This window comes from Mesorhizobium sp. P2_F5, from assembly GCF_056403715.1.
The window spans coordinates 1-48,332 of the sequence record NZ_JBFUEY010000032.1 but is presented as its reverse complement, the minus strand read 5'-3'; the positions used below and the strand labels follow the sequence as shown (position 1 = coordinate 48,332).

Here is a 48,332-nt window from a genome sequence, read left to right as displayed (position 1 = left end):
CCGTGCTGCCGTTTGCAAACCTCGGCGGTGATCCAGGCCAGGACTATTTCGCTGACGGCATCACCGAAGATCTGATCACCGACCTCACCAAGCTTTCCGGTCTCGACGTCATCGCGCGCAACTCGGTGTTCGCCTACAAGAACAAGCCTGCAGCGCTGGCGGACGTCGCGCGCGACCTTGGCGTCCGCTTCGTTGTCGAGGGGAGCGTCCGCCGCACCGGCGACCAGATCCGGCTCAATGCCCAACTCATCGACACGGCAACGGGCGACAATCTATGGGCCAACCGGTTCGACCGTGGCATAGCCGGCGTGTTTGCCGTCCAGCACGAAATGAGCGGGGAGATCGCCGAGGCGCTTGGCATGCAACCTTCGGCAGCGGAAAGCGAGCGCATGGCGCGCCCGCCGACCGAAAACCTTGAAGCCTACGACTTCTACCTTCGCGCCGAGCAGACAGCACGGACCGGCCGGCGTGACGGGCTGCGGGAGGCGCTCACGCTCTACGACAAGGCGGAGGAGCTCGACCCCGCTTTTGCCGAAGCCTTCGCGGCGGATGCAAGCATGACAGTCTATATCTGGCGTGAATCGTTCAACGACATCATGCAGAGCGCGCCGGCGCGCAAGCGCGCCTATGAGAAGGCAAGCCGCGCGCTGCAACTCGACCCGGATCTTTCGTCGCCTTATGCGGTTCTAGGCATCATGCAGGTCGTGGATCGCCGCTACGCGGAAGCTATCGCTTCGGTCGAGCGAGCCGTCGCACTCGGCCCCGGCGATGCGGAGACGCAAATAGCTCTGGGATACGTGCAATTGTTCGCCGGCAATCATGCCGAGGCTGCCGAAGCGGTCGAGACAGCGCTCAGGCTCGATCCCAATCTTTCACCCATCAACCGGCAAATTGCCGGTCTGGTCTTTCTCATTCAAGGTAGCAACGACAAGGCGATCGAGGCGCTCGAACGCACCCGCGCCGACGCGCCGTCAGTCGGAGATTTCACGATCACGCTTGGTGCCGCTTACGCCCGCGCCGGCCGCCTGCAGGATGCGAGGGCGGCGGTCGCCGAGGGACTGGGTGCCATGTCCACACCGGGGTTCGATTCATTGTCCGCATACCGGCTCAACGGTGCCCAGTACCGTAACCCGCAGGATTTGGCTCTCATCATCGATGCGTTGCAGCAGGCGGGCTTGCCCGAATGGCCGTTCGGCTTCACCGGCGACGAGCACAATCGCTTGAAGGGCGAAGAGATCGCCTCGTTGGTGCTGGGCCATACGCTGCAGGGCCAGCTTGAACCTGGTCTCCAATCAGCCTTCCTCCAGATCGGGAGCGACGGCAAGGCAGCCTTCCGCTCCACGACGCGGCTGGTCACCGAGACCATCCGTGTCGATGGCGACCTTTTGTGCGAGCTGAGCGAGAATATGTTCGGGCGCCCCGACTGCGGACCCGTCTACAGACGCAACGACACAGCCGGCAAAGGCTATTCCTTTGTCAATTCAAGCAAGGTGTTTCACTTCACGGTGGTTCAGTAGATGCACGCATCTCAGTGATATTTGTCGAGCTCCATAGCGGACGTTGTACCTCCGAGGTCCGATGTCGTGAGCTGACCACGCTCGCGTCCGACGCGGGACTAGAATAGGCTACAGCGAAGCCACTTGATCGACCGGGAGGGCGCAGGCAGGTATGGAGCGAAGGCTTACCGCGATACTTGCTGCCGATGTGGTCGGATACAGCACGCTTATGGGCGAGGATGAGGTCGGTACGCTCGAGCGGTTGAAAAGTTGCCGTCGCGAACTGGTCGACCCCGCGATCAAGGAATTCCACGGTCGCATTATCAAGCTCATGGGCGACGGCGCGCTCGTCGAGTTCGCGAGTGTCGTCGATGCCGTCCAGTGTGCTGCCATGATCCAACGCCGGATGGCCGATCGCAACAAGGGCACCACTGAGACCCGGCAGATCCGGTTTCGCATCGGCGTCAATCTCGGCGACGTCATCGTTGAGGAAAATGACATCTATGGCGATGGCGTCAACATCGCCGCGCGACTGGAGTCGATGGCCGAGCCAGGCGGAATCTGCATCTCGGGCACAGCGTTCGACCACGCGGTGCACAAGGTTGATGTCGGCTTTGCCAGTCTTGGCGAGCAGCGCCTCAAGAACATCGCCGATCCGGTTCGCGCGTATCGGCTGCTGCTGGATCCCGCAGCCTCGGGCAAGGTCGTGGCCGCACCCCACCGGCAAGGCCCGCGCGTCGTGATCCTGGCGAGTGTCGCGGCCTTGGCAGTTGCCGTGCTCGCCGGCATTTTTGCCTGGCAGACGTTCTCGGTGCCATCGCGGCCATCGGTTGCCGTGCTGCCGTTTGCAAACCTCGGCGGTGATCCAGGCCAGGACTATTTCGCTGACGGCATCACCGAAGATCTGATCACCGACCTCACCAAGCTTTCCGGTCTCGACGTCATCGCGCGCAACTCGGTGTTTGCCTACAAGAATAAGCCTGCGGCGCTGGCGGACGTCGCGCGCGACCTTGGCGTCCGCTTCGTCGTCGAGGGGAGCGTCCGCCGCACCGGCGAGCAGATCCGCCTCAATGCCCAACTCATCGATACGGCAACGGGCGACAATCTGTGGGCCAACCGGTTCGACCGTGGCATGGCCGGCGTGTTTGCGGTCCAGGAAGAGATGAGCGGGGAGATCGCCAAGGCGCTTGGCATGCAACCTTCGGCAGCGGAAAGCGAACGCATGGCACGCCCGCCGACGAATAATCTCGAGGCCTACGATTACTATCTACAAGCCGAGACGGCGTCACGCAGCGTCCTGCAGGCCGGGCTGCGGGAGGCGCTCACGCTCTACGACAAGGCAGAGGGGCTCGACTCCACTTTCGCAGAAGCCTTTGCGGCCGACGCGCGCACGACAGTCTATATCTGGCGCGAGGCCTTCAACGACATCATCCAGAGCGCGCCAGCACGAAAGAGAGCCTATGAGAAGGCGAGCCGAGCTTTGGAACTCGACCCGGACCTTTCATCGCCCTATGCAATTCTCGGTATCATGCAGGTCGTGAATCGCCGCTACGAAGATGCGATTGCCTCTGCCAAGAAGGCTGTTTCAATCGGTCCGGGCGATGCAGAGGCGCAAGCAGCCCTTGGATATGTTCAGCTATACGCCGGCAATCATGCCGACGCAGCCACCGCGGTGGAGACGGCGCTCAGGCTCGACCCCGACCTCTCCGCCATCAACCGGGAAACTGCAGGGCTGGTTTTTCTTCTCCAGGGGAATGTCGAGAAAGCGATCGAGATTCTCGAGCACACACGCGACGATGCGTCCACGGTTGGCAACTTTCGTTTTACGCTCGCTGCGGCGTATGTCCGCGGCGGCCGTCTACCGGATGCGAAAGCCGCAATCGCCGATGGGCTCCGCCTCGTAGCAGGGTCCAGCTACGTGGACTCCTTGGCTGGGTGGGAGATGACCCATGCACATTTCCGGAACCCGCAGGATCTGGCGATCCTCGTCAACGCACTGCGCCAGGCGGGCCTACCCCAATGGCGCTTCGGCTTTACCCCGGACGAACACGACCAGTTGAAGGGTGCTGAGATCGCGTCCCTCGTCATTGGCCATACACTGCAAGGCCAGATCGAGCCCGGTCTCCAACCAGCCTTCCTTCAGATCGGGAGCGACGGCAAGGCGGCTTTCCGCTCCACGACGCGGCTGGTCACCGAAACCGTCTACGTCGATGGCGATCTCTTGTGCGAGCAGAGCGAGAACCTGTTCGGGCGCCCCGACTGCGGTCCCGTCTACAGACGCAATGGCGCAGCCGGCAAAGGCTACTCCTATGCCAATACAAGTAAGGTGTTTCACTTCACGGTCGTCCAGTAGGCGAACCTGGTCTCAGTGATACTTGTCTAGCTCCAAATTGGCCGCGACCTTCGGCCAGTTGGCATCGGCTTTCGGTATATTTTCAGCCGCATGCGCGGCGAAATCGTCCGCATTGCCGACGTCGTAGATCAGGTAGAGCTTGCCGTCGATAATCTTGAATGCCTCGGGATCGACATTGACCGTGACCCCTCCGCCCACGACTTCGCCGGCGCAGTAGCCGCCATATTGAGGAGCGTACTTGACCGGGTCGCTCATGAACATTTCCTGATGTTTCTTGCTGGCGAAATGCCATGGTGTACCCAACCAGTTGTAGGAGATGTTCTCAGAGCCCTTCACCGCCTTGCCGTCGGTGAAATAGGCGACTGTGTCGTAGCCCATGATTGCCACACCGCCGAAATAGCCGGTGTTTACCGAATCGTCGGCCCAGGCCGATCCCGAGCCGGCGACCGCAGCTACCGCGACCAGGGCAGCCGCTCCCAAATTCCGAACCAGTCGTGACTTGATCATCGTGCTCATCTGCATCCTCCGTTAATCGTGGATCTCGGCGCACTTCGCCGCGTTCGCCTCGCCAAGGATTTTGGCTTGGCAGGTAGCACCATGGCGTTTGAACAGTCGTAAGATATCCGTGTTGCCCTTCCAGAATGCGCGCGTTGTCGGCATGTAGCCATGACCCTCGGGATGGTTCACATCGGCACCTTTCGCGATAAGGAATTCGGCCAGTTCAACGTGGTTTTCCTCGCCGGCCACCAGCAACGGCGTTGCACCCGCCTTGTTGGCGGCATCGTCGAGCACCGCGCCTTTTTCCAGCAACAGCTTGGCGATCGGCAGGCTGCCCGAGAAGGCCGCCGCATGAAGCGGGGTGAAGCCGCCCGAGTTACGCGCCATGACGTCGGCGCCCTTGCTCACCAGGAATTCGGCGATTTCCGGCTGGTTGTCGAGCGCTGCAGCGATGAGGAGGGTTGCCTGGTCGCGTGCCCGGCTGTCGACGTCGGCACCGCCTGCCAGGGCTTGCTCCACGGCACCCTTGTCGCCGGCGGCGATGGAGTCGAACAATTGCTCACCTGCGGCTGCAGTTGTAGCCGCCAATACCAGCATTCCAAGTGCCAGCAGTCCGCGCATGACGCAGGGGTAGCATATATTAGCTTGGAATCATACAAGCTGCGTTGGGCCTATCGGGGCAGATGCTGGCGGACGGCGCGGTCGGGCTGGCTTGAGACGCAATGTGCTCCTGGGCGTACCGCCAAGCGGCAAATCAGGGCGGGAGCCGCCACATTCGCACACGACCCGTACCACGCAATTCCGTTTCCCCGAGTGGGTCGAAAGCAAACTTTGGTCCAAGCAGTTGGTGCGTTGCATCCGAAATACGGATTTCATCGGGCTCCGCGGACGTTTGAATACGTGAGGCGAGATTAACGGTCTCGCCCCACAGGTCATAGGCGAACCGCCTCTTACCTATGACGCCGGCGACGATTGGTCCTGAGTGAATTCCAATTCTCAGTCTTATCGGTTCTCCCGCGAAGCGTTCGCGCTTAACCGCCTTGCGCAGGTCAATCGCATAGCGCGCGAGGGCTCCCGCATGATCGGATCGCGCGGTGGGCAGGCCAGCGACCACCATCACACAATCGCCGATTGTCTTGATCTTTTCGCAGCCGTGTCGTTCCGACAGCCGATCCGCCGCCTTGAAGAAGTAATTTAAAATAGCCAGCGTCGTCACGGCTCCGACGCTGCGCGCTCTTTCCGTAAAACCGACGATGTCGGCAAAAAGCACACTCACCTCTGCGTGGTTGTCAGCAATTTTCTTGTGCGCTTTTAACCGCTCCGCGATCGACGCCGGAAGAATGTTGAGGAGCAGGGTTTCGGCGCGCTGGTATTCACGCGCCAATCCCTCCTGGCTCTTCCTCAACGCCTCGTTCGTCGATTGTAATTTCTCGTTGAGTTGACGCTCCCTCTCTTGCAGGAGCGTCATTTCATAAGCCTTCTGTTGAAGCCGCTGTCTATTGTCGCGTTCGGCGGAGGCGTCAAGAAAGACCAGCCACACGCAGTCGTTGTCAGCAAAAAAATGAAGGTCCGCGACACGCCCGCTGGGCAGTTCGACCATGGGGATATGAAACGGAAGCTCCGGGCAAGGCAGAAAACCTTCCATGAACTCAAGCTGCTCGGCAACAGGCTTGCCAATGCGAAGCGACGACAGCCCGTGATGTTCAACATTACCGCCCTTGGCAGCTACGCAAAACTGGGCGTCGATTTTCAGATATGCGACAGAGCGCCCTTCATAGAAGAAATTGAAAATCCAATTTCCGACTTCTTTTGGCAATCCATGCATGGTCTATTTTGTGACCATCAAAGCAAGTTGATGAAACGCATCATCAACATGCTCACCCGTGAGCGCGCTTGTCAGATAGATTTGCCATCCACGCTGCCTCAGCTCGTCAATCTCGCTATCCGATATTGCCCACCGATCGGCCAGATCGGATTTGTTGATCAGCAATATAAACGGCATAGCGCCGAATTCTGCCTCGACCCGTTCGCGCAGCGTGAGCGCCACGGCAAGAGTGGCGGCGCGGGTTCCATCGACGACAAGCACGAGCCCGGTTGCACCTCGAACATAGCTGACGCGGAACGAGCCGATATCGTCTTCGCCGGCCAAATCCCACAAAATCAGATCCACGGTTTTGTCCGGCAGTGCGACGCTCTTCTTGTCGATTTTCACTCCCACCGTGGTCAAGTAGGTTTCCGAAAAGATGCTTTGCACAAACCTGCGAACCAGACTCGTCTTTCCGACAGCGAAGCCGCCCAGCATGCAGATCTTTTTTTGCAACATTTTGGGCTCCGCTAGTCCAGGTTTACCGTAATCGAAACCCGGCGATTGGTGGAGCTCCCAGCTAGACTATTTTCAGGTACCAGCGGCTCAAAGGTGCCCGCGCCCCGAACCAGCAGCAGTTCCGGAGCGACGCCGCGCTTGTTGAGAAGCGCACGAACTGTCTCGGCGCGGGCGGCGCTGATCGACGCGTTGGCCGTCTCACGGCCCGTGGTGTCCGAATGGCCGGTCAACATGAACCGCGCTGTTACGCCTGACTTGCGGGCTTTTTCGGCGAATTCCTTTATTTGATCCGCCAACCTGTCGAGAACCGGCGTCTGCTCTGGTCCCGGCACAACTTTGCCGGAAGGGAAGAAGATATCGGTCGTCTGGATGGCTTCTCTCAAATAATTAAGTTCCGCAAGGTTCAGCTCACTCAGCTGCGAGACATCCAGAATCACTCCGTCCGCCGAAAGCTGTTCGGCGGCGGCCTGCGCCCGGTTGATCCAGCTGGCAGGAGCTTCACCCACGGCAACGATGCGACCCTGGACGATCGAAAGCTGAACCGACTTCGGCGGGTTCAGCGACGCCGTCAGCCGCTTGACCACGAACTTCGGATCAAGGCTCTGATAGAATTGCCACTGTGCATGAACGCGGGCAGGATCAACCTCCGTTCCGGACAGCAGAGCTTGCGGGTCGGCGGCAAGCGGGTCTCTCAGGCCGGAAATGTAGAAATGGCCGCCCCTCGCCGTTTGTTGGGCGACGATGATTCCCGGTTGGGCCTCAAGTCGCGACACATAATACTGCCAGTGCTCCGCCGCGCGTGCTTCGGGGCTCACATCACGAACCATGGAAATGTCGAATTCCGGTCCGCCTGCCGAAAGCTGTCGGGCTGCCGCGCGCGCCCGATCTATCCAGGTGTCGGGAGCCTCACCCTTGGCAACGATGCGACCATTGACGATCGAAAGTCGCACTGTATCCGGCGGATACAGCGACGCCGTCAGCCGCTTCAACACGAACTCCGGCTCAAGGCTCTGATAGAATTGCCACTGCGAATGAACCCGGGCGGGATCGACCTCAGTTCCAGACAACAGCGACTGCGGGTCGGCGCCAAGCGGGTCTCTCAGGCCGGCAATATAGAATTGGCCGCCGCTTATCTTTTGGTCTGCAACGATGATGCCCGGCTGGGTCTCCAGTCGTGACACGTAAGCCTGCCAGCGCTCCGCCGCGCGCACTTCAGGGCTTACATCACGGACCTTGGAGATGTCGAATTCCGGTCCGCCTGCCGAAAGCTGTCGGGCCGCCGCGCGCGCCCGATCTATCCAGGTGCCGGGGGCCTCACCCTCGGCAACGATGCGATCATTGACGATCGAAAGTCGTACTGTCTCAGGCGGAACCAGCGACGCCGTCAGCCGCTTCAAGACGAACTCGGGTTCAAGGCTCTCATAGAATTGCCACTGCGAATGAACCTGGGCGGGATCGACCTCAGTTCCAGACAACAGCGACTGCGGGTCGGCGGCAAGCGGGTCTCTCAGGCCGGCAAGATAGAATTGGCCATCGCGTACCTGTTGTTCGGCAACGATGATGCCCGGCTGGGCCTCCAGTAGCGACACGTAAGCCTGCCAGCGCGACACATAAGCCTGCCAGCGCTGCGCGGATTGCCAGGAAAGAAAGTACCAACCGCCTGCCAGACTCAAAAGCAGCAGGGCAACGGCCGCCACCAGCCACGGAAATCCCTCGTTTGATTCCTCCTGCTTGAGCTCGACGCAGGTCTGCAACTGCGCCTCTACGCTGGCCAACTGCGAACCGTCGCCGTCAAACTGCTCTAAAGCCTGCGAGGACTCCTCATGGATGCGAAGCAAGACATCGCGAACTATTTCATGCAATCCCTCTGGCGGATTTCCCCGGATCACCGAAACCAGGGTCGCAAACGGTCCAACTTCTGACCAGAGAAGAAGCTCGCCAAAACGGATTGTGTCCAGGCCGCTCTGCTCTTTCTCGTTAAATGAGTCCTTCACAAAATCTTGAATTGCACTAAGCATCGAAGAAATGAGCTGAGGATCTTCGCTCGTCGCATTATCGGCCGTTACATGCGCTATCAAAAGCCCGGAATTGCGATGAATGAGAAAGGCATGTTCTATTCGATAGACAAGAGAGTGCTTCAGAACAACTTCTGAGAAGCTTGCTCCCGTTCTCCAGGCCTCAAATCTCCACTTGAGACCATGCCAGGTAAATATATGCCTTAAAGTTTCATTCAGCGACTGAAAGGTCTGGTCGATCTTTTCCCCGATCGACTTGCGAATTGCCGGCAGAAACACCGGGTATAATATATCCGTAAGCGTACGCGGGCTCTTCTGGATCGACCGCTGCACAGCCCTTTCGACAGCTGGCGCAAGCGCCTCGCCGAGTTGCGCATGAGACGCTCGTGCGGCCGCACTGGGAAGAACGTCGCCCACGGCTGTCGCAAGCTGCTCCGGTTCGTCCAGCAGATGCGTAACTCGTGAAAGCTCCGAGATTTCGCGGCTGACCAGCAACTGGCGAAGCGTTTCCATGCGAGGATCGGCGGTTGGAACTCCGTCGAAACGCGCACGGTAGTCCGGATCAACGTTCCGGGCAATTTCGATCAAAAGACGAGCCAGAGCCTCGCGATCAATCTCTGTATCGTTCGAGGCTGTTCTTTGCGGTAGGTTGAGTGGGTCGACGGTTGACGTCAAGGTCCCATCAACTCGCTTTCCAGCTACGGTCCGAATTGCTCTTGCTGCCGACGGGATCCTGATTCAGACATTTTGCTACCTCGACAAACAGGCCAGCCAAAAGATTTCGGTCGGTCTTGACGTTGCTGAGATCGGCAAACATCTTCTCGATCAGCATCTGAACGCCTTCATTCTTCTGCTTGATTTCCTCACGCAGCGAATGATCGTTTCGATTTATCCGGTCCGCGACGTCGCGCTCAAACGCGCTCAATTGATCCGACAGCGCGCGCACCTGCTTTTCGAGCGCCTGGTTTTGCTCGCGAAGATTCCGATCAATCTCCTTATCGGCGTCGGCTCGCGAATCTTTTTCGTTCCGCAATTGCCCCGCAAGCGAATCGACCTGCTTCTTTGCGTTTGACTCGTACATCTCAAGATTGCGCTTGGCTTCGGATTCGACATCCTTGAAGCGCTGCAAGACGCGTTCTTCAAGCTTGGAAAAACGGCGGTCATAGTCCTGCATCTGGTTGCCGAACAGCAGATCACGTATCTTGTCGACACCTACAGCGTCGCCGGGGGCCCCGTTCTCGCGAGCCTGGACTCCCAAGAAGTTCAGCCCGTTTCCTTCTGCGTTAGCTATCAGATTTGCGTCCGCCTTCTTTTCTGAAGAAACGGTATTCGTAGATTCCTTTGCCATGCTTTTGCCCTTCCATTTGAACACCTGCCACGGTGAAAAACCCCATATAAAACAGAGCATGTCAGCAAAATACCCGGCTCGCAAGCGGGTATCTCTTGACTTGAGCCGATTCGTGAGGCAGCCGACTGCCGCGTCGCCGGGTCAGCAACGGACGTTTGGGCGAGGCCATTTCAAATGGCGGCGGCGGCAACTGCAATATTGCGCTCAATATTGCTCGATAACGAGCGCGTCACCAATTATACAGCAACACTGCGGGCGTTTCCGGTCTGGGCTTTTTCCAGGAGCTAGTCGACGCGCGCGGCTCTGCTAGTTCGAAAAGCTCACGCTCACGCCGCGTTGCCGAAAATAAGCCTGCATCAACTTGCGGCCCTGGCGGTTGTTCTGCGCCAACTTGGTCGGATCGAACACCGCCTGTTTTGTCCCTTCTCGAGCCAGCGCCGCCTTGAGCGTCGCGATATGGGCGTCGATGTCGGCATTGTCGGCCCGCAGCGAGGCATAAATGGTCTCGGTCGCCTGGGCCACGGTCGGTTCGCTCACAGCTGTCGTCCTTTGGTTGATTGAGCGGCGGCTTAACACAGATTCGCGGCTCCGCCGATACCGGGTGGACTTCCGTCCATCGAAGGCGAATGGCCGCATTGCCAACCCTGTCAAAGTCGAAAGTCCGACCCGCTGCCCCTGTAGAGCTTGACGAAAATCGGTGCGCCTGTTTGAGAGCGGAGGATCGAGACATCGATTCCTGGGGAGATGGGCAAGGGTGGGCAAACCGTGAAGCGCGTTCTTCGGATGCTTGCCGCGGTGATCATGGCGTCCGGGGTGGCCGGCTGCACAAGCATTTCCTACTACGCGCAGTCGCTGGAGGGCCATGTGCAGATCATGGCCGCGCGCAGGAATGTCGGGAAACTCATCCATGATCCTTCGACGCCCGAGGCCTTGCGCGCCAAGCTGACGTCGGCGAGCGCCATAAGACGGTTTGCGACGGATGAACTGGCATTGCCCGACAACAGCAGCTACCGCAGCTATGTCGACATCCATCGGGACGCCGTGACCTGGGCGGTTTTTGCCGCGCCGCAATTCTCGCTCGCGCCACAAATATGGTGCTTTCCGGTTTTCGGCTGCGTTCCATACCGGGGTTACTTCTCCCGGAAATCCGCGGCTGAGAACGCTGTCGAGCTTCATAGACAGGGGCTGGACGTCTATGTCTCGGGCGTCACCGCCTATTCCACGCTGGGCTGGTCCAGTGACCCGCTGCTAAGCACCATGCTGCGTCAGGACGACACCTATCTGGCAAGCCTTATTTTTCATGAACTGGCGCATCAGCGCCTGTATGTGAATGGCGATTCCGCAATCAACGAGGCTTTCGCCGTTGCCGTTGAAACCAGCGGCGTCAGGAAATGGCTCCGCGCCGCCGGCGATCGGGCCGGATTGCGCCGCTACGAAGCCGATCGCAAGCGCAGCGCCGATTTTCTCGGACTGGTGTCGAAAACCCGCGAGGAGTTAGGGCAGGTCTATGCAAGTCCCCGCACCCCGGAGCAGATGGCGGCCGCCAAGGCAGCCACGATCGACAGGCTGCGGATGCGCTACCGGCAGATGCGCGACCGGCGCTGGGCCGGATACCGGGGGTATGACGCCTGGTTCAATTCCCCGATCAACAACGCAAAGCTCGCCGCGACTTCTGTCTACGGTGAACAGGTTCCGGCCTTTCTTCGCTTGTTCGACTTGTGTTCGGGCAATTATCCAAGGTTTTACGCTTCTGTCCGGCGGATCGCGGATTTGCCCAAATCGTCCCGCGCCGAAGCCCTCAAGACTGCGGATACGTGCAATTGACTTGAAGCACAGGATCCGGTCTCGGCAACTAAATCGGACCTGGCACAAGTGACTGATTCTGACGATCAGCCGAGCGACAGTTCCTTCGTCTGGTGCCTCAGCACCAGGCCGACCGCGCCCAGCAAGGCATCGTTCTCGGTGTGCTTGCCAACGATGATGCGCGTGCGCAGGGCCGGAGCGACATCGCGGGACTTGATGAGCGTGTGGCGTTCATAGGACGCGATCAGCGGCGTCAACAGAATGTCGCCCGCCAAAGCCATGTGGCCGCCGATGATGATAAGCGGCGGATTGAGCACCGAGCCGATCAGACCGAGACCCCGGCCGGCGATCTCGGCGGTATCCTCGATCATCCGCAGCGCCCTGACGTCGCCCTGCTCGGCCATGGTGATGACATCGTCCATGGTGACTTGCCGCCGCACGACACGCGAAATCTGTTCCAGCGGCCGGGTAAAACTCGCATAGAGCTCCAGGCATCCGCGGTTGCCGCACCGGCAAAGATCGCCGCCGGGATCGATGCTGATGTGCCCGAACTCGCCGGCGCCGCCGGCGATGCCCGTGACCAGCCGGCCATTCTGGACAATAGCCCCGCCGACACCCAGATCGATCTTGAACAGCACGAAATCGTCCTGGCCGACGGCCGCACCCCACATCAGCTCGGCAATGGCCGAGCAGTTGCTCTCATTGTCGGCGAAGATCGGCTGTTCCAGGACGGGCCCGAACACATCTCGGATGTTGACGCCGGCCCATGTTGGAACCATGCTCGCGCGCAGCACCACTCCGTCGCGGCTGACAGGGCCGGAGACGGAGACACCAACCCCCAGGAGCCCCGCCATCGGCAGACCGTTTTCCTTGTAAGATTGGGCAATTGCGGATTTGACCATCTGGGCCGCCTGTTGCGGCTGGTAGTCCAGAGCCATTGATATAGTTTGTTCGGCAATGACGGAATGCGAGACATCGGCGACGATGAGCCGTATCTGCTGAAGAGCCAGGTGGATTCCGACGCAGGTGCCCGCTGTCGGATTGAGCGTCACGGCCGCGGCTGGCCTGCCGATACCTCTGATGCCATCGCTGCTGGTCGGGGCTTCGATCACCATCCCCGACTTTCTCAAGCCGTTGAGCGCGGTCGAGACAGTCGAGCGCGCCAAACCGGTGACGCGTGCGATCTGCGACGCGGAGAGCACGCCGCGCTCGCTCAGGCAGCGCACGATCATGCTCTCCGGCGACGCGGACGGTCTGTCGATCAGCCAGGTTCTAAGCGAAGGTTTTGTCATGGATCAACATAAACATCGTTGACTGATAGTTCCAATATGTCATCTTGGAAAGAATTCGAGATTAACGCATCTCGCCGGCGGCGGCTTCAAACCGCGGCCATAAGCGGTCGAGACGAACCGTGCAACCATATGTGGGAGTGAAACCATGAAATCCGCCATGACCGCCCTCGCGGTCGCTGCTGCCGCGTGCACCTTTGCCGCCGGGGCAGCCTTCGCCGAGCCCAAGACGAACCTTTTGCACCAATGGTCGACCGGATCGGACGCCCAGGCGATCGCCAAGCTCGGCGAGATGTTCACCGCCAAGGGCGGCAAATGGGAACAGACCTCGATCGCCGGTCACACGGCCAATACGCTGGCCAAGCTGCGTGCCGACGTGATCGCCGGCAATGCCCCGCCTGCCGTGCAGCTCAAAGGCCCGGAAATCGCCGAGTGGAACGAGACCGGCATGACCGCCGATCTCGACGAGCTGGCGGCCTCGGAAGGATGGGAGAAAGTGGTGGCGCCGGAATTGCTTCCGGTGATGAAGCCGACCGGCAAATGGGTCGCCGCCCCCATGAACATCCACCGCATCAACTGGCTCTGGGCCTCGCCGAAGGTCATGCAGGCCGCCGGCGTGGCGGAAATGCCGAAGACCTGGGCCGAGTTCAATGCGGCGTGCGACAAGATCGTCGCCTCCGGCAAGATCTGCATTTCGCATTCGACCGCCGACTGGACGGATTCGACGGTGTTCGAGGTCGTGCTCTACGGCCAGGACATCGATCTCTATCGCAAGGCCTTCGTCCAGGGCGATGTCGAATCCATGCGCAGCCCGGGGATGGTCAAGGCCTTCGAGCAGATGCGCCTGATGACGAGCAAGTACATGGATCCGGGCATGGTCGGCCGCGATTGGGATTCGATGTCGGCGCTCGTCGGCAAGGGCGACGCGGCGTTCCACATCATGGGCGACTGGACGATCGGCCTGCTGACCGCCGCCGGCTTCAAGGAAGGCACCGACTATGTCTGCGCCCAGGCGCCGACCGATTGGGGCAAACCCGGCTTCATCCTCAACTCGGACTCGGTCGTGTTCTTCAAGCAGAAGGACCAGGATTACATTGACGGCCAGAAGCTGCTTGCCAGCCTGATCCTGTCGGCCGACTTCCAGACGGTCTTCAACCAGGCCAAGGGCTCGATCCCCGCACGCCTGGATATCGATCTGTCGAAGGGCTTCAATCCGTGCCAGCAGCTCTCGCAGAAGGATCTGCAGGCTTCGATCAAGGAAGGCACGCTGGTCCGCTCGATGGCGCACAACATGACCATCCCGCAGAAGATGCGCGGCGCGATCATGGACTCCATTACCGAGTTCGTGGCGACGCCCGATATGTCAGCGCAGGACGGCGCCAATGCGATGGCCGACGCGGCAGAAGCACAGAAGTAGACGGGAATGGCCGGGCGCAATTTCTATCCGCACCCGGCCATCCTCATCCCAGTTCCGCGCCCTGCCAGTCCCGTGCCCTGAATGTCAAATCACGACCTGATCCTGTCGGTCCCGACGCCCGTCCGCCCTTGGCGCGAGCGGCTGGGCTCCGCGGTGCCCTTGCTGGTGCTCGGCCCTTCCCTTGTGGCGAGCTTCATCTACGTCTTCGTGTTCACAGGCTGGACGCTCTACATCTCGCTGTCGAACTCCTCGCTGCTGCCGACCTACGGCTTCGTCGGCCTGGACAACTATGCGTCGCTGTGGGCGAACCGGCGCTGGAACATCGCCTACACCAACCTCTTCTTCTTCAGCGGTTTCTACATCGTCGGCTCGATGGCCGTGGGACTGCTGCTGGCGATCCTGATCGACCAGCGGGTGCGCGGCGAAGCGGCCTGGCGCACCATCTTCCTCTATCCGCTGGCGGTCTCCTTCATCGTCACCGGCACGGTCTGGAGCTGGCTCTACAACCCGGTCGACGGCATCCAGGCGCTGGTGCGCGGTTTCGGCTGGACGAATTTCAGTTTCGCTCTCGCCAGCGACCGGCACTATGCGATCTACGCGGTGATCATCACCGGTGTCTGGCAGTCCTCGGGCTTTGCCATGGCGCTCTTCCTGGCCGGTCTGCGCTCGGTGGATCAGGACCTCGTCAAGGCCGCGCAGATCGACGGCGCATCGACCTTCCGCATCTATCGCAAAGTCCTTCTGCCAACGATTGCGCCGATCTTCCTGGCGGTCGCCGTCATCCAGATCCAGTTCGCCATCAAGACCTTCGACCTCGTGGCTGCCCTCACCAAAGGTGGCCCGGGAATCTCGACAACCTTCCCCGCCATCTACGTCTATGACCTGATGTTCCAACGCGGCCAGATCGGCGAAGGTGCCGCGGCAGCCATCATGATGCTTGCCGCTCTTGCCGTGGTGCTGGTGCCCTATTCGTTCTGGGTGGTCTGGCGCCGGCGCAAGGAAGCCGGCCATGGCTGACGTCTCGCTGGACCAGTCCCTCGATCATCGCGCCGCCACGGTTGCGGCGCGCCGGCATTTCCTCACCCGCTTCGTCATCTACGGGCTGCTGGTTGTCTTCGCGGCGATCTACCTGATCCCGTTGCTGGTCGTGGTGCTGAATTCATTCCGCGACCAGCAAGAGATCGCGCGCAACGGGTTGATCTCGCTGCCACGCAGCTTCCGCCTCGAAGCCTGGGGCCAGGCCTGGAGCACCTACTGCATCGGCGGCACCTGCGAGGGCATGCAGCGCAACTTCTACAACTCTTTGAAAATGACCATCCCGGCGACCATCATCTCGACTGCGGTCGGCGCGATGAACGGCTACATCCTGTCGAAATGGCGTTTCAGGGGTTCGGAAGCGCTGTTCACCTGCATGCTGCTCGGCGTCTTCATTCCGGGCCAGATTTCGTTGATGCCGTGGGCGTTCATCCTCGGCAATCTCGGCCTCAGCAATTCGGTCTACGGGCTCATCCTCATCCATGTCATCCAGGGCATTTCGTTCACCACTTTGTTCTGCCGCAACTACTATGTCAGCATCCCCGACGATCTCATCAAGGCGGCGCGCATCGACGGCGCCGGCTTCTGGCGCATCTTCCGCAAGATCATTCTGCCGCTCTCCTCACCGATCCTGATCGTCACGGTGATCTGGCAGTTCACCGGCATCTGGAACGAATATCTGTTCGGTGTCGTCTTCACCTCCGGGCAGCAGCAACCGATCACGGCCGCGCTCGTCGCGCTGACGGCAAGCGGCACGAATGTACGCGCCTACGATGTCATGAGCGCCGCCGTGCTGATCGGCGCGCTGCCGCCGCTGCTGATCTATCTCTTCGGCGGCAAGTATTTCGTCCGCGGCCTGACCCAAGGCGCGATCAAGTGAGCCGCGATCAAGTGAGCGGAGCCTGTCGCATGTCGCCGATCGCACCGACCGCCAAGAAGGGCATCGCATGTCGACATTGACCATCCGATCCCTGCGCAAGAACTTCGGCGCGGTCGAGGTGCTGAAGGGCATCGATCTCGAGGCGCAGAACGGCGAGTTCATCGCGCTGGTCGGACCATCCGGCTGCGGCAAGTCCACCCTGCTGGCGATGATCGCCGGGCTGGAATCTGTTACCTCCGGCGAAATCCGCATCGACGGCCGGCTGGTCAATTCGGTGGCACCGAAGGACCGCGACATCGCCATGGTGTTCCAGTCCTACGCGCTTTACCCGACGATGACGGTGCGCGAGAACATCACCTTCGGCATGGAAAGCCGCCGCGTGCCGAAGCCGCAGCAGGATGAGGCGGTCAAGCGGGTTGCCGCTTTCCTGCAGATCGAACCGCTGCTTGGGCGCAAGCCCGGACAGCTCTCAGGCGGCCAGCGCCAGCGCGTCGCGATGGGCCGGGCGCTGGTGCGCGATCCGAAACTGTTCCTGTTCGACGAGCCGCTCTCCAATCTCGACGCCAAGCTGCGCGTCGACATGCGCACCGAAATCAAGAAGCTGCATCACCGCGTCGGCAAGACGACGGTTTACGTCACCCATGATCAGGTCGAGGCGATGACGCTGGCATCGCGCATCGCCGTGATGCATCAGGGCGAGGTCCAGCAATTCGACGAGCCGGCCACGATCTACAACCGTCCGGCCAACATGTTCGTCGCCGGCTTCATGGGTTCGCCGGCGATGAATTTTTTGCCGACCGAACTGAGCGAGGAAGGCGGGCGCCCCGCTGTCGCCTTGCAGACTGCAGACGGCAAGACGGCCAGCCTGCCGGTCGTCCACGCGCTCCCATCCGATACGCCGCGACAGCTCATTCTCGGCATCCGGCCGGAGCACATTTACCGGTTCGATCCCGATCTGGCGCGGCGCAAGCCAGGCATCGCGCAAATCGATGCGGTGGTCGAACTGGTCGAGCCGACAGGCGCGGAGACCATGGCCGTTCTGCGCCTGGGCGGCAAGGAGATCACCGGCCGTTTCGACCCCGACGGCACGCCACGCATGGGCGAGACGGTGACGCTCGGCATCGACATGGCGCGGGCGTGCCTGTTCGACCCGACGACCCAACGCCTGATTTGAAAGAGTTCCGCATTGTCCTTTGCCACCTATCCGAGCCTGACTGAGCGTGTCGTGCTGATCAGCGGCGGCGCGTCGGGCATCGGCGCCGACACGGTCAGCGCCTTCGCCGCCAATGGCGCACGTGTGGCGTTTTTCGATCTGCAGCAGGAAGCCGGCGAGACGCTTGCGCGCGAACTCGCTGCCACGGCAGCGCACGCGCCACTGTTCCTGCGCTGCGACGTGACCGACATCCCTGCCCTTCAGGCTGCGATCGGCACGGTGCGCGAGCGCCTCGGGCCGGTCGCGGTGCTGGTCAACAACGCCGCCGATGACAATCGCCACCTAGTCGCCGACATCACGCAGGCGACCTGGGACCACGCCCAGGACGTGAACCTCAGGCACCATTTCTTTGCCGCCCAGGCCGTGCATCCGCACATGAAGGAATTGGGCTTTGGTTCGATCGTCAATTTTTCCTCGATCGCCTGGCGTTTCGGCGCAGCCGAGATGGCGCCCTATGCGACGGCCAAGGCTGCGGTGATCGGGCTGACCTTCGCGCTGGCGCAGGCGTTCGGCCCCGACAACATCCGCGTCAACGCCATCGAGCCGGGCGCCGTCATCACCGACCGGCAGCGGCAGCTTTGGTTCAAGACGCCGGCGTCGGTCGACCAGGTGGTGCAGCGCCAGATGATCCGCCGAGTCCTGCTCGGCGAGGAGATCGCGCGCACGGTGCTGTTCCTCGCTGCCGACGACAGCCGCATGATCACCAAGCAGTCGATCACCGTGGATGCCGGCCTGCGATGACAGCCAAATCAAAGGATCACTTCATGCTTGAGGTCGGCCTGAACCCCTACGGCCTGACCTATCATCTCGGCCTCCAGGGTCGCGGCACGCCACGCGCCAATCCCCAGCCTGCAAGGCTGGAAGGTTTCATCGCGCTGGCGACCGAACTCGGCGCGCTGGTGCTGGAGATCTGGGTGCCATGGCTGAGCGAGCTTTCCGACGACGCGGTGATCGCGCTGCGCGAACGGCTCGCCGGCCTTGGCATTACACCGGTCGTAAGCGGCGGCCTGCTGGTGGGCGAACCGCTCGACGATGCTTTTCGGGCCGCGCGCCTGCTGAAGGCCAAAATCATCCGAACAGCGCTGACGCCGGTTCTGTGCGGCGACCGCAACGCTGCCGGCGAAAAATGGGGCGAGTATGCCGGCATCATTCGGGAGCGATTGGTGGAGTGGGGTGCCCGCGCGTCTGCCCAGGGACATGTCCTTGCGATCGAAAACCACCAGGATTTTACCAGCGGGGAAATCGTCGATTTCTGCGCCCTTGGCGGCGAAGGCGTCGGCGTCACCTTCGACACCGGCAACACATTCCCGGTCGGCGAAGCGCCGCTCGATTTCACGCGGCGGATCGCACCCTATGTCCGCCATGTCCACCTCAAGGACTACCGCGTGCAGTTCACGACCGAAGGTTACCGGCTGATCCGTTGTGCCATCGGCGATGGCGCGGTGCCGTTTGCCGAGCTGTTCGCCATTCTTGGCCAGCACCACGATCGCATGACCGCCGTTCTCGAACCCGGCGCATTGGAGGCGCGGCATGTCCGCTTTCTCAGCGACGACTGGTGGCACGGCTATCCCGAGAAGACGGCGCGCGAATTTGCCGCCTGCCTGGCGGCAGCCCAGCGCAATCGGCTACCCGACGATGCCGACTACCGCACCCCCTGGGAGCGCGAAGACGACGGTTCCCTGGTTTCCTATGAGCTCGACATGATCTGGCGCAGCGCCGCCAACATGCGCAATCTGGTTTGATGGAGAATATCTGATGACTGCACGTGAACTCGATGGATTGACCGCCTTCGTAACCGGCTCCGGCCGTGGCCTAGGCCGCGTGATGGCCGAGCGCCTGGCGGAACTCGGCGCCAATGTCGCGATCCACGACATGGATGAAACGGCGCCGGCCAAATATGGCGAGTTCGCCAATCTCGGCGAAGTGGTCGAGCGGCTGAAGCGGCATGGGACGAAGGTGACCTCGGTGACCGGCAACATTGGCGACCAGAAGGCGGTGGCCGAGATGAAGCGCAAGATCGAGGCCGATCTCGGCGACGTGCATGTGCTGGTCAATTGTGCCGGCGGCGATATCGGCGCCAAGGGCGGCAAGCCGAACCCAAACAACGCCCTCGACATCGAACTGGACGACATCCGCGTGCTGACCGAGAACAATCTGATCGGCACGATGCTGATCTGCCAGGCGTTCGTGCCGCCGATGAAGCAGCGCGGCGGCGGCTCCGTCATCAACATCGCCTCGGCGGCGGCACATATCGGCTGCTCGCCCGAGGTCGTCTACTCCACGTTGAAGGCCGCGGTCGTGCATTACACGCGCTGCCTGGCCAAGGAACTGATCGACGACGGCGTGCGCATCAATGCGGTCAGCCCCGGCGCCACCAAGACGGCACGATTCCAGGCGACCCGCACGGTCGATCCGGAGCGCATGGATTCGAGCAGGAAATCGCTGAACCGCTATGCGGAGCCCGAAGAGATCGCCGAGGCGGTGGCCTTCCTCGCCGGCCCCCGCGCGCGCTTCATCAACGGCCAGGTCATCCGCGTCGATGGCGGGTTTACGATCTTTCCGGGGTGAATCGCGGCGATTCGCACTGGCTGCCGCAGGGTAATTGCATCTGGCGCTCCCCCACTCCGTCTCGGCTTCGCCGAGCCACCTCTACCCCCACATTCGTGGGGGAGAGGAAATGCCAACCGCCGAGGTCGCTGCCTTGAAAGGCTTGGGTTTCCTCTCCCCCATGGACATGGGGGAGAGGTGGCCGCGCAGCGGCCGGAGTGGGGGGCTGGCGCCGCCATATGCGATTGCCCTGCCCGCAGCCGAGTGAACTACCCCCATCGGGCGCGTGGAACGCAACCATCGCCGCCCCTGCCCCTTGGGTATGGACGAATCCACCCATGCGCAATATGGATGGGGATATGGTCTGATTTGGCGCTTCGCGCTGAGGCAGGCGACGTTCGTTCAATGACGCTGCGCCGGGCGCCTTTGACGCCGCCCCGCAAAAGTGTCGACATCGGGGGACCTGGTCATGACTGACGACAACAAGCCGGCCGCAGACGTTACCAAGGATTGGCAAGCATCGCAGGGCCAGAAGGCCGGCGCCTCGCGGCTGCGCCTTTTCGCGGCGCTCTCGTGGATCATTGCCATCGGCGGCGAGATCGCCGGGATTGTCTTGCTCTACAAGCACAAGTTCGACCACGGAAACCTGCCGCTGCTGATCGGCATTCTGGTCGGGATCGCGATATTTGCCATCGCCGGCAGCCTGCTCTGGAAGGCGGCCAACAGGAAGGATCCGGCCCGCGCCTCCGACACATTCAGGTTCTTCGTCCAGAACCAGCTCGGCGCGATCATCACGCTGATTGCCTTCCTGCCGCTGGTTCTGCTGATCCTCAACGACAAGAACATGGACCCGAAGAGCAAGAAGGTTGCCGGCGGTATCGGCGCTGTGCTGGCCGTGGTTGCGACGCTGATCGGGGTCAGTTACCAGCCCCCGTCGGTCGAGCAGTACACGCAGGACATGAACGCGTGCGCGACCCAGATCAAGGCGGGGCAGCCGACCACAGCCTGTTCGCCCGAGGTCGCCGCCCAGGCGCAGGCGATCGCCACCGACTCCACCACGGTGGCTGATGCAACGAAGGACGCGGCACACCCCGCCGGTCAGGATGTCGTCTACTGGATCGCGCCGGAAAACGGCGCCGCGAAGTCGGACACGGAGCATGTCTTCCACCTCTGCGCGGCCGTCAGCCCGCTGAAGGACAAGACCGTCAACAGCGGCTCGGTGACGGAAGCCTACGCCCAGAACGCCATCCGCATCACCAAGCAGATCGAGATGGAACAGAAGCAGTGCGGGTTCACGACCACGCCGTGAATGAGCCTGTGTTCTGGGGGGCTGATGGACAGACAAGTGGCGTGCCTGAAGGCGGGCGAGAGAACAAGCACGTGCCTACAGGACGCCAGCGCGCCATGAGCGGACGTGTCGGAACCGAGGGCTGAAGTCGCATTTTGGCCGAAAGCGGAATGGCGGCTTCGAGGCTCGGAAGGCCAGAAGCGGACCTTTAAGCGCCGTGCTGACCTGGTTACGGTTCGCTGCCATACGCTCCGATGATGATTGGGCCGCTGCAAGGGTTCTCAATAACCCTCGGGCGGTCAATACGTGGCGTCCCACGGGGGCTCTGTCGCCAAGTTGTACGTCACGTGCGCACTTCACAATCCACCCCGGCCATAGCGCCAATGCCAAGCATGCACTAACATTCCAGCTCGACCCCGTTGGGGCTGGCCAGTGATCTGTTCAAAGGGAAGTACCCATGACCAATCATTGCTGTGGACCGGGCTATGCTTCTCCAGCCGAGGCGATGACGGCACCTCGCGAAAAGCTGCTCTATACGATTGCCATCTACACCGGCACGGGCATTCAGAAGCCGGACTATCTGTGCACCATCGATGTCGACCCGGAGAGTTCGACCTACAGCCAGGTGATTTCGCGTTTGCAAATGCCGGGCATTGGCGATGAGCTTCATCACTCGGGCTGGAATGCCTGTTCGTCGTGCCATGGCGATGCGAGCATAGAGCGGAAATATCTGATTGTGCCGGGTGTGCGCTCGTCAAATCTGCATATTGTCGATTGCGCTACCGATCCGCGCAATCCGATACTGTTCAAGGTGATAGACGGCGCTGACATCAAAGCCAGGACCAATCTGTCGGCACCGCACACGGTGCACTGCCTCGGCTCGGACATCATCGTTTCCATGCTGGGCGACGCTCAAGGCAACGCCCCCGGCGGCTATCTGCAACTCAGCAAGGAGTTCGAGATTGTTGGCCGTTGGGAAAACTCCATGGGCAGTATCAAGTTTGGTTATGATTTCTGGTACCAGCCGCGACACAACGTAATGGTCAGCTCGGAGTGGGCCGCGCCCAACACCTTCATGCCTGGTTTTGACCTGGAAGAGGTTGGCCATCTGAAATATGGCCGAGAGATCCATTTCTGGGATTTTGAAAAGAAGGAGCCAAAGCAAACATTCTATCTCGGTGAAGATGGTCTGATCCCACTGGAAGTGCGATTCCATCATAACCCCGACAGCAGTCACGGCTTTGTTGGCGCGGCCCTTTCTGCAAATATCATCCATTGGTGGAAGGACGCGGCGGGTGACTGGCAATGGGAAAAAATTGTCGATGTCGGCAATGAGCCGCATCCCGAATGGCCGATACCAATACCGGGCGTGATCTCGGTCATTCTGCTCAGCATGGACGATAGATACCTCTATCTGTGCAACTGGTTGCATGGCGATATTCGTCAATACGACATCTCGGACCCTCACAACGCCAAGCTTACCGGACAAGTGTGGATGGGCGGACTTCTCGGCCGTGCGCCTGAGGTCAATGGCGTGAAAGTGACTGGCGGGCCTCAGATGATACAGCTCAGCCTCGACGGCAAGCGCCTCTATGTGACGACCTCACTCTTCTCGACCTGGGATAATCAGTTCTATCCGGAAATCCGCACCAATGGCGGGTGCATGCTGATGGTCAATTGCGATACGGAAAACGGCGGCATGGAAATCGATCCGCTATTCGTTGTTGATTTTGGTAAGGAACCAAATGGACCAAGCCGCTGCCACGAAACCCGTTATCCCGGCGGTGATTGCACGAGTGACATCTGGGTATGACCAGCTTCACCATCACTCTCGCCAATCAAGGCGGTGCGGCCTTTCACGTCGACCGGCGGAAGCCCCTCTTGCAAAGCCTGCGCGAGCAGGGCGTGGACCTGCCCTATGGGTGCAAGTATGGCGGCTGCATAAGCTGTGCGGCAAAGATGATCAGCGGCAAGGTCGATCAAAAGGCGCAGCGGGCGCTGAACAACCGCCAGATCAACAATGGCTACATAATCCTCTGCGTCGCCCGCCCGATGAGCGACTGCACGCTGGAGGTCGGTGTCGAAAGCCACGACAAGCTCTATCGCAACCCCTTCCTCGACCCCCTGGCTCCGCATGAATTGAAAGCCGACATTGCGACCCCGTTGGAAGCAAAGAAATGACCCATATGAATCATGATGAGCCCTATTCGGAGGCTTATCTGCAAGACATTCTGAAATCTGTCAAAACCATCGCGATGGTGGGGGCGAGCCCCGACAAGACCAAGTTTTCCTATGGTGTTCTCAGGGTGCTGCACGAAACCGGCTATGACATGATCCCGGTCAACCCCAGTTCCGGTCTGGATGAAATTCGAGGGCTCAAAGTGTACCCATCACTGGCGGCCATCGACCGGCCGGTCGATATGGTTGAGGTTTTTCGTCGCTCCGAAGATCTGTTGGAAGTTGCACAGGAGGCCATCGCAATCAATGCCAAGGTTCTGTGGGGTCAGATTGGGGTGCGCGATGACGCTGCCGCCCGGTTGGCGGAGGAAGCGGGCTTGAAGGTGGTGATGAACCGCTGTCCCAAGATCGAGTTGTTCCGCCCCTTCTGGAAGCCGAAGCTGCACTTGGGAATATGATTGCAGGGTCATAGAATTCGGCGCGTCGCGGTAACCAATCTGTTCCCTTCGGTCCTAGACGTTGGCTGCTAGCAGATTGAATTCTGCCTGAGGTACGATGCCAGATGGTCGCTGAGATCACGCGCATCGTCGCCGGCGCCGTCGATCAGCGCAGACTTGCGGCGGCGCAGAAACTGCATCCCCATCAGGTACAGGCCCGGATGTTCAGCAACCCCACCGTCGTGGCGGACGTGGCCCTTGCGGTCGAGGACCGGCAGCTCCAGCCAGGAATAGTCCGGCCGGTAGCCGGTGGCCCAGATGATCGTCCTGATCGCGCCTCCGGCGATGTCGAGGCCGAGCGGTGGGCTGTCCTCGACACAGGTCGGCGGCAGGCGATCCGGCGGCCCGACCGTCGCATCCAGGCCGTTGGCACGCGCCCATTCGTCGATGAGGTCGAGCAGCCGCGCCATCTTGAGATCGGAAAGCGCGCACATGTTGCGCAATGACCCCGCAAACTGGGCCTTGCCGTCTTCGGTGATGCCGGCGAGGCGGCCGACGAGCTTGACGCCGAGGTCAACCAGCGCATTGAGGTCGAGGGTGGTGCGGTCGGGTGTGCCGGCAAGCTGCAGCGAAGGAACCCGCCGCGCCCGCCTGATGTCTTCTACCTCGTCGTAACGCTCGTCGAGCACGCCGGCGGCGTCCATCCACCATTCCAGGTCCTTGCCGCGATACACGCGGGGCGCCCGGATATGCTCGCCCACCGACAGGGTCACTTGACGCCCCGAACGCTGCAGCTCCTGTGCGATCTGGGTGCCGCTGGCCGACGCGCCCGCCACCAGCACACCACCGTCGGCGACCTGACCTGGATTGCGGTAGGACTGCGCCGTCAGCATGGCGACCGACGGCGGCACGCGGACGGCGAAATCGGGCAGGCGCGCGACGTTGCACGCGCCCGACGCCAGCACGACGGTCCGACACCGCCACTCGCCGCGGTCCGTGCGCACAAGATATCCCGCCCCGTCGCCGCGAACCGAGGTAACGGTCGTGTGGGTTCTGACCGGAGCCGAGATCGCCTTGGCATAGTTGCCGAGAAAGTCGATCACCTCAGGCATCGTCCGGTAGCCGTCGGGGTTGTCGCCTTCATAGCGGAAGCCCGGCAGCCGGCTCTGCCAGTTCGGGGTGAGCAGCCGCAGTGAATCCCATCGCTCGGTGCGCCAGGTATGGGCGATCTCGCCGCGCTCCAGCAGCACATGGTCGATAGAGCGCTCCGCGAGGCAGCGGCTCATCGCGAGCCCCGCGTGCCCCGCGCCGACGATCACTGTGGTGACGGAACTAATCGCACCCTCTCATCAGGAGAGTCTACGGCTCGTAGCGCCTTCAATTCACCACGACCGTGACGTTCGTCGGATTGGTGACAATGTCATAGACCGCCGATCGCTTCTGCGACTGAGCCACGAGAGCCTCGATGTCCTCGGGCTTGGCGTCGGCGTCGATGTTGTATTTCACCGTGATGCCGCTGAAGCCGTTGCGGACGTCGCTGTCGATACCAAGTATGCCCGCAATATCCATGTCGCCTTCGATGGTCGCCTTCACCGACTTCAACTGGATGTTCCGGTTCTGGGCGACCGCGGCGATGCCGGCGGTCAGGCAACTGGCCAGCCCGACCAGCACGTATTCGACAGGCGTGGCGCCCTGATCCAGCGAAGCGAAGACCTCCGGATGGTCGGCATCGAATGCGAAGGTGGTCTTGCGATGCTGATCCTGGCCGAGACCGTAAAAACTCTCGACCGTCGAATGGCTGTGAGTGCCGTCCTTCCATTCACAGGCCGCGCGCCACTTGAACTGCGCAGCCTCCGGGGCGTTGGTAAGCGCTTCTTTTGCGGCGAGCAGCGCCTCTACGTTAACGCCGTTGTTTGCCTGCACTTCGGAAGCCATAATTATTATCCTCCCTACCTTGCACTGGCTCAAAAACCCGACCGATCTCACTGACCTCCCGATCAGATTTCACCATGGCGCGGCATGCTATGGGTCGCGAAGCGTTTCTTCAAGTTGTTTCCGCAGCGGAATGCTCGCCCTCGTGTACCGAGTTGCGCCTTTGCAGGCTCTGGCGCGACCACGACCTTCAGCGTGGTCAATTGCAGTGTCTGCTTCCGGGCGGAGGCAAAGTTCGCCTCTATGGCCGACATGCGGCGCAAAGCTGCCGTTCTTCGGCATGGCCAGCGCTCCCCCCAAAACAAACAAAGCCCTCTGCGCGGCCGTCAGCCCGCTGAAGGACAAGACCGTCAACAGCGGCTCGGTGACGGAGGCCCAGAACGCCATCCGCATCACCAAGCAGATCGAGATGGAACAGAAGCAGTGCGGGTTCACGACCACGCCGTGAGCTTGGCTGCGTGCTAACATGGCTGGCGCGGTCGGTGGATGGTGCCAAATTAGGCCAGCTCGTAGGTGGCTAACATTGGCGTGCGGACCCCGGCGGGTTGCGAATGCTTTAGCCTGTCCGCTCATGCCTTAGTTCACGTTCGGTCCCTAGCAGCATTCGGCGTGCTCCGCACACGCAATCCCGGAAGCTGCAAGAGCAAACGCGATCAGGGCATGGTGGCTTCGATTGCATCGATCTCAGTAGAAGAAAAATGATGCTTTACTAAAGACTGGACTGCCTCGATCTTCATAAGGCCTGCGAATGTTTGGGCGGTTACGGTTCGGTCGATGATAGCCCGACTTTCAATTACCACGTCTGATATCTCCCCTGAACGCTGGATCAACTCTCCTGGTGAGACCCCGGTCTTCGTGACAAATCCGGCCATAAACCTGATTAGAGGTCGGACGAGTTTCTGGATAATGGCAAGACGTCTTTGCAGTCTCTGAGCGTCGCTTAGCCTGGCCTCAGGGATGATAGCTTCGAAAGAGTCCGTTAGGTGGCGCAGTCGGCGTTGTATGTCACCTTCATCTGTTGAGGAGGTCACCAAGTTGTTCAATTCCACCAATTCTTTTCGAACTGGCATCAGTTCCTCCCTCAGTTCAGAGATTGTCTCCAAAAGCCGGTGTCGTTTGTTCATCCGGTTCAACACCACGGCGAGCAAAGGCGGGAGTAAGAACGAACAGACAATTGGCGGAGTACCATTCGTCGCGTCATCCCATGAGACTCTCAGGCTGTTGTAAAATCTCTTGTGAAATCCATCGCCGCGACGGGTGCGCTGCAACCTAGAATCTGTGATGTACCCTGGGATGCCATGCTGAGATATCGTCGCGTTTAAAGCAGCCCCAACGTCCGAACTCCAATAATCGAACTCCCCATGTAGGCTTTCCAGAGTCTGACCGACTAGCGGGCTGCCGCTAAACGTTGATTTAGAAATCTTGTCGCCCTCTACATGCGCCAATTCGGGCGCAACAAGGAAATCTCTGGAATGTGCAATCGCGAATAGTTTATAGCCAAAATCTGTTCTGCTATTTTCGTCAGATCTAGCATAAGAAGCAAAGCCATTCCCATAGTTAATCTTCGGCGCATGCATTATCACATGGACAACTTCATGCAACAGGAGCGCCTGACACGCAGCTTCCGCCCTCTCCAACTCGTGAAAATGATTTAACCCACCTTCAGCTATCTTACTTATGGCAGCTACCGCAGCAACATCAGTAAAAGCAGCACCAATATCTGGTAAGTTAGTGTAATAAATTCCGGCTGTCCGGTATTGATCAATAACGGTTGTTGCCGCACCGAATGTTTGTATACTTCCAACCATATCAGACTCATCGGGCGGATCGATGGTAAAGTAGGCTGTTTCATCTTCAATCATTTACAATCCAATTTGTCATCTATCCAAAACTACCTAGAAGTTAACCGACCTCCCCTACAAGCGCCACCATCTTCTCGCGCGGTACACGGTGCGCCCTCCGCACCCATCACTACCCCTGGCGAGTGCTCGGCCTTCAGTGTAGTCCACTGCATAAGAACGCGATAAAATTCGCTCGATTTCGAGATAAGACACTTGCCTATTGCCTCAATCACATCTCATCAATGTGCGTTAAGCGCCACGCAAATTTGATTGCATACAGAGGGGGAATGAATTGCTTATCATACACAAAAAGATAGTCCTAGAAAAGATAGTGAAAATTCTTGAGAACGGTCAGAAAACTCGAACATTCTTAAAAAGAAATGCCGGCTTTCCAGAGGAAAACGTCGAAAATTCGATAGGGTACGGGGCAGAAAAAGGCTACTTAGAAATACTACCTCAAGGGTACGTTGCCTTGGCCGATAGGGACTATTCGATCCTCGAGAGCGACTACTATTCTTGCATAGAAAAGATGCTCGAGGCACACTACGAAGATCGGCTAACAGAAGATGGCCGCTTCTTCGTTTCCAAGACCGCGAGAAAGGACACAAAGGTCGCAGGGCGTTGGACTCGCCCGGATTTTACCGTCGTTGCTAATCGAAAATTTCCTTACATCCGCGAGCCGGAATTCGACATAATTACTTTTGAAGTCAAACGACCAGCAGATTGCGAGGCCCTTGCCGTTTTCGAAGCGCTGGCGCACAACAGCGCCGCGACACGCTCATACGTATTCTTCCCCGTTACGGAATCCCAACTCGCAAAAAATCCACAAGGAGAGAGAATTAGAGAGGAATGTGTCCGTCACGGTATCGGCATGTTCCTTGTGATTGACAGCTATTCACTTGACGACGCCCACCTTGTTATCGAGTCGCAGCGGCGGCCGCTAAATCCTGAAAAGTGCAGCCATTTTTTGCAGAGTGTGTTGGAACCTTCTGAATTAGGAAAGCTTACCACTTGGCCGTAATCTCCCTTACTTTCGGCCTAGACTGCCATGCCGAGAAACAGGCCGAGCGTACAAGGCCCCTCCCGGGGCCTTGCCATATCACCCCAATGCCAGGCTCTCGCCCCCTCACTTCCCCAACATCTGCTTGGCATTCTCAGCCGTGATCGCGGTCGTTTCCGATCCGGCGTTCAAATGTCGGCAGCAGGTCGAAGCGGAGGTGAAACCTTGCCAGGCTGATACAAAAGCAACGACCGGCTCAGGGAGTAACTGTTGGAGCAACTGTGACGGTATTGCTACAGCATTTTAATGCCCTGCGTGTAAGGTAAGACCCGGTCGGGGTGATTCATGTTCAAGATTTTCTATGCATCCGTTGCTCTCGTGGCCATCGTCGCGCCAGCCAAGGCGCAAGATGGCAATTGGACCGGCTACTATGCCGGTGCGGAGATCGGTGCCGGATTTTCGCACCCAGGCTTCAGCGGTGGTGGCGTCGTCAGCGGTTCGGACTTCAATGACACTGCGTTTGTCGGCGGCGTTTTCGTCGGTCACGATTGGCAGTCGGGCCAGTTTGTCTACGGCGGCGTGGCGAGTCTTGACTTCCTCGGGTTTCACGAAAAGACGGGCGAAGATCCGATATTTGGCGGCAAGACAAATTCGTATTCTTATGATCTCGATTGGGTTGCCTCGGCCAGAGCACGCGCAGGATTTCTGGCTTCGGACCAGTTGTTGTTATACGGGACCGCGGGTGTTGCGGTTACGCGCGTCAAGACGTCATTTGATTTCTTTTTAGGCGACACGGACAGCTCAAACAAGACACGTGTCGGCGGCGCATTTGGCGCGGGTTTTGAATACGCCTTCGCTCCAAAATGGTCTTTCAAAACGGAATACATCGAATATCTGTTTGACAAGGTCGAGGTAGCGAACTCGGTTGATTTCAAACCACGGTTCGGGACCCTAAATTTTGGAATTTCCTACCGATTCTAGCTCTGCTTACGACCAAAAGATCTCGCGGTTTCGCGGACGAAATCCCTGGTCAGTCCGGGTCCTTCGAATTTGGGAAGCCTAGCCACAGCGCGCACCCGGCTCTTGAACTCATCGATCGTGAGCGCGAAGATCAGCTGGTCGAGCCTTTGGCCTGTCCCGGCATCGAGACGGTGGGACCGCAGTTCACCCTCTTGCCTCAACATTCCAAGTCGGCATGCGGTAACCGCCGCTTGATTGCGAGACAGCGGCTCAAACATCAACTTTTGCATCCCACGTTCGACAAACATGTGCCAGATCAGGAGCGTGACTGCTTCGAACGAAATTTGGAGCCGTCGATGGGCGGTGTCCCCGACGATGAGGTGCAATGATCCGATACGGTGCCTCTGGTCGATCTCCGCCATGATCAAGCCGATCGGCTCGTCGTTGAGCATGCGGATCGCCAGCAAGTTACGCCATATGTTGTCAAAACTGCCGACGTAGGAGCGAAACGAATCCAGGCCCATTGTCGTGCCGGGCATATTTAACCCCGCGGCGACGGCTGGATCGCCAAGCCAGCGTGTGAACCGTTCGTTCACCTCGCCTTGTCGTAACGTGCGAATCCGACAATGTTCGCCGGATCGGTCGACCAGTATCGATCGTGGAGCAGCGTTTATTGGCGGAAAGCCCATGCGCTGGCCAGGTAGAGGCATCTTGGGCATTTGCAGACTCACCTCCCGTTCAAATATGCACTGACTGAGAATTCGAGACGGCGCGCGGCCCTGCTAGTCCGAAAACCTCACGCTCACGCCGCGCTGCCGAAATAAGCCTGCATCAATTTGCGGCCCGAACGGTTGTTCTGCGCCAACTTGGTCGGATAAGCGTCGCAATATGGGTGTCGATGTCGGCATTGTCCGCACGGAGCGAGGCATAGATACTTTCGGTCGCCTGGGCCACGGTCGGTTCGCTCACAGCTGTCGTCCTTTGGTTGGTTGGGGCGGCGGCTTAACACAGATTCGCGGCTTCGCCGATACCGATGAGACCGTCAGTGCACAGCGCCTGTGCCGGAAACACAACAAGGCCCCTTCCGGGGCCTTGCGTATCAACTTCAGTGGCAGGCTCTAGTCGCCCTCACTTCCCCATCATCTGCTTGGCATTCTCAGCCGTGATCGCGGTCGTCTCCACCGTCACCGTCGGCTCCACCGATGTCGCGCAATCGAGCAGGATCTTTTTCGACATCTCGATCGCTTCCTTGGCACCCGTCGGGTAGGTGAAGGTTGCGGCCCAGTCGCCCTTGGCCACCGCCTCGATGCCGCCGGCCGGGCCCGGCAGGCCGTCGGTGCCGATGATCTTGACGTCCTTGCCCGCGCCTTTGGCGGCGAGCAGCGCGCCGGCGGCCATCATGTCATTGGAGGCGTAGAGCACCTTGATGTCGGGGTGCGCCTGCAGCATGGCGGCGAAGGCGACTTGCGCTTTGTCCGGCACCCAGTCGGCGGCCTGCTCGGCCACGACCTGGATCTTGGCGTTTTCCTTGACGCCGTCCTTGAAGCCGTTGAGGCGCTCCACCGCCGGCGTCGAGCTCGGCAGGCCCTCCAGCACCGCCGCCTCGCCGCCATCGGGCAGCAGGGTCTTGGCGGTGTATTTGCCGGCCTCCATGGCGATCTTGTAATTATCGCCACCGATGAAGGCGGTGTAGTCCTTGCCGGGGTCGCCGACGGTCTTGCGGTCGAGCTCGATGACCGGGATGCCGGCATCCATAGCGCGTTTCACCGCCGGCGTCAGCGGCGCCGCCTCGAAGGGCGAGATCAGCAGGATGTCGACCTTCTGGGTGATGAAATTGTCGACCTGCGAGGTCTGCGTGTTGACGTTGCCGGCGCCGTCGGCGATCTGCAGCGTGAAACCAGGCAATTCCTTGGCTGCCGCCTCCAGCTCGTCATTGACGTGCTGGCGGTAGGGCTCGGCATTGTTGGCTTGGGAAAAGCCGATGATGAACTGGCCGTCCTTGGCGCAGGCTTTCACCATCGGATCGGCGGCATAGGCAGAGCCGGCAATGCACAGGCCGGCGCCGGCCAGAAGCACGGCCTTGAGGGTCGATCCTCTTATAGTCATTTTCATTACTCTCTCCTCCTCGTCGGGCCGGGGGGCCAGACCTTGGTTTGACGTTTCGCCGTCTTCCTCCTAACGACCCAAACCCTCGCGGCGGCGAACGAGGGATTGAAGCACTGCCGCCAGAACGATAATCGCGGCGGTCGCGAGCAGCTGCATGGCGGGCGTGATGTTGTTGAGCTGCAGGATGTTGGCGAGCGCGCCCAGCATGATGGTGCCGGCGACGGTGCCGACCATCGAGCCGGCGCCGCCGAACAGGCTGGTGCCGCCGATGACGACGGCGGCGATGGCTGTCAGCTCATAGCCCATGCCGTCATTGGCGCTGCCGAAATTGAACTGGCCGGCATGCACGATGCCGGCGAGTGCGGCGGCAAAGCCGGTGATGGCATAGACCGAGATCTTCACCATCGAGACCGGCACGCCTGATATGCGCGCGGCGCGCTCATTGCCGCCGACGGCAAAGACATAGCGGCCGAAGCGCGTGGTGTTGAGGACGATGGTGGCGATGGCGGCAAAGACGATGAAGACCAGTGTGGCCACCGGCACGGTGTTGTTGAACAGGCGCTCGCCCAGCACGGCAAACACCGGCGGCGCCAGGCCCGGCCCGTCGCCATAGGAAATGTTGATGTACTGGTTGCCTGACACGACCAGCGCCAGGCCGCGCGCGGCCTGCAAGCCGGCCAGCGTGACGATGAACGGCTCCAGCCGGAAGCGGGTGGAGATGGTGCCCTGGATGGCGCCAAAGACGATGCCCATGACCAGCACGGCGAGGATGGTGGGGATCAGGCCGAAGCCGCCGGAGATCATCATCGAGGCGGTGACGACGCTGGACAGGCCAAGCACCGCACCGACCGACAGGTCGATGCCGGCGGTGATGATGACGAAGGTCATGCCGATGGCGATGATGCCGGTCTCGGAGACGGCGCGCACGATGTTGGCGATGTTGTCGGGGTTGAGGAACAGAATCTCGCCATGGCGGCGCGGCGAAAAGATGATGCCGCCGATCGCCACCAGCACCAGGCCGATCAGGCTCTGGAAGCGCACGATCAGCGCCAGCGGATCGCGATGCTTTTCAGGTGCCGCCACTGGTGCGCTTGCCGCCGAAATCTTGTCGTCCGCCATCAGGCCTCCCTGCCATTTGCCGCGGCCAGCACCGTGTGCTCGTCGACGCCGCCCATGAATTCCGCCACATTGCGCCCCTGGCGCAGCACCACGATGCGGTCGCACAGCCCGATCAGCTCCGGCATCTCGCTGGACGCCACCAGTATGCCGAGCCCTTGCGCCGCAAGCGCCCGCAGCCGCGCGTAGATTTCGCCCTTGGCGCCGACATCGACGCCGCGCGTTGGCTCGTCGAGCAGCAGCAGGCGCGGATTGCCGAGGATTTCCTTGGCAAGCACCACCTTCTGCTGATTGCCGCCGGACAGTGCACCGACGGCGATATCAGGATTCTTCGGCCGGATGTCGAACTGGCCGAAGGATTGTTTGACCGCTTCCGCCTGACGGCTTGGCGACATCAGCCCGGCCGGCGAGATTCTGCGGATGACCGACATAACCAGATTGAGGCCGACGGCCATGCGCAGCATCAGGCCCGAGCCCCTGCGATCGTCGGTGACGAAGGCGATGCCGGCCGCGCGGGCCGCGCTGATCGAATCGAGTTTTACCGGACGGCCCGATATGGCGACCTCGCCCTCCCATCGGCCGGACAGGCCGGTGCCGTAGAGCGCGGACAGCAGCTCTGTGCGCCCTGCCCCCATAATGCCGGCGAGACCGACGATCTCGCCTTCATGGACATCGAGCGACACGCCTTGCGGCGCCTGCCAGCCGGCGCTGTCACGGGCGAGCCGGAAGCTGGCATCGCGCAGACTGAGCAGCGGCTTGCCGGCGGCCTTGGAACGCTGCGGATAAAGCTCGTCCAGCGGGCGCCCGACCAGCAGCCGCACCAGCTCGGCCTGCGGCGCGTGCGGCTCGGTGATACCGGCGACACGGCCGTCGCGCATCACCGTCACCCGGTCGGCAATGCCTGGCACTTCCTCGAGCCGATGCGAGATATAGACGATGCCGACGCCGGTGGCGGCGAGCTTGCGCATGATGTCGAACAGGCGCTCAACTTCGCCCACGGTGAGTGCGGCCGTCGGCTCGTCCATGATCAGCACGCGCGAGGCATAGGACAGCGCCTTGACGATCGCCACCACCTGGCGCTGGCCGATCGACAGGTCGGCCACCATCGCCCCTGGATCGATGGCGATCTCGATCGCTTCCAGTCGCTTTTTCGCCTCGCGGCGCATCGCCGGGACGTCGAGGAAGCCGCCGGGGCGCATCAGCTCGCGGCCGAGGAACAGATTAGCCGCGACGTCGAGTGACGGCACCAGATCGAGCTCCTGGAAGATGGTGGCGATACCCGCACCTTGAGCCTCTCGCGGGTTGTTGAAGCGCACTGGCTTGCCGTCGATCTCGATGGTGCCCTCGTCCGGCGTGTAGACGCCTGAGAGAAGGTTCATTAGCGTCGACTTGCCGGCGCCGTTCTCGCCGAGCAGCGCATGGATCTCGCCCGCCTTGAGGTCGAAGTCGACACCGCGCAGCGCCTGCACGCCGCCGAAGCGTTTGACGGCGCCGGTCATCACCAGAAGCGGCGCGCTCATTTCGGCCTCCCGCAGGAGGCGCGTGCCTGCAGCGTCGCCTGCAGGCGCACCGAGCGCGGCGCGGACGCGGTCGACGCGATGCGGGCGCAGAGCAGCGCCGCCGCCTGCCGACCGATCTCGGTGCAGGGCTGCTCGATCAGCGTCAGCCGGGGCTCGAAACAGTCCGCCCATTCGAAATCGTCGAAGCCGACCAGCGACAGATCGCGCGGGATGGTGAGACCTTTTTCGCGGATGGCCCGGACGGCTCCGATCGTCGTCATATTGTTGCCGGTGACCAGTGCGGTTGGTGGAGACGGCAGCGACAGGATCACGTGCGTGGATGCGGTCGCCGCCGCCGTGTCGACATTCTCCGGCGAGACATAGTGCGGCACGCTTTCAAGTCCATTGGCCGCGAGCGAAGCCTGGAACGCCTCGATGCGTTCGCGCGTCGTCGCCAGCCCCGGCTGCCCGGCGATGTAGCCGATGCGCTTGTGGCCGAAGGAAGCGACATGATCGATCAACGCGCGCATCGCCGTGTCGTTCTCGACGCCGATCTGATCGAAGCGGTCGTCGGCGAAACGGTCGATCAAAACGCACGGCACTTTTTTGTCGGCGAGATAGTCGATGGCGCGTTGCGGCGAGCCCGACGGCGCCAGGATGACGCCGTCGACGCGGCGCTGGTGGAAGGCGCGCACCACTTGCAGTTCGCGGTCGGGGTCTTCCTGCGTGTCGGAGAGAAACACCATCAGCCCGAGCCGCGCGCATTCGGCCTCGACCGCGCAGATGATGTCGGTGAAATAGGGGTTGGAAATCGCCGAAATCGCCAGGCCGACGCTGTTGGTGGTGGACGCTTTCAGCGACCGCGCCAGCTCGTTGGGCTGATAGCCCATGGCGGCAATGGCGTCGTTGATCAGCTTCGCCTTCTCCAGCGAAACGAAGCGCGTGTTGTTGACGACATGCGAGACGGTCGACACCGACACGCCGGCGCGCCGCGCCACTTCAGCCATTGTCGGCAAGACAATAAAGCGCCAGCAAGCGCTCCTCCCTATGCGTTTCCCGTCCGCTCTGATGGCGGATTTCGGCGGAGCTTAGGGTGATCGAAACGTTTGCGCAATCGATTCGATGGATTTTTTCGATGGAGCTGCTGATCTCCCCCCTCGTGGGGGAGATGGCCGGCAGGCCAGAGGGGGGCGCTGTCCCGCCAGCCTGTCGGCGTGTTGGAAGCGTCTGATTGTCGAGAGGAAAAGCGGCCGGCACCGTCGAGGGCGGCGATCCTTCGCGCCCCCCTCTGCCCTGCCGGGCATCTCCCCCACACGGGGGGAGATTGGCAGCGTCAGCGTCCCGCAAACTCCGCCACCAGCCCCTCGTACTCCTCGAATGCCGGCAGCGCCGCATAGCTATGCACCGCCGGCGTTTCCGCCCAGGGCAGTTTCTCGCTGGTCCATGTCTCGACGAACGGCGTGAACCAGCCGGGTTCGTCGAGCATGGTCGGGCGCAGATTGACGAACCAGTCGAGCCCGTCGGGGCGGGTGAACATCCAGCTCATGCAATGCAGGCAGAAATAGTGGCGCGAGGCGCCGTGCAGGCCGCCGACCACCGGCTCGCCTTGGGTGACTTCAAACCCGTCGGAGGGGATGGCGGCGCTCAGCGAATAGGCGCTTGCCGACATGGTCTGGCAGCCGGTGCAATGGCAGGCCATGGTCAAAAGCGGCTTTGCGGATATTTTCAACCGGACGCGTCCGCAGCGGCAGCCGCCTTCGGCCGGCAGTTTCAGACTTGGCAAGGCAGTCTCCTGTCTTCGTCGCGGTCCGCGCGCTTTCAGCTACCAGTCAGCGCCTTCGTCGTTACCAGCGTGACGCCGGCATCGGTGAAGCCCGCATTGTACCGGGCGATGATCTCGGCAGCGGTTTCGCCTTCAGCGTCCAGCGTGGAGTGCGCATCGGAAACCACAGTGACGGCGAGGCCTTCAGCCAGAGCGCCCTTGACGGTGCCGGCGATGCAAAAGTCGGTCTGCGCGCCGGCGAGCACGACTTCGCCAGCGCCCTGCCCGGCCACCCACGCGCCAAGTTCGGCATTCGAGAAGGCGTTGCGGACGTTCTTGGAAAAGGTCGGCTCGTCCTTGGCCTGGCCGAGTTCCGACCATACCGGCCAGCCCGGCTCGCCCGGCGCCAGCGGATCGCCGGCCGGCCCATCATGCCGGACGAAAGCGATCTTGCGCCCCTCGCGCCGCGCCCAGTCGATCAGCGAGCGTGTACGCGCGGCGATGCCCGGCGCATCGTGGATCGGCGACTCGACGCGGCCGTCGAACATGTTGGTCTGGAGATCGATGACGATGAGGGGAGCGGGAGCTTTTGACATGGCGCGAAGATAGCGCGGGTGGGGGATGGGTCAAGCAGGCTAATCTCCCCCCTTGAGGGGGAGATGTCGCCGAAGGCGACAGAGGGGGTCGCCGCGCGTGGAGCGCTAACCCGCTACGCCTGCGATAGAGGGCCGAGCCCGGTCGAACCGACCCCCTCTGGCCTGCCGGCCATCTCCCCCTCAAGGAGGGAGATTGCAGCGTCCGCGCCTCAGCCAATCCCGCAGGTAACCACATAACCGCCGGCCGCACGCCCATCCTCCAGGCGCACGACGGCAGTTACGATCGAGCCGTAAGCGCCACGCCAGACGCTGTGCGTTCTCACGTGCTCGTCGGCTGGCACCAGGATGCTGCCGTGAAAACTTGCGCCGCTTCGCTGAAGGTCAACGGGTTCACCATTGACATGGACCTTGACGCCAACCGTTTCCGGGTCGATCGCAGCATCGAGTTCGACCGTTACGACGATCTCGGCCTGGTCTCCCCGAAGCCTCGTCTCGGCGGCAACCGTCAGCGCCGGCGGCGGCTCATCGCTGACCCTTAATCCACCGCGCCCCGCAAACACATCGCCCGCCAGCGCCGGCGTTCGCGGCGGGCTGGCGCGGCGCCGGGTGGCGCGCTCGTAATCGCCGGCGATGCGCAGCAGGTCCACATCGTCATAAGCCTTGCCCGCGAAAGTCAGCCCGACCGGCATGCCGATATCGGCCATGGTGCCCATCGGCACGGTGACAGTCGGGATGCCGAGATGGCGCCAGACCAGATTGCCGTTGGCGACCCAGGTGCCGTTGCGCCAGGCAAGGTCCGCCGAGGTCTCGTTGGCATCGGCATCGGCCGGCCCGACATCGGCGACCGCCGGCAGCACCACGGCATCGAGCCGGTTCGCATCCAGCCAGTCTTCGAAATCGAGACGCCGCGTCGCCTCCAGCCCCTTGAGCCCTTCCGCCAGGGTGGGAATATCGCGAAAGGGCGTCACGCCCTGTTTGGCACGGGTGACATAGTCAGCGAGATCGAAACCGTCATCGCCATAGCGGTCGGGCAGCGTGCCCGGCGGCTGCGGGAAAATCTTGGGGCCGTCGACCGCGGCCAGATCAGGGATGGCGGGATCGGCATTGGCGCGCAGAAAATCGTCCCAGCCCCAGATGCAGAGATCCCAGATTTCGCGCTCGGCGAAGGCTTCCGTCACCAGCCCACGCTCGACCATGGTCTTTGCACCCGGACGGTCGCGCTCGTAATTGGAGACGACGGGAAAATCGACCTCGACCACTTCGGCGCCAAGCTGTTCGAGGTCGCGCGCCGCCTGCCGCCAGAGGTCGAGCACCGAGGCACGGGTTTCGATAGGCTTTGTCGCTCCGCCATCGCGGCCGATATACATTTTCGGCACGCCGAGGCGCTTGCCTCTCAGCGAGCCCTCGAGTGCGAGCGCCGTGTAGCTTGGCGGCCGGAGTTCCGTGCTTCTCGGGATCGTCACCCAGGGCTGCGCGCGCCAGAAATCACCGCGCGTCTCCGCATCGTCCGCGACGACCACGTCGAGAAGTTCGAGCATGTCGGCCATGCTGCGCGTGTGCGGCACCACCACGTCCATGGTCGGCACCAGCGGCCAGTTGCCCCTGACCGAAATGACACCGCGCGACGGCGTGTAGGCGACCAGCGCGTTGTTCGAGGCCGGCGCCCGCCCTGACGACCATGTCTCCTCGCCGAGGCCGAAGGCAGCGAAGCTGGCGGCAGTCGCCGTGCCCGAACCGTTGGACGAGCCCGAGGCGAAGGCGGCGGTCAGGTAATCGGCATTATAGGGGCTTTCGGCGCGGCCATAGACGCCGCGCTGCATGCCGCCATTGGCCATCGGCGGCATGTTGGTCAGCCCGATCAGCACAGCACCTGCGGCCCGCAGCCGCGCGATGGTGAAGGCGTCCTCGTTGGCGATGAGATGCTCGAAGGCAGGCGATCCGGCCGCCACCGTCAGGCCTTTGACCCTGTAGCTGTCCTTGGCGGTGTAAGGGATGCCGTCGAGCGGCCCGAGCGAAGCGCCGTTGCGGCGGCGCCGGTCGGACGCGGCGGCCTCTTCGAACATTTTCGGGTTGAGCACAGGTACGGCGTTCAGCGCGATGCCATGGCGGTCGTAGTGGGCGATGCGGCGGAGGTAGGCGCCGACCAGCTCGACGCTGGTGACGGTGCCGTCTTCCAGCGCGCGGCGCAGGTCGGCGATTGAGGCTTCGACGAGTTGGAGGTTGGGCATGGGATTCTCGAGATGCAGCGGCAAAGCACTCTTCGCATCGGGCGATCCGAGTGTCACGTCTCAAACGGCGGGCGCGACGGCGAAGCTGCTGATCTCCCCCCTCGTGGGGGAGATGGCCGGCAGGCCAGAGGGGGGCGCTGTCCCGCCGACCTCTCGATAAAGCCGGACAACGTCGCATCGAAATATTGCATCTCGGATAGCGCGAAAACTGCATCGAAGGCCGCGATCCTTCGCGCCCCCCTCTGTCCTGCCGGACATCTCCCCCACGAGGGGGGAGATTGGCAGCGTCGACCTCACTTCGCTTCAGTTCCTCAGCGCCTGGGCGGGCGACTGCCGATAGGCGAGGATCGACGGTACCACAGCGGCAAGGCCCGCCACGACAAGCAGGATCAGCACTGAGCGCATATCCTCGATGCGGAATGTTACGGGCATGGAAAAACCGCTGACCTCGCTCATCGTATGGGCGATGGTTCGGGCGCCGAGATAGCCGAAGAGGAAGCCGAGCAGGACGCCGGCGCCGACGATGACGAACGTTTCCACCCAGACGATCCCGAACACCACCTGGCGCGGCGCGCCGAAGGCGCGCAAGGCGCCGATCTGGTGCCGCCTCTGCAGAACATGGGCGATGACGACCAGCAGGATTGCCGCCGCGACGAGAAACTGCGCGCCGGCCGCCACCACGGACAGGATGCGCCGTGCATCGCCCAGGGTTCCGTAAAGCCTGGTCAGCACTTCGCCGGGAAAAACCGCCAGCGTGCGTTCGCTGCGATATTGCTGGCGCAGCTTGTAGGCGTCGGCGATGGTGTGCGGTTTTACCAGGACGGCCGGCAGGCCGGGCGCCGAGGGATCGAGAACGGCATCGGGGTTGATCGACGCATCGAAACCGTGCGGCTCGGCTCCGTCTTGTGCGTCAACCTGCTCGACAAGTGCTGCTATTCCGGCGCGGCCATTCTCATGTTTATGAACATGCCACACCGCCTCGATCGGCACGATGATCGCCCGGTCCCAGGCCGTGCCGGTGGGGCTGAGGCGCCCGACAATCGTATAGGTGAAATCATTGTGGATTTCGGTCGCCGCATGCAGCTGCCCGTGCGCGGGATGAAAGCGGGCGCCGATGTTTTTGGGCACGGCGGCGCCGACCAGCGCATCGCCAAGCAAGGCAAATGTGCGGCCTTCGGAGACGCCGCCCAGCCCGTCGACCAGCGCTTGCGTGGTTCCAACGATTGGAAAGTTTTCGACGAAATCGCCGAAACCGACAGGCGCCGCCCAGGCCACCCGCTTGTCCCTGATGAGACCGGCGAGCACATCGCCCGGCATCAGCGACAGCGGTGCGGCCTGCAGAAACACGGAGGACAGCACCAGCTGGGTTTCGCTGCCCGGAGCGCCGATCACAAGGTCGAAGGCATCAGCCGCCTGCGCGCTGCCCAGCCGCAGCGCCCGCTCACTGAGCGTCACCGCAACGCCAAGCGCGGTCGCAAGCGCGATCAGCAGCGCCACGGCAGCCACGCCGATCCAGTGTCGCCTCAGATCCGCGGCGATGAAGCGGAGCATCGGCACTTCCTTTTTTCCAAATTTTCAAAGGCGAGATCAGAAAGCTTCATCGCGCTCAGCCATCTCTTGCAACGCGCCGGTATCGCGGGTCACCTGACCGGCTTCCAGGCGGATGATCCGGTCCAGCCTTTCTATCAACCGTTTCTCGTGACTGGCGACGATGAGGGTGGTTCCCGCCTCGCCGGCCAATTGCAGCAACAGGTTCGCCACCGCGATTCCGGAATCGGCATCGAGGCTGGCGGTCGGCTCGTCGGCGACGACAATGGCTGGTCTCGTCACCAGCGCCCTGGCGACTGCGACCCGCTGCATCTGCCCGCGCGACATGGTCTCGACCGGCTGGCCGGGACGCGAGATTTCGACCCGTTCGAGCAGCCGCAGTGCTTCCGCCTTCAACTCGGTCACGGGGCGGACCCTCGACAACCTGCCGGGCAACAGCACGTTCTCCAGCGCCGACAGGCCGGGGCAGAGATAGAATTCCTGCATGACCAGGCCGACATGGGCGGAACGCCAGCGGTCGCGCCTGGCTTCGGAGAGGCTGGCAAGGTCGGTATCGCTCCAGCGTACCGAACCGTGGCGTGTCCTTTCCAGGCCGGTCACGATGTTGATGAACGTCGTCTTGCCCGAGCCCGAGGGCCCGGTGACGGCGACTTTTTCGCCAGGTCGGATGTCCAGCGCGGGCACGGCGAGCGCGGGCTTTTCAAGGTCGCGGAAGGAGACCCGCAAATCGCGGACGGACAGGCCGAGCATGATCGCTACGCCCGCTGGAAATGCGCGTCGACGATGCGCAGAAGGCTGACGAAGCCGGTTTCGGGATCGGTCCAGGAGCCGACTTCCAGTCTGCCTCCCACTTCAATGAGAGCGTTGGCCTGTTCGAAGGTTTGCGCCTGGTCGAGATAGATGACGACGATGTTGTCAGGCCAGTCGGCGTCGGATGAGCAGAACGGACACAGCGCCATCGGTATCTCGGTCAGGACGAAGAATTTCGCCTCGGCCTTGAGCGGCGGCGCCATGAAACCCTGCATGGTGACGTTCTGGCCCGCAAGCGTCTTGACCTTGTCGGAAAAGCTCATGCCGAGCACGCCGATCTTGGCGTAGAGGTCATCGAAGGTGAGTGGTGCCGGCGCTGCCGACGCGCCGCGCATAGCCGAGGAAAGACAGACCGTAGCCGAACCGAGCAGCATGCCGCGACGGGTGATCGGTCTGCGCTCCATGATTGCTATTCCCTTATCGACTGACGCGGGCGCCGTCAGCGCCCAAACCATCGTCCCGACCCGCTCCATCCGCAAGCGCCGGATGGAGTGGCCGGGATCATCATAGACTGCGCGGCTCAGTTCGTCGCCGGCGCCAGTCCGAGCGCATCGGCGAGGACCTTATAGACGTCGCTCTCCTCCATGTAGCCCTTGAAGCCTTCAGCGCCTGGGCCGGTGGCCTGCAGCACGACATCATCCACGGCATGGACCGCGCTATCGGCCGACTTCGGCAGATTGCCGATGCGCAGCACGGCGCCGGGCACGTCCTTGTACTTCTCGTTGGCGACATACTGCTTGCTCTCGTTCTGCACCGCCGGCACGAACGGGCCGTCGAGCTTCGGACGGAACGTCTCGTAATAGTCGGGGAAGTTGGCGCCGAAGATCGCCAGACGGCGCGAGACATCGACGCTGTCGGGGTAGCCGTCGTTGTTCTTGTCCTCGTAGTTCGGGAAGCCGGCATCGGCATAGGTACCGACCTTGTCGCGCATGTCGGGGCCTGGCTTGCTGTCGTCGATGGTGCCGACGATGGAGACGCTGTGGGTGTGGTCGCCGGTGACGACAATCATCGTGTCGGGATGGGTCTTGGCGAATTCCATGGCCACGCCGATGGCCTTATCGAATTCGATGACCTCGACAATCGAGCGCTCCCAATCCATCGGATGCGACATCTTGTCGATCGAGGCGCCTTCGACCATCAGGAAGAAGCCGTCAGGGTTCTTCGACAGTTCGCCGAGCGCGACATTGGTCATTTCGACCAGGCCCGGCTGATTGGGGAAGGTTTCCACGGTGCCCTTCCTGAGGAAATCGCGATCAAGCGTGACATCCATGTTGCCGGTGTGGAACAGGCCGAGGATCTTGCCGGTGTTGGTCTTGGACGCGGCCTCGAGTTCGGTCTTGTCGGTTGCAAGGGCGTATCCGGCGTCGCGGAATTTCGCGATGTAGTCGGTGTCGTCCTTGCGCTTGGAGCCGGCCGTGCTCTGCGGCAGGAAATAGGCGGAGCCGCCGCCGAGAATGATTTCGGGCTGCGTCTGGTAGAACATGCCGACGATGTCGGCCTTGTCGCCGCGGCTGCGGGTATGAGAGACAACCGCTGCCGGGGTGGCGTCCTCGACCTCGGCCGTCGAGACGACGCCGATCGACTTCTTGCCGGTGCGCCGCAGAGCCTCGGCGATGGTCTCGACCTTCGGGTCATCCTGGCTCGGCTTGGTGCGGTCGGCATAGACGCCGAGCGCGTTCACCGCCGTCTTGTGACCGGTCATGTAGGCCGACATGGTGTTGGCGCTGTCGGTGGCGATGGCGTTGGTCGACGACGTGCCGATAAAGGCCATATGGTCGAGATCGTCCATGTTGAGCCGGCCGTTCGCCTTGCCTTCGGTCATGCCCTTGGACATGATCCGCGCGCCGGTGCGGTGCGCAACCGACATGCCGTCGCCGAGCAGGAAGATGACGTTCTTGGCGCGCGGTGTCGCAGAGGTTCCGAACACCTCCCATTTGACGGACTTGGTCTCGTCGCCAGCCGTGGCTTCGATCTCATAGGTGCCGGGCTGGGCGATGCTGGCGGCGCGGATCAAAATGGCGGAGGCATCGACCCCCTCTTCCTTCTCCACGAACTCGACCTTCTTGCCGAGGACCTCTTCGGCCGGCTTGCCGTTGATCGTCACCGTGACCTGGCCGGGCGTGACGACCTTGTCGAATTCGACCTTCAGGTCGAAGGGAGACTGAGCGAGGATCGTGGCGCGGTCGAGAGGATAGATCGTGGCTGCACCAGCAGCGCTGGCAAGACTTGTCGTAACGGCAAGCGCGATGAGGGGGCGAAGCATAAGTGACCTCCAAAATTGACTGATAAAAGACAGTTTTTGGTATCCGCTGCCGATGTCTGTTGTATGACAGAACCTTGCCTGGGCCGCTCACATTTCTGCGCCATCCGGAGCTGGTTGAGAATCACGCTTGAACAAAGCTGCCGACGCGACGCACGCTTGGTCGCCGGCTATCGCCATGGCAAGGGGGAGGATCGGAAGCATTGCCGATTTCATCAGCGTCGCCTAAGCCCTCAGCTCACAGCGTCTTGCTGTCGAACTGGCCCTTTTCCTTCATCAGTTGAAGAAAGGTCCTGGCCTCGGCGTTCCCGTGGCCCGCCGCCGTGGAAAACCACTTGCTGGCTTCCCGATAATTCGGCTCGCCGCTGATCCCTGTGTAATAAAGCTTGCCAAGGTTGAGTTCTGCTTCGACATTTCCCGCCTTGGCTGCCTCCAGCAACCAGAATTCGGCGGATTTGTTATCCTTGGCTATCCCTCTGCCCTGGGCATAGGCAACAGCCAGATACAGTTCAGACGAAACATCCCCCTGCTTTGCGGCCTTGAGCCACCACGAAACGGCATCAGCGTCGCCCTGGGCCAGCCCGGCGCCCGTCCAATATGCAAGGCCGAGGTTCGCCTGCGCATAGGCGTCTCCCTGGCTCGCCGCCTTCAACCACCAGGACGCCGCTTCCGCGTCGTTCCTGGCTACGCCTTTGCCCGTCGCATAGGCGTAGGCCAGCGCAGACTGCGCCGGGACATTTCCCTGTTCCGCTGCTTTGACCAACCAGGCGAACGACTGGGCGTCATCCTTGCCGATGCCTTTTCCCAAGTCATACGCGTTTGCCACGGAGTATTGCGCTTCCGGTACGCCGGCGGCCGCAGCCTTCACCCACCATTCGAATGCCAGACGGTCATCCTGACCTACTCCTTGGCCAAGCGAATAGAGCGTGCCCAGCAGGGACTGGGCATTCGGTTCGCCCTTGTCGGCCGCCTTTCGCGCCCACGTCACGGCAAGCTGATCGTCCTTCTTGATCCCTTGGCCGAGATAATAAGCCCGACCGATGCAGTAGACTGCCTCGGCACTTCCACCATCGGCTGCCTTACGCCACCAGGAGAGTGCCTGCTCATTGCTTTGAGTAACACCCTGGCCCTGCGCATACAGGGTGCCGACAGCGTATTGACCATTCGCATTGCCCTTGTCGGCTGACTGCGTGGCAAACTTCAACGCCAGTTGATCGTTTCTTTCGACCCCTCGACCATGGGAATAGGCCTGGGCGAGCGAGGATGCTGCATCTGCATTTCCTTGCTCGGCCGCCTTGCCCCACCAGTAGGCCGCCAGCTTGTCATTTTGGGCGATACCCAGGCCCTGCCAGTACATCGCTCCTAGACCAGACTGTGCGTCAGCATTTCCCATCTCCGCCAGCACAGAGGTCTGGCGGAATTGCTCGCGATAATCCTTGGCGAGGAAAGCTGCTTGAGCCTTCTTTATGGCCGACCATTGCACATAGTAATTTCGGACAGGCCCGAGCAGCACGAAGCCGGCCAGCACGACCAGGACGATGGGCAGGACTGTTCTACGAAGCGGCGCAGGCGAACTGTAAACAGTTGTATCGGCTTTAAGCGGCCAGTCGTTGTTGCTCAAGTTTGGCGATCCATTTTGCAGCCACCGGTAATCCTTAGCGCAAGCCCCGCTGTTCTGGAATATCTGCTGCGTTGAATGTCGCGCTACTGCGGCGCGCCGGCGAACAGGATTTCGCCATCGCCTGTCGCCGGCCAATCCCTGATGGTGCGGTCGTCGCCACCGGTGAGCAGCGTGCCGTCGGGGGCGAAGGCGACGGCGTAGATCGGGCCTGTGCGGCTGTCGAACATGGCGATCTGGTTGCCGGTGTCGACATCCCACAGCCGCGCCGTGCCGTCGAGCGAGCCGGAGGCCAGGCGCTTGCCGTCGGCCGACAGCGCCAGCGTGTAGACGGTGCCTTCGTGCCCTTCGAAGCGGCGCACCTCCTTGAACGTGTCGAGATCCCAGAGCTTGATCGTGTAGTCGCCGCTGCCGGTGATGACGTGATGGCCGTCGGCGGTGAAGACGGCGCCGTACGTGCCCTGCTCGTGACCGTGCCAGCTGCGCAATTGCTTGCCGCTTTCGACATCCCAGAGTTTCAGCGTGCCGTCGATGGAGCCACTCAGCGCGCGCGTGCCATCGGGCGAGATTGCGACCGTGCTGATCGGCCAATCGTGCCCGGTCATCACATGCAGCGCGGATTTGTTGACAAGGTCCCAGACGATGACATTGCCGGTGTCGTGGCCGCTGACGGCGCGTTTGCCGTCCCGGCTGATCGCCAGTTTTCGGACGCCGCCATTCGCGCCCGACAAGAAGACATGCAGTACCGTGCCGTCGGCAAGCTTTCGCAGCACGATTTCGCCGTCGTCGCCGGCGGTCAGCGCGGTGGCGCCGTCGGGCATGAACAGCGCGGTGCGCGCCATGTCCTTGTGCTCACCGAGATTGCGGATCAGCCGCTTGCCGGTGATATCCCAGAGCTTGATCATGTGGTCGGTGCTGGCGCTCATAATGTCACGGCCATCGGCAGACACGGCGAGCCAGACGACGGCGTCGCGGTGGCCGTCGGGCTCGGTCGGCAGCGGCGGTTCGGCCGGCGGCAAGGGCGCCACGGTTTCCGGTGGCGAGGGAAGTGCGGCTTGTGGCGGCATAGCCGGAGCCGGCGGCGGAGTTGCTTCCGGTGGCGGGGTCGCCGGAGCAAGAGCGACCTCGGGTGGCTGTGCCGGTGCGGGCCGCGGCGCTGGCTGCGCCGGCTCCGGCGGTTTGGCTGCCTGCACCGGCGGAGTTGGCTCAGACGGCATGGCGACCAGCGGCGAACTCGGCGGAGCCGGCGGCGTCGCCACGTCCGGCGGCAGGCCGGCGACATCCTCGCTCTTCGGCTCGACTTTGAGTTCGTTCGGGGCGGCTACCTCAGCGCCCGGGCCTGCGTCACGCGTCCAAGGGAAGTGGTCGGCCAGCAGCGCCAGCACGGCAATCACCGGCAACATGAGAAAGGCGCGCCGCAAGCCCGGGCGGCCCTTGGCCTCGATCTCGGCATCGCGGCCAAAGAGCGGCATTCCTGCAGGCTGGGGTCGCCGACCCGGCAGCAGCCCGGCCCAGAACAACAGGGCACCAAGCAGGCAAAGCCCGCCGACCGCCAGGAACACCACCGGCCGCAGCGTGGCTGGGCCATGCAACATGTGGTCGATCCCGCTCCAGCTGAAATCACTGTCGCCCAACAGCAAATACGCGCGAACCAGGCAAGCCAGGGCAGCCGCCAGCAGCGGAAGCGCAAAGAGCCTTTCGGCCAACCTGTCCATCGGGCTCCCCCTCGGTGCCGCGCGCACCTTGCTCACCATGCGGCCAGCCGCATCCGAGAAACTAGCGGCGAAACAAATAACGCAAAATGCGACCCACGAAAGTGGTTGAGATCACGCAGCCAAGTTCACTTTAACTCCACCCATACCGGCGCATGGTCGCTGGCGCCGTCCTCACCTCTGATATCGCGATCGATGCCGGCGGCAGTGAGGCGGCGCGCCAGTTTCTTCGACAGCAATATGTGGTCGAGCCTCAAGCCGGCGTCACGCGGCCAGCGGTTGCGGCGATAGTCCCAGAATGTGTAGAGCGTTTCCTTCGGGTATTTCTTGCGCAACGCATCCGTCCAGCCCTGGTCGAGCAGGCGCTGGAAGGACGCGCGGCTCTCCGGCTGCACCAGCGCATTGTCGTCATAGGAGCGGGTGGCGTAGATGTCGCGCGGCTCGGGCACGATGTTGTAGTCGCCGACCAGCGCCACCGGCAGGCCGGTGTCGAACAGCTGTTCGGCATGCGCCTCCAGCCTTTCATGCCACGCCAGTTTGTACTGGAATTTCGGTCCCGGCTGCGGATTGCCATTGGGTGCATAGAGGCAAGCGATGACGACGCCGTTCACTGCCGCCTCGATGTAGCGGCTTTGCCTGTCGGCGTCATCGCCAGGCAGCGTGTCCGCGGTCAGCACGGGCTCGGATCCTCGCGCGAGTATGGCGACGCCGTTCCAGGTCGGCTCGCCCTTCCACACCGCGCCATAGCCGGCGTCGGCCAGTGCCGTGCGCGGAAACTGCATGTCGCGCGCTTTCAGTTCCTGCAAGCAGACGACATCGGGTTTTGCGACCGCCAGCCAGGCCAGCAGGTTTTGCAGCCGGCTGTTAATGTTGTTGATGTTGAAGGAGGCGACTTTCATAAGAGAATACCGGGCACGCCTTTCACTTCGTCATCCTCGGGCTTGACCCGAGGATCCATGCCGGGACGCCTGCCATGGAACGCGGCGAGGCAGAATTCTACTTCGTTGCTGCTCTCGAAAGTCACGGCATGGATCCTAGGGTCTGCGCCGCGTCGCTTCGCTCCTTGCTTCGCCCTAGGATTGTTTGAGAAGGATCGGTTAGTTTGGCGGCCGGGACTGCGGCCCATCACAGCCAGCAGTCCCGGCGGCAGGCGACCGTCCCTAGGATCGGGCAACACCCGACGTCATCAAGGTCCCTGCCGTCTTTGTCCGCCATCGCTTGGAG

At 61.6% G+C, this 48,332-nt stretch carries 44 protein-coding genes and 1 pseudogene; 18 read left to right on the top strand and 27 right to left on the bottom strand.

Features of this window, described 5'->3' with window-relative positions:
* Together AC1DYO_RS29420 and AC1DYO_RS29415 are read left to right on the top strand one after the other, a co-directional pair.
* A partial coding sequence (locus AC1DYO_RS29420) for a tetratricopeptide repeat protein (protein WP_477267887.1) occupies positions 1-1,517 on the top strand: 1,517 nt, incomplete at its 5' end.
* Between the two features lie 151 nt (positions 1,518-1,668).
* Entirely contained in the window at positions 1,669-3,849 is a 2,181-nt protein-coding gene (locus AC1DYO_RS29415; RefSeq protein ID WP_477267886.1) for an adenylate/guanylate cyclase domain-containing protein, read from the top strand.
* Between the two features lie 12 nt (positions 3,850-3,861).
* Here the strand turns inward: AC1DYO_RS29415 and AC1DYO_RS29410 are convergent, their stop codons facing one another.
* The 7 genes from AC1DYO_RS29410 to AC1DYO_RS29380 all read right to left on the bottom strand — a co-directional run bounded on the left by AC1DYO_RS29410 (position 3,862) and on the right by AC1DYO_RS29380 (position 10,570).
* The gene (locus AC1DYO_RS29410; RefSeq protein WP_477267885.1) at positions 3,862-4,365 is read right to left on the bottom strand and encodes a YHS domain-containing (seleno)protein; all 504 of its coding nucleotides are present in this window, start codon (positions 4,363-4,365) and stop codon (positions 3,862-3,864) included.
* A 12-nt stretch (positions 4,366-4,377) separates the two neighbouring features.
* Positions 4,378-4,968, bottom strand: a complete 591-nt coding sequence (locus AC1DYO_RS29405; protein WP_181060500.1) for an ankyrin repeat domain-containing protein — start codon at positions 4,966-4,968, stop codon at positions 4,378-4,380.
* 133 nt (positions 4,969-5,101) lie between these two features.
* The gene (locus AC1DYO_RS29400) at positions 5,102-6,172 is read right to left on the bottom strand and encodes an adenylate/guanylate cyclase domain-containing protein (protein ID WP_477267884.1); all 1,071 of its coding nucleotides are present in this window, start codon (positions 6,170-6,172) and stop codon (positions 5,102-5,104) included.
* Positions 6,173-6,175: 3 nt separating this feature from the next.
* Positions 6,176-6,670, bottom strand: a complete 495-nt coding sequence (locus tag AC1DYO_RS29395) for a Rab family GTPase (protein WP_181060498.1) — start codon at positions 6,668-6,670, stop codon at positions 6,176-6,178.
* A gap of 11 nt (positions 6,671-6,681) precedes the next feature.
* A complete protein-coding gene (locus AC1DYO_RS29390) occupies positions 6,682-9,360 on the bottom strand; it encodes an OmpA family protein (RefSeq protein WP_477267883.1) in 2,679 nt (892 codons plus the stop codon).
* Positions 9,361-9,367: 7 nt separating this feature from the next.
* Positions 9,368-10,033: a hypothetical protein gene (locus tag AC1DYO_RS29385; protein WP_477267882.1), complete on the bottom strand. Its 666-nt coding sequence runs from the start codon at positions 10,031-10,033 to the stop codon at positions 9,368-9,370.
* A 306-nt stretch (positions 10,034-10,339) separates the two neighbouring features.
* Positions 10,340-10,570, bottom strand: coding sequence for a hypothetical protein (locus AC1DYO_RS29380; protein WP_477267881.1), 231 nt, complete (start codon positions 10,568-10,570; stop codon positions 10,340-10,342).
* A 246-nt stretch (positions 10,571-10,816) separates the two neighbouring features.
* Between AC1DYO_RS29380 and AC1DYO_RS29375 the strand changes: the two genes are divergently transcribed.
* Positions 10,817-11,857, top strand: a complete 1,041-nt coding sequence (locus tag AC1DYO_RS29375; RefSeq protein ID WP_477267889.1) for an aminopeptidase — start codon at positions 10,817-10,819, stop codon at positions 11,855-11,857.
* 65 nt (positions 11,858-11,922) lie between these two features.
* Here the strand turns inward: AC1DYO_RS29375 and AC1DYO_RS29370 are convergent, their stop codons facing one another.
* Complete coding sequence (locus AC1DYO_RS29370) at positions 11,923-13,020, bottom strand: ROK family protein (protein WP_477267888.1); 1,098 nt, start codon at positions 13,018-13,020, stop codon at positions 11,923-11,925.
* On the opposite strand from AC1DYO_RS29370, the gene AC1DYO_RS29365 reads away from it, so the two are divergent.
* The 12 genes from AC1DYO_RS29365 (at position 12,917) to AC1DYO_RS29310 (ending at position 24,141) form a co-directional block, all read left to right on the top strand.
* Positions 12,917-13,150, top strand: coding sequence for a hypothetical protein (locus AC1DYO_RS29365; RefSeq protein ID WP_477267890.1), 234 nt, complete (start codon positions 12,917-12,919; stop codon positions 13,148-13,150). The genes AC1DYO_RS29370 and AC1DYO_RS29365 overlap by 104 nt on opposite strands.
* 123 nt (positions 13,151-13,273) lie before the next feature.
* Positions 13,274-14,542, top strand: coding sequence for an ABC transporter substrate-binding protein (locus AC1DYO_RS29360; protein WP_477267880.1), 1,269 nt, complete (start codon positions 13,274-13,276; stop codon positions 14,540-14,542).
* An 81-nt stretch (positions 14,543-14,623) separates the two neighbouring features.
* Entirely contained in the window at positions 14,624-15,559 is a 936-nt protein-coding gene (locus AC1DYO_RS29355; RefSeq protein ID WP_477267879.1) for a carbohydrate ABC transporter permease, read from the top strand.
* Entirely contained in the window at positions 15,552-16,457 is a 906-nt protein-coding gene (locus AC1DYO_RS29350) for a carbohydrate ABC transporter permease (protein ID WP_477267878.1), read from the top strand. Before AC1DYO_RS29355 ends, AC1DYO_RS29350 begins: the two co-directional genes overlap by 8 nt.
* 67 nt (positions 16,458-16,524) lie before the next feature.
* Entirely contained in the window at positions 16,525-17,631 is a 1,107-nt protein-coding gene (locus tag AC1DYO_RS29345; protein ID WP_477267877.1) for an ABC transporter ATP-binding protein, read from the top strand.
* A 12-nt stretch (positions 17,632-17,643) separates the two neighbouring features.
* Complete coding sequence (locus tag AC1DYO_RS29340; protein ID WP_477267876.1) at positions 17,644-18,411, top strand: SDR family NAD(P)-dependent oxidoreductase; 768 nt, start codon at positions 17,644-17,646, stop codon at positions 18,409-18,411.
* The gene (locus tag AC1DYO_RS29335) at positions 18,408-19,412 is read left to right on the top strand and encodes a sugar phosphate isomerase/epimerase family protein (protein WP_477267875.1); all 1,005 of its coding nucleotides are present in this window, start codon (positions 18,408-18,410) and stop codon (positions 19,410-19,412) included. Before AC1DYO_RS29340 ends, AC1DYO_RS29335 begins: the two co-directional genes overlap by 4 nt.
* 13 nt (positions 19,413-19,425) lie before the next feature.
* Entirely contained in the window at positions 19,426-20,238 is an 813-nt protein-coding gene (locus tag AC1DYO_RS29330) for an SDR family NAD(P)-dependent oxidoreductase (protein ID WP_477267874.1), read from the top strand.
* 448 nt (positions 20,239-20,686) lie between these two features.
* Positions 20,687-21,526 carry a hypothetical protein gene (locus AC1DYO_RS29325; protein WP_477267873.1) on the top strand — a complete coding sequence of 280 codons (840 nt, stop codon included), beginning with the start codon at positions 20,687-20,689 and terminating at the stop codon, positions 21,524-21,526.
* Between the two features lie 436 nt (positions 21,527-21,962).
* Entirely contained in the window at positions 21,963-23,318 is a 1,356-nt protein-coding gene (locus tag AC1DYO_RS29320) for a selenium-binding family protein (protein ID WP_477267872.1), read from the top strand.
* Complete coding sequence (locus AC1DYO_RS29315) at positions 23,315-23,686, top strand: 2Fe-2S iron-sulfur cluster-binding protein (protein ID WP_477267871.1); 372 nt, start codon at positions 23,315-23,317, stop codon at positions 23,684-23,686. Before AC1DYO_RS29320 ends, AC1DYO_RS29315 begins: the two co-directional genes overlap by 4 nt.
* A 5-nt stretch (positions 23,687-23,691) precedes the next feature.
* Positions 23,692-24,141, top strand: a complete 450-nt coding sequence (locus AC1DYO_RS29310; RefSeq protein WP_181060517.1) for a CoA-binding protein — start codon at positions 23,692-23,694, stop codon at positions 24,139-24,141.
* 68 nt (positions 24,142-24,209) lie between these two features.
* Here AC1DYO_RS29310 and AC1DYO_RS29305 read toward each other — a convergent pair whose 3' ends face one another.
* Both AC1DYO_RS29305 and AC1DYO_RS29300 read right to left on the bottom strand, forming a co-directional pair.
* A complete protein-coding gene (locus tag AC1DYO_RS29305) occupies positions 24,210-25,439 on the bottom strand; it encodes an NAD(P)-binding domain-containing protein (RefSeq protein ID WP_477267870.1) in 1,230 nt (409 codons plus the stop codon).
* Between the two features lie 58 nt (positions 25,440-25,497).
* The gene (locus AC1DYO_RS29300) at positions 25,498-26,055 is read right to left on the bottom strand and encodes an OsmC family protein (protein ID WP_095205037.1); all 558 of its coding nucleotides are present in this window, start codon (positions 26,053-26,055) and stop codon (positions 25,498-25,500) included.
* 277 nt (positions 26,056-26,332) lie between these two features.
* On the opposite strand from AC1DYO_RS29300, the gene AC1DYO_RS29295 reads away from it, so the two are divergent.
* On the top strand, positions 26,333-26,500 hold the full coding sequence (locus AC1DYO_RS29295) for a hypothetical protein (RefSeq protein WP_477267869.1): 168 nt from the start codon (positions 26,333-26,335) through the stop codon (positions 26,498-26,500).
* Positions 26,501-26,705: 205 nt separating this feature from the next.
* On the opposite strand, the gene AC1DYO_RS29290 is transcribed toward AC1DYO_RS29295, so the two are convergent.
* Positions 26,706-27,914, bottom strand: a complete 1,209-nt coding sequence (locus AC1DYO_RS29290) for a hypothetical protein (RefSeq protein ID WP_477267868.1) — start codon at positions 27,912-27,914, stop codon at positions 26,706-26,708.
* Positions 27,915-28,224: 310 nt separating this feature from the next.
* Between AC1DYO_RS29290 and AC1DYO_RS29285 the strand changes: the two genes are divergently transcribed.
* Positions 28,225-28,914 carry a hypothetical protein gene (locus AC1DYO_RS29285; RefSeq protein WP_477267867.1) on the top strand — a complete coding sequence of 230 codons (690 nt, stop codon included), beginning with the start codon at positions 28,225-28,227 and terminating at the stop codon, positions 28,912-28,914.
* A gap of 324 nt (positions 28,915-29,238) precedes the next feature.
* Entirely contained in the window at positions 29,239-29,874 is a 636-nt protein-coding gene (locus tag AC1DYO_RS29280; RefSeq protein ID WP_477267866.1) for an outer membrane protein, read from the top strand.
* Here AC1DYO_RS29280 and AC1DYO_RS29275 read toward each other — a convergent pair.
* The 16 genes and pseudogenes from AC1DYO_RS29275 to AC1DYO_RS29200 all read right to left on the bottom strand — a co-directional run bounded on the left by AC1DYO_RS29275 (position 29,871) and on the right by AC1DYO_RS29200 (position 48,007).
* Positions 29,871-30,449, bottom strand: a complete 579-nt coding sequence (locus AC1DYO_RS29275) for a GNAT family N-acetyltransferase (RefSeq protein ID WP_477267865.1) — start codon at positions 30,447-30,449, stop codon at positions 29,871-29,873. The genes AC1DYO_RS29280 and AC1DYO_RS29275 overlap by 4 nt on opposite strands.
* A 186-nt stretch (positions 30,450-30,635) precedes the next feature.
* A pseudogene (locus AC1DYO_RS29270) lies at positions 30,636-30,822 on the bottom strand (hypothetical protein).
* Positions 30,823-30,981: 159 nt separating this feature from the next.
* The gene (locus tag AC1DYO_RS29265) at positions 30,982-31,965 is read right to left on the bottom strand and encodes a substrate-binding domain-containing protein (RefSeq protein WP_477267864.1); all 984 of its coding nucleotides are present in this window, start codon (positions 31,963-31,965) and stop codon (positions 30,982-30,984) included.
* A 63-nt stretch (positions 31,966-32,028) separates the two neighbouring features.
* Positions 32,029-33,078 carry an ABC transporter permease gene (locus AC1DYO_RS29260; RefSeq protein ID WP_477267863.1) on the bottom strand — a complete coding sequence of 350 codons (1,050 nt, stop codon included), beginning with the start codon at positions 33,076-33,078 and terminating at the stop codon, positions 32,029-32,031.
* Positions 33,078-34,595 carry a sugar ABC transporter ATP-binding protein gene (locus AC1DYO_RS29255; RefSeq protein WP_477267862.1) on the bottom strand — a complete coding sequence of 506 codons (1,518 nt, stop codon included), beginning with the start codon at positions 34,593-34,595 and terminating at the stop codon, positions 33,078-33,080. Before AC1DYO_RS29255 ends, AC1DYO_RS29260 begins: the two co-directional genes overlap by 1 nt.
* On the bottom strand, positions 34,592-35,590 hold the full coding sequence (locus AC1DYO_RS29250; RefSeq protein ID WP_477267861.1) for a LacI family DNA-binding transcriptional regulator: 999 nt from the start codon (positions 35,588-35,590) through the stop codon (positions 34,592-34,594). The genes AC1DYO_RS29255 and AC1DYO_RS29250 overlap by 4 nt, the downstream gene beginning before the upstream one ends.
* A 317-nt stretch (positions 35,591-35,907) precedes the next feature.
* On the bottom strand, positions 35,908-36,357 hold the full coding sequence (locus AC1DYO_RS29245; protein ID WP_477267860.1) for a GFA family protein: 450 nt from the start codon (positions 36,355-36,357) through the stop codon (positions 35,908-35,910).
* Between the two features lie 35 nt (positions 36,358-36,392).
* Positions 36,393-36,932 carry an isochorismatase family protein gene (locus AC1DYO_RS29240; RefSeq protein WP_477267859.1) on the bottom strand — a complete coding sequence of 180 codons (540 nt, stop codon included), beginning with the start codon at positions 36,930-36,932 and terminating at the stop codon, positions 36,393-36,395.
* Between the two features lie 209 nt (positions 36,933-37,141).
* A complete protein-coding gene (locus AC1DYO_RS29235) occupies positions 37,142-39,160 on the bottom strand; it encodes an amidase (protein ID WP_477267858.1) in 2,019 nt (672 codons plus the stop codon).
* Positions 39,161-39,463: 303 nt separating this feature from the next.
* The gene (locus tag AC1DYO_RS29230) at positions 39,464-40,711 is read right to left on the bottom strand and encodes an ABC transporter permease (protein WP_477267857.1); all 1,248 of its coding nucleotides are present in this window, start codon (positions 40,709-40,711) and stop codon (positions 39,464-39,466) included.
* Between the two features lie 36 nt (positions 40,712-40,747).
* Positions 40,748-41,458: an ABC transporter ATP-binding protein gene (locus AC1DYO_RS29225; protein WP_477267856.1), complete on the bottom strand. Its 711-nt coding sequence runs from the start codon at positions 41,456-41,458 to the stop codon at positions 40,748-40,750.
* A 5-nt stretch (positions 41,459-41,463) separates the two neighbouring features.
* Positions 41,464-41,922, bottom strand: coding sequence for a hypothetical protein (locus tag AC1DYO_RS29220; protein WP_477267855.1), 459 nt, complete (start codon positions 41,920-41,922; stop codon positions 41,464-41,466).
* A 116-nt stretch (positions 41,923-42,038) separates the two neighbouring features.
* On the bottom strand, positions 42,039-43,781 hold the full coding sequence (locus AC1DYO_RS29215) for an alkaline phosphatase (RefSeq protein WP_477267854.1): 1,743 nt from the start codon (positions 43,779-43,781) through the stop codon (positions 42,039-42,041).
* Positions 43,782-44,016: 235 nt separating this feature from the next.
* Positions 44,017-45,399 (bottom strand): SEL1-like repeat protein, encoded by a 1,383-nt coding sequence (locus AC1DYO_RS29210; RefSeq protein ID WP_477267853.1) that lies wholly within the window; start codon positions 45,397-45,399, stop codon positions 44,017-44,019.
* A gap of 83 nt (positions 45,400-45,482) precedes the next feature.
* Complete coding sequence (locus AC1DYO_RS29205; RefSeq protein ID WP_477267852.1) at positions 45,483-47,111, bottom strand: WD40 repeat domain-containing protein; 1,629 nt, start codon at positions 47,109-47,111, stop codon at positions 45,483-45,485.
* 125 nt (positions 47,112-47,236) lie between these two features.
* Positions 47,237-48,007 (bottom strand): exodeoxyribonuclease III, encoded by a 771-nt coding sequence (locus AC1DYO_RS29200; RefSeq protein ID WP_477267851.1) that lies wholly within the window; start codon positions 48,005-48,007, stop codon positions 47,237-47,239.
* Positions 48,008-48,332 lie beyond the last annotated feature (325 nt).

Excerpts from the sequence above, each read along its gene's own strand:
- AC1DYO_RS29415 (WP_477267886.1), top strand. The coding sequence starts at position 1,669 with ATGGAGCGAAGGCTTACCGCGATACTTGCTGCCGATGTGGTCGGATAC.
- AC1DYO_RS29410 (WP_477267885.1), bottom strand. The coding sequence starts at position 4,365 with ATGAGCACGATGATCAAGTCACGACTGGTTCGGAATTTGGGAGCGGCT.
- AC1DYO_RS29405 (WP_181060500.1), bottom strand. The coding sequence starts at position 4,968 with ATGCGCGGACTGCTGGCACTTGGAATGCTGGTATTGGCGGCTACAACT.
- AC1DYO_RS29400 (WP_477267884.1), bottom strand. The coding sequence starts at position 6,172 with ATGCATGGATTGCCAAAAGAAGTCGGAAATTGGATTTTCAATTTCTTC.
- AC1DYO_RS29395 (WP_181060498.1), bottom strand. The coding sequence starts at position 6,670 with ATGTTGCAAAAAAAGATCTGCATGCTGGGCGGCTTCGCTGTCGGAAAG.
- AC1DYO_RS29385 (WP_477267882.1), bottom strand. The coding sequence starts at position 10,033 with ATGGCAAAGGAATCTACGAATACCGTTTCTTCAGAAAAGAAGGCGGAC.
- AC1DYO_RS29375 (WP_477267889.1), top strand. The coding sequence starts at position 10,817 with ATGCTTGCCGCGGTGATCATGGCGTCCGGGGTGGCCGGCTGCACAAGC.
- AC1DYO_RS29365 (WP_477267890.1), top strand. The coding sequence starts at position 12,917 with ATGCCATCGCTGCTGGTCGGGGCTTCGATCACCATCCCCGACTTTCTC.
- AC1DYO_RS29360 (WP_477267880.1), top strand. The coding sequence starts at position 13,274 with ATGAAATCCGCCATGACCGCCCTCGCGGTCGCTGCTGCCGCGTGCACC.
- AC1DYO_RS29355 (WP_477267879.1), top strand. The coding sequence starts at position 14,624 with ATGTCAAATCACGACCTGATCCTGTCGGTCCCGACGCCCGTCCGCCCT.
- AC1DYO_RS29350 (WP_477267878.1), top strand. The coding sequence starts at position 15,552 with ATGGCTGACGTCTCGCTGGACCAGTCCCTCGATCATCGCGCCGCCACG.
- AC1DYO_RS29345 (WP_477267877.1), top strand. The coding sequence starts at position 16,525 with ATGTCGACATTGACCATCCGATCCCTGCGCAAGAACTTCGGCGCGGTC.
- AC1DYO_RS29335 (WP_477267875.1), top strand. The coding sequence starts at position 18,408 with ATGACAGCCAAATCAAAGGATCACTTCATGCTTGAGGTCGGCCTGAAC.
- AC1DYO_RS29330 (WP_477267874.1), top strand. The coding sequence starts at position 19,426 with ATGACTGCACGTGAACTCGATGGATTGACCGCCTTCGTAACCGGCTCC.
- AC1DYO_RS29325 (WP_477267873.1), top strand. The coding sequence starts at position 20,687 with ATGACTGACGACAACAAGCCGGCCGCAGACGTTACCAAGGATTGGCAA.
- AC1DYO_RS29320 (WP_477267872.1), top strand. The coding sequence starts at position 21,963 with ATGACCAATCATTGCTGTGGACCGGGCTATGCTTCTCCAGCCGAGGCG.
- AC1DYO_RS29315 (WP_477267871.1), top strand. The coding sequence starts at position 23,315 with ATGACCAGCTTCACCATCACTCTCGCCAATCAAGGCGGTGCGGCCTTT.
- AC1DYO_RS29310 (WP_181060517.1), top strand. The coding sequence starts at position 23,692 with ATGAATCATGATGAGCCCTATTCGGAGGCTTATCTGCAAGACATTCTG.
- AC1DYO_RS29300 (WP_095205037.1), bottom strand. The coding sequence starts at position 26,055 with ATGGCTTCCGAAGTGCAGGCAAACAACGGCGTTAACGTAGAGGCGCTG.
- AC1DYO_RS29295 (WP_477267869.1), top strand. The coding sequence starts at position 26,333 with ATGGCCAGCGCTCCCCCCAAAACAAACAAAGCCCTCTGCGCGGCCGTC.
- AC1DYO_RS29290 (WP_477267868.1), bottom strand. The coding sequence starts at position 27,914 with ATGATTGAAGATGAAACAGCCTACTTTACCATCGATCCGCCCGATGAG.
- AC1DYO_RS29280 (WP_477267866.1), top strand. The coding sequence starts at position 29,239 with ATGTTCAAGATTTTCTATGCATCCGTTGCTCTCGTGGCCATCGTCGCG.
- AC1DYO_RS29265 (WP_477267864.1), bottom strand. The coding sequence starts at position 31,965 with ATGAAAATGACTATAAGAGGATCGACCCTCAAGGCCGTGCTTCTGGCC.
- AC1DYO_RS29260 (WP_477267863.1), bottom strand. The coding sequence starts at position 33,078 with ATGGCGGACGACAAGATTTCGGCGGCAAGCGCACCAGTGGCGGCACCT.
- AC1DYO_RS29255 (WP_477267862.1), bottom strand. The coding sequence starts at position 34,595 with ATGAGCGCGCCGCTTCTGGTGATGACCGGCGCCGTCAAACGCTTCGGC.
- AC1DYO_RS29240 (WP_477267859.1), bottom strand. The coding sequence starts at position 36,932 with ATGTCAAAAGCTCCCGCTCCCCTCATCGTCATCGATCTCCAGACCAAC.
- AC1DYO_RS29235 (WP_477267858.1), bottom strand. The coding sequence starts at position 39,160 with ATGCCCAACCTCCAACTCGTCGAAGCCTCAATCGCCGACCTGCGCCGC.
- AC1DYO_RS29230 (WP_477267857.1), bottom strand. The coding sequence starts at position 40,711 with ATGCTCCGCTTCATCGCCGCGGATCTGAGGCGACACTGGATCGGCGTG.
- AC1DYO_RS29225 (WP_477267856.1), bottom strand. The coding sequence starts at position 41,458 with ATGCTCGGCCTGTCCGTCCGCGATTTGCGGGTCTCCTTCCGCGACCTT.
- AC1DYO_RS29220 (WP_477267855.1), bottom strand. The coding sequence starts at position 41,922 with ATGGAGCGCAGACCGATCACCCGTCGCGGCATGCTGCTCGGTTCGGCT.
- AC1DYO_RS29215 (WP_477267854.1), bottom strand. The coding sequence starts at position 43,781 with ATGCTTCGCCCCCTCATCGCGCTTGCCGTTACGACAAGTCTTGCCAGC.
- AC1DYO_RS29205 (WP_477267852.1), bottom strand. The coding sequence starts at position 47,111 with ATGGACAGGTTGGCCGAAAGGCTCTTTGCGCTTCCGCTGCTGGCGGCT.
- AC1DYO_RS29200 (WP_477267851.1), bottom strand. The coding sequence starts at position 48,007 with ATGAAAGTCGCCTCCTTCAACATCAACAACATTAACAGCCGGCTGCAA.